This window comes from Paraburkholderia oxyphila NBRC 105797 (genome assembly GCF_000685075.1).
Taxonomy (GTDB): Bacteria; Pseudomonadota; Gammaproteobacteria; order Burkholderiales; family Burkholderiaceae; genus Paraburkholderia; species Paraburkholderia oxyphila.
This window is the reverse complement of record NZ_BAYD01000064.1, coordinates 1-56,706: the sequence shown is the minus strand read 5'-3', so window position 1 is coordinate 56,706 and position 56,706 is coordinate 1. Positions and strand designations below refer to the sequence as shown.

At 66.4% G+C, this 56,706-nt stretch carries 47 protein-coding genes and 2 pseudogenes; 23 read left to right on the top strand and 26 right to left on the bottom strand.

Annotation, left to right across the window (positions count from 1 at the left end; translation table 11 throughout):
• Nucleotides 1–196 precede the first annotated feature (196 nt).
• Complete coding sequence (locus BO1_RS31695) at nt 197–826, bottom strand: flavin reductase family protein (protein WP_245643956.1); 630 nt, start codon at nt 824–826, stop codon at nt 197–199.
• A gap of 68 nt (nt 827–894) precedes the next feature.
• Nucleotides 895–1,710 carry a class I SAM-dependent methyltransferase gene (locus BO1_RS31690; protein WP_028220983.1) on the bottom strand — a complete coding sequence of 272 codons (816 nt, stop codon included), beginning with the start codon at nt 1,708–1,710 and terminating at the stop codon, nt 895–897.
• A gap of 399 nt (nt 1,711–2,109) precedes the next feature.
• On the opposite strand from BO1_RS31690, the gene BO1_RS31685 reads away from it, so the two are divergent.
• Genes BO1_RS31685 through BO1_RS53615 form a run of 5 tightly spaced genes read left to right on the top strand, consistent with a single transcriptional unit; the run spans nt 2,110 to nt 8,316 of the window.
• Nucleotides 2,110–2,361 (top strand): acyl carrier protein, encoded by a 252-nt coding sequence (locus tag BO1_RS31685; RefSeq protein ID WP_028220982.1) that lies wholly within the window; start codon nt 2,110–2,112, stop codon nt 2,359–2,361.
• Nucleotides 2,358–3,617: an acyl-CoA dehydrogenase family protein gene (locus BO1_RS31680; RefSeq protein ID WP_028220981.1), complete on the top strand. Its 1,260-nt coding sequence runs from the start codon at nt 2,358–2,360 to the stop codon at nt 3,615–3,617. The genes BO1_RS31685 and BO1_RS31680 overlap by 4 nt, the downstream gene beginning before the upstream one ends.
• Nucleotide 3,618: 1 nt before the next feature.
• On the top strand, nt 3,619–4,644 hold the full coding sequence (locus tag BO1_RS31675) for an amino acid--[acyl-carrier-protein] ligase (RefSeq protein ID WP_028220980.1): 1,026 nt from the start codon (nt 3,619–3,621) through the stop codon (nt 4,642–4,644).
• A complete protein-coding gene (locus BO1_RS31670; RefSeq protein WP_028220979.1) occupies nt 4,641–5,681 on the top strand; it encodes a DUF1839 family protein in 1,041 nt (346 codons plus the stop codon). The genes BO1_RS31675 and BO1_RS31670 overlap by 4 nt, the downstream gene beginning before the upstream one ends.
• A 46-nt stretch (nt 5,682–5,727) precedes the next feature.
• On the top strand, nt 5,728–8,316 hold the full coding sequence (locus BO1_RS53615; RefSeq protein WP_043287402.1) for a glycosyl hydrolase 2 galactose-binding domain-containing protein: 2,589 nt from the start codon (nt 5,728–5,730) through the stop codon (nt 8,314–8,316).
• Nucleotides 8,317–8,408: 92 nt separating this feature from the next.
• Here BO1_RS53615 and BO1_RS53610 read toward each other — a convergent pair whose 3' ends face one another.
• Nucleotides 8,409–10,307, bottom strand: a complete 1,899-nt coding sequence (locus tag BO1_RS53610) for an alpha/beta hydrolase (protein WP_043287400.1) — start codon at nt 10,305–10,307, stop codon at nt 8,409–8,411.
• A gap of 216 nt (nt 10,308–10,523) precedes the next feature.
• Here BO1_RS53610 and BO1_RS53605 point away from each other — a divergent pair, with 216 nt between their 5' ends.
• Complete coding sequence (locus tag BO1_RS53605) at nt 10,524–12,278, top strand: glycoside hydrolase family protein (protein ID WP_245643955.1); 1,755 nt, start codon at nt 10,524–10,526, stop codon at nt 12,276–12,278.
• A 48-nt stretch (nt 12,279–12,326) separates the two neighbouring features.
• On the opposite strand, the gene BO1_RS53600 is transcribed toward BO1_RS53605, so the two are convergent.
• Nucleotides 12,327–13,400, bottom strand: a complete 1,074-nt coding sequence (locus BO1_RS53600) for a glycosyltransferase family 2 protein (protein WP_043287399.1) — start codon at nt 13,398–13,400, stop codon at nt 12,327–12,329.
• 272 nt (nt 13,401–13,672) lie between these two features.
• The gene (locus BO1_RS31645) at nt 13,673–14,791 is read right to left on the bottom strand and encodes a PLP-dependent cysteine synthase family protein (protein ID WP_028220978.1); all 1,119 of its coding nucleotides are present in this window, start codon (nt 14,789–14,791) and stop codon (nt 13,673–13,675) included.
• A gap of 173 nt (nt 14,792–14,964) precedes the next feature.
• Between BO1_RS31645 and BO1_RS31640 the strand changes: the two genes are divergently transcribed.
• On the top strand, nt 14,965–16,071 hold the full coding sequence (locus BO1_RS31640; RefSeq protein WP_028220977.1) for an MraY family glycosyltransferase: 1,107 nt from the start codon (nt 14,965–14,967) through the stop codon (nt 16,069–16,071).
• Between the two features lie 211 nt (nt 16,072–16,282).
• Here the strand turns inward: BO1_RS31640 and BO1_RS53595 are convergent, their stop codons facing one another.
• Nucleotides 16,283–16,948 (bottom strand): pyridoxamine 5'-phosphate oxidase family protein, encoded by a 666-nt coding sequence (locus tag BO1_RS53595; RefSeq protein ID WP_043287396.1) that lies wholly within the window; start codon nt 16,946–16,948, stop codon nt 16,283–16,285.
• 293 nt (nt 16,949–17,241) lie between these two features.
• Between BO1_RS53595 and BO1_RS31630 the strand changes: the two genes are divergently transcribed.
• Nucleotides 17,242–17,694 (top strand): host attachment protein, encoded by a 453-nt coding sequence (locus tag BO1_RS31630; protein ID WP_028220976.1) that lies wholly within the window; start codon nt 17,242–17,244, stop codon nt 17,692–17,694.
• 120 nt (nt 17,695–17,814) lie between these two features.
• Here BO1_RS31630 and BO1_RS53590 read toward each other — a convergent pair whose 3' ends face one another.
• The 5 genes and pseudogenes from BO1_RS53590 to BO1_RS31605 all read right to left on the bottom strand — a co-directional run bounded on the left by BO1_RS53590 (nt 17,815) and on the right by BO1_RS31605 (nt 21,765).
• Nucleotides 17,815–17,991 (bottom strand): DUF1427 family protein, encoded by a 177-nt coding sequence (locus BO1_RS53590; RefSeq protein WP_043287393.1) that lies wholly within the window; start codon nt 17,989–17,991, stop codon nt 17,815–17,817.
• Between the two features lie 73 nt (nt 17,992–18,064).
• The gene (locus BO1_RS31620; protein ID WP_028220975.1) at nt 18,065–19,033 is read right to left on the bottom strand and encodes a quinone oxidoreductase family protein; all 969 of its coding nucleotides are present in this window, start codon (nt 19,031–19,033) and stop codon (nt 18,065–18,067) included.
• Nucleotides 19,034–19,205: 172 nt separating this feature from the next.
• Nucleotides 19,206–19,503, bottom strand: a pseudogene (locus BO1_RS58175) (MBL fold metallo-hydrolase); the annotation flags it as partial.
• Nucleotides 19,504–19,540: 37 nt separating this feature from the next.
• Nucleotides 19,541–20,674 (bottom strand): RNA-guided endonuclease InsQ/TnpB family protein, encoded by a 1,134-nt coding sequence (locus BO1_RS31610; RefSeq protein ID WP_028220973.1) that lies wholly within the window; start codon nt 20,672–20,674, stop codon nt 19,541–19,543.
• Nucleotides 20,675–20,838: 164 nt separating this feature from the next.
• Nucleotides 20,839–21,765, bottom strand: a complete 927-nt coding sequence (locus tag BO1_RS31605; protein WP_084688317.1) for an MBL fold metallo-hydrolase — start codon at nt 21,763–21,765, stop codon at nt 20,839–20,841.
• Nucleotides 21,766–21,979: 214 nt separating this feature from the next.
• On the opposite strand from BO1_RS31605, the gene BO1_RS31600 reads away from it, so the two are divergent.
• From BO1_RS31600 to BO1_RS31575, 6 genes are all read left to right on the top strand, one after another.
• Nucleotides 21,980–22,324, top strand: a complete 345-nt coding sequence (locus tag BO1_RS31600) for an ArsR/SmtB family transcription factor (RefSeq protein WP_028220971.1) — start codon at nt 21,980–21,982, stop codon at nt 22,322–22,324.
• Entirely contained in the window at nt 22,321–22,809 is a 489-nt protein-coding gene (locus tag BO1_RS31595) for a YeeE/YedE family protein (protein WP_028220970.1), read from the top strand. The genes BO1_RS31600 and BO1_RS31595 overlap by 4 nt, the downstream gene beginning before the upstream one ends.
• A gap of 1 nt (nt 22,810) precedes the next feature.
• The gene (locus tag BO1_RS31590) at nt 22,811–23,293 is read left to right on the top strand and encodes a DUF6691 family protein (protein ID WP_043287391.1); all 483 of its coding nucleotides are present in this window, start codon (nt 22,811–22,813) and stop codon (nt 23,291–23,293) included.
• An 82-nt stretch (nt 23,294–23,375) separates the two neighbouring features.
• Nucleotides 23,376–24,767: a transposase gene (locus BO1_RS31585; RefSeq protein ID WP_028220968.1), complete on the top strand. Its 1,392-nt coding sequence runs from the start codon at nt 23,376–23,378 to the stop codon at nt 24,765–24,767.
• 21 nt (nt 24,768–24,788) lie between these two features.
• Nucleotides 24,789–26,492: a bifunctional protein tyrosine phosphatase family protein/NAD(P)/FAD-dependent oxidoreductase gene (locus BO1_RS53585; protein ID WP_028220967.1), complete on the top strand. Its 1,704-nt coding sequence runs from the start codon at nt 24,789–24,791 to the stop codon at nt 26,490–26,492.
• A gap of 44 nt (nt 26,493–26,536) precedes the next feature.
• Nucleotides 26,537–27,382 carry a sulfite exporter TauE/SafE family protein gene (locus tag BO1_RS31575; RefSeq protein ID WP_028220966.1) on the top strand — a complete coding sequence of 282 codons (846 nt, stop codon included), beginning with the start codon at nt 26,537–26,539 and terminating at the stop codon, nt 27,380–27,382.
• Nucleotides 27,383–27,452: 70 nt separating this feature from the next.
• Here the strand turns inward: BO1_RS31575 and BO1_RS31570 are convergent, their stop codons facing one another.
• Both BO1_RS31570 and rarD read right to left on the bottom strand, forming a co-directional pair.
• Nucleotides 27,453–27,833 (bottom strand): DUF5594 family protein, encoded by a 381-nt coding sequence (locus BO1_RS31570; RefSeq protein ID WP_028220965.1) that lies wholly within the window; start codon nt 27,831–27,833, stop codon nt 27,453–27,455.
• 220 nt (nt 27,834–28,053) lie between these two features.
• Nucleotides 28,054–28,947 carry an EamA family transporter RarD gene (gene rarD / locus BO1_RS31565; protein WP_028220964.1) on the bottom strand — a complete coding sequence of 298 codons (894 nt, stop codon included), beginning with the start codon at nt 28,945–28,947 and terminating at the stop codon, nt 28,054–28,056.
• 307 nt (nt 28,948–29,254) lie between these two features.
• On the opposite strand from rarD, the gene BO1_RS31560 reads away from it, so the two are divergent.
• Nucleotides 29,255–30,043, top strand: coding sequence for a sulfite exporter TauE/SafE family protein (locus BO1_RS31560; RefSeq protein WP_028220963.1), 789 nt, complete (start codon nt 29,255–29,257; stop codon nt 30,041–30,043).
• Between the two features lie 135 nt (nt 30,044–30,178).
• Here BO1_RS31560 and BO1_RS31555 read toward each other — a convergent pair whose 3' ends face one another.
• The gene (locus BO1_RS31555; protein WP_028220962.1) at nt 30,179–30,439 is read right to left on the bottom strand and encodes a hypothetical protein; all 261 of its coding nucleotides are present in this window, start codon (nt 30,437–30,439) and stop codon (nt 30,179–30,181) included.
• Between the two features lie 230 nt (nt 30,440–30,669).
• A complete protein-coding gene (locus tag BO1_RS31550) occupies nt 30,670–31,023 on the bottom strand; it encodes a BON domain-containing protein (protein ID WP_028220961.1) in 354 nt (117 codons plus the stop codon).
• Nucleotides 31,024–31,658: 635 nt separating this feature from the next.
• Between BO1_RS31550 and BO1_RS53580 the strand changes: the two genes are divergently transcribed.
• The 3 genes from BO1_RS53580 (at nt 31,659) to BO1_RS53575 (ending at nt 35,208) form a co-directional block, all read left to right on the top strand.
• Nucleotides 31,659–33,188, top strand: coding sequence for a TAXI family TRAP transporter solute-binding subunit (locus BO1_RS53580; protein WP_043287386.1), 1,530 nt, complete (start codon nt 31,659–31,661; stop codon nt 33,186–33,188).
• Nucleotides 33,189–33,318: 130 nt separating this feature from the next.
• Nucleotides 33,319–33,972 (top strand): 2-hydroxychromene-2-carboxylate isomerase, encoded by a 654-nt coding sequence (locus tag BO1_RS31540; RefSeq protein WP_028220960.1) that lies wholly within the window; start codon nt 33,319–33,321, stop codon nt 33,970–33,972.
• A 216-nt stretch (nt 33,973–34,188) separates the two neighbouring features.
• Nucleotides 34,189–35,208, top strand: a complete 1,020-nt coding sequence (locus BO1_RS53575) for a LysR family transcriptional regulator (RefSeq protein WP_043287383.1) — start codon at nt 34,189–34,191, stop codon at nt 35,206–35,208.
• 188 nt (nt 35,209–35,396) lie between these two features.
• Here the strand turns inward: BO1_RS53575 and xdhC are convergent, their stop codons facing one another.
• From xdhC to xdhA, 3 genes are read right to left on the bottom strand one after another with little or no spacing between them, the layout of a single operon-like run.
• Entirely contained in the window at nt 35,397–35,993 is a 597-nt protein-coding gene (xdhC, locus tag BO1_RS53570) for a xanthine dehydrogenase accessory protein XdhC (protein WP_043287381.1), read from the bottom strand.
• A 58-nt stretch (nt 35,994–36,051) separates the two neighbouring features.
• Complete coding sequence (xdhB, locus tag BO1_RS31525; protein WP_028220959.1) at nt 36,052–38,406, bottom strand: xanthine dehydrogenase molybdopterin binding subunit; 2,355 nt, start codon at nt 38,404–38,406, stop codon at nt 36,052–36,054.
• A gap of 37 nt (nt 38,407–38,443) precedes the next feature.
• Nucleotides 38,444–40,015, bottom strand: a complete 1,572-nt coding sequence (gene xdhA, locus BO1_RS31520; protein WP_043287379.1) for a xanthine dehydrogenase small subunit — start codon at nt 40,013–40,015, stop codon at nt 38,444–38,446.
• Between the two features lie 491 nt (nt 40,016–40,506).
• On the opposite strand from xdhA, the gene BO1_RS31515 reads away from it, so the two are divergent.
• Nucleotides 40,507–41,733, top strand: a complete 1,227-nt coding sequence (locus BO1_RS31515; RefSeq protein ID WP_028220957.1) for an MFS transporter — start codon at nt 40,507–40,509, stop codon at nt 41,731–41,733.
• A 123-nt stretch (nt 41,734–41,856) separates the two neighbouring features.
• On the opposite strand, the gene BO1_RS31510 is transcribed toward BO1_RS31515, so the two are convergent.
• The 3 genes from BO1_RS31510 to aspT (BO1_RS31495) all read right to left on the bottom strand — a co-directional run bounded on the left by BO1_RS31510 (nt 41,857) and on the right by aspT (BO1_RS31495) (nt 47,224).
• A complete protein-coding gene (locus BO1_RS31510; protein ID WP_028220956.1) occupies nt 41,857–43,515 on the bottom strand; it encodes a bifunctional aspartate transaminase/aspartate 4-decarboxylase in 1,659 nt (552 codons plus the stop codon).
• A 143-nt stretch (nt 43,516–43,658) separates the two neighbouring features.
• A complete protein-coding gene (gene aspT / locus BO1_RS31505) occupies nt 43,659–45,344 on the bottom strand; it encodes an aspartate-alanine antiporter (RefSeq protein ID WP_028220955.1) in 1,686 nt (561 codons plus the stop codon).
• 197 nt (nt 45,345–45,541) lie between these two features.
• A complete protein-coding gene (aspT, locus tag BO1_RS31495) occupies nt 45,542–47,224 on the bottom strand; it encodes an aspartate-alanine antiporter (protein WP_028220954.1) in 1,683 nt (560 codons plus the stop codon).
• 592 nt (nt 47,225–47,816) lie between these two features.
• Here aspT (BO1_RS31495) and BO1_RS53565 point away from each other — a divergent pair.
• Nucleotides 47,817–48,857, top strand: coding sequence for a LysR family transcriptional regulator (locus BO1_RS53565; RefSeq protein WP_063744732.1), 1,041 nt, complete (start codon nt 47,817–47,819; stop codon nt 48,855–48,857).
• 104 nt (nt 48,858–48,961) lie between these two features.
• On the opposite strand, the gene BO1_RS53560 is transcribed toward BO1_RS53565, so the two are convergent.
• Nucleotides 48,962–49,504, bottom strand: coding sequence for a plasmid fertility inhibition factor family protein (locus BO1_RS53560; protein WP_407670023.1), 543 nt, complete (start codon nt 49,502–49,504; stop codon nt 48,962–48,964).
• 121 nt (nt 49,505–49,625) lie between these two features.
• On the opposite strand from BO1_RS53560, the gene BO1_RS31480 reads away from it, so the two are divergent.
• The 3 genes from BO1_RS31480 (at nt 49,626) to BO1_RS31470 (ending at nt 53,327) form a co-directional block, all read left to right on the top strand.
• Nucleotides 49,626–50,453 carry a crotonase/enoyl-CoA hydratase family protein gene (locus BO1_RS31480; RefSeq protein ID WP_043287376.1) on the top strand — a complete coding sequence of 276 codons (828 nt, stop codon included), beginning with the start codon at nt 49,626–49,628 and terminating at the stop codon, nt 50,451–50,453.
• Between the two features lie 319 nt (nt 50,454–50,772).
• A complete protein-coding gene (locus BO1_RS31475; protein WP_028220952.1) occupies nt 50,773–51,957 on the top strand; it encodes an MFS transporter in 1,185 nt (394 codons plus the stop codon).
• A 152-nt stretch (nt 51,958–52,109) separates the two neighbouring features.
• A complete protein-coding gene (locus BO1_RS31470) occupies nt 52,110–53,327 on the top strand; it encodes an MFS transporter (protein WP_407670025.1) in 1,218 nt (405 codons plus the stop codon).
• 188 nt (nt 53,328–53,515) lie between these two features.
• On the opposite strand, the gene BO1_RS53555 is transcribed toward BO1_RS31470, so the two are convergent.
• The 4 genes and pseudogenes from BO1_RS53555 to BO1_RS62130 all read right to left on the bottom strand — a co-directional run.
• Nucleotides 53,516–54,148: a group II intron maturase-specific domain-containing protein gene (locus BO1_RS53555; protein WP_043287374.1), complete on the bottom strand. Its 633-nt coding sequence runs from the start codon at nt 54,146–54,148 to the stop codon at nt 53,516–53,518.
• Nucleotides 54,132–55,841: a recombinase family protein gene (locus BO1_RS53550; protein ID WP_043287373.1), complete on the bottom strand. Its 1,710-nt coding sequence runs from the start codon at nt 55,839–55,841 to the stop codon at nt 54,132–54,134. The genes BO1_RS53555 and BO1_RS53550 overlap by 17 nt, the downstream gene beginning before the upstream one ends.
• A gap of 143 nt (nt 55,842–55,984) precedes the next feature.
• Entirely contained in the window at nt 55,985–56,314 is a 330-nt protein-coding gene (locus BO1_RS62135) for a hypothetical protein (RefSeq protein WP_043287372.1), read from the bottom strand.
• Nucleotides 56,315–56,390: 76 nt separating this feature from the next.
• Nucleotides 56,391–56,706 (bottom strand): annotated as a pseudogene (locus tag BO1_RS62130) (reverse transcriptase domain-containing protein); the annotation flags it as partial.

Below are 56,706 nucleotides of genomic sequence, written 5' to 3'. Positions count from 1 at the left end.
TGGACAGGGCAGTGGGGGACCGCGTCACACTGGCGGTGTGAGCGGCTTTCTTTTGCCCTGCTTTTCTTTGCCGCGGCAAAGAAAAGCAGGGGCCGCCCCGCACAGGGGCAACGCCTGCATACCTTATGCAAAACAAGGAAAGGCCAACGCGCTAAAGGGCTAAAGCGCTAAAACAGCGGCACCGCGCATGCAGCACTCAACGCGCCAGCGCCACCCCCGCATAGCGCCCACCAAAAAACACAAGCGGCGCCCGCTCATCAAGCGAAAACGCCATCACTTCCCCCACAAAAAGCGTGTGGTCGCCACAAGCATGCCGATCAGTCATCCGCAACCCAAACCGCGCAACCGCGCGCTCAAGCAGCACGACACCATCGAGCCCTTCCACCTCCGTGAAGCACGGCGCAAGCCAACTTTGCGGCTCCCCCGCGAAATGACGGCTATGCGGCTCCTGCTCATCAGACAGGACACTCACCCCAAACCGCTCGGCACTCATGAGCCGCTCGTGCATACGCGCACGCTGCCCGACCGACACCACGATCAGCGGCGGCCGCAACGACCCCGACATGAACGCGTTAGCCGTCATCGCATGCAGCGAGTCGCCGCTACCCGTCGAGATCACCACCACACCAGTCGCGAAGCGCCCTAGCGCGGTGCGCAGGCGCCGCTCATCAAAACGCGGCGGCACGCTATCCACCCCAGCCGCGCAGGCTGGCGCCCCCGCCGGCGTCGCGGCAAGCGTTGCCGCATCCGTGCTGCATTGCCCAACGTGTGCCGCGGCGGCTACGCCCGCGGCCGCTTCGCTCATGGCAAGCCCGTGTGCATTCATGCCGGTCTCCCTGTTTGATGCAGCCCCCACGACTCAACAGCGCGGCAATCCGCGCCGCCGGTGCAACTTCAAGCCATCTTGCGCGCGATGAAATGCAGCCACCGTGCGTCGCTGGTCTCTTGCGCGGGCGCGATCGGATCGCCTTCGTTGCTGCCGTATACCGCCTCCAACTCGAAGCCCAGCGCGTCGAGCTGCCGGCGTTGCTCGGCCAGCGTGGTGTAGACAATCACCATGCCGAAGTCGTGCACCGCCGCCGTGCGGATCGAATAGCCTTCGTAGTCGCGATGCTGGCGCACATTGCGCCGGTAGTTCCACAGCGCGAGCGGCAACCGGCGCGCGGCGCGCAGCAAGCGCGGGCCATAGCGCAGCAGATTCGCCGACAAGCGCGGCAGCAGCTGCCACGGGCGCTCGTCGAAGCCGGGGCCGCCCCGGTTGTGCGTCGAAAAGAACACGAGGCCGCCTGAGCGCGTCACGCGATGCATTTCGCGCAGGACCCGCACGCGCTCCTCGTATTCCACGCCATCGATGCCGTTCGAGCCGAACGCCGCCAATGCGTAATGCTCGTCCGGCAGCGCCGTCATGTCGCCCGCATCCATCTGACGAAGATTCACGCCCGGAAAGCGCTTGTGCGTGAGCTCGAGCAGGCTCGTTACAGAGTCGATGCCCGTATAGTCAGACGACATCTGCATCATGAGCGGCACCGTGCGGCCCGCGCCAATGCCGATATCGAGCAGCGGCTGCCCACGGCATTCGCGTGCGATGCGCGCGAATGCGGCTTGTTCGCCCGCATCCATCCACGCCTGCTCACGCGTAAACTCGCGCCACGCGTCGCGCTCTGCCCACGCTCGCCGATTGACCCGATCCAGCGGAAGCTGCATGTCCATGACACCCCTCCAACGAGGATCGATTCCCGCAGCCGCTTCGCGGCCAGGCATCGCGCCCGGCCCGCGATAACGGGCATGGCGCCCATTTAAGCAAAGCGCATTGTGTGCATCTGTACGCGCGCACACACACCTTCCGATGGGTTTGAGCGCAATCTGCCGCTCGACGGCAACGCGCTTTGCAACCCACTGCGCTGTCCACTGCGCGGCACGACGCACCACAACGTGCCACCGCTTGCGCAAACGCAGTGCAAACCGCGCTTGAGTGCGCTGCCGCACCGACGCTACCGCCCGGCCTTCCGTTTAATACGAGCTATTGCCGCGCATCCCGTCGCGCGGGCACGGACCGTCAATACCCGCGCCAGTATCGAAGCGCTATTCACCCGAGGGGGCACCTCCGCCATGAAAACTGCACTGCGACGCATCCTTTCCGAATCGGCCCGTCTCGACGTGCCAGCCGACACGCTGGCCGACGACGCCGATCTCTACGCCGCGGGTCTTTCTTCTCTCGCGACCGTCCATCTGATGCTCGCCATCGAGGACGAGTTCGGCATCGAGATTCCCGACCGCATGCTCACGCGGCGCCTGTTCTCGAGCATCGATTCGCTCGCCGCGGCGGTCACCGAGCTGCAGCAGGCAAAGGCGGCAGCATGAACGCCCCGCATATCGATGCCGCCGTGGAGCCCGACCGCCAGGCGCTCGCAAGCGATCAAGCGGATGAGCGTGCAACCGGCTCGTGGCGCGAAGCCGCGCAGCGCGCGGCGCGCGTGGCCGCGCAATACGCCGACCACGTGGACCGCGAAGCGCGCTTTCCCGTAGAAGCGTTCGATGCGCTCAAGGCCGAGCGCCTGCTCTCCGCGATGGTGCCCGAGCGCTTTGGCGGCGCGGGCCTCTCGCTCGCCGAGGTCGCGGCGATCTGCGAGACGCTCGCGCACGGCTGCGCCTCGACCGCGATGGTCTACGCGATGCACCAGATTCAGGTGGCCTGCATCATGGAGCACGGCGCGCAAGAGCCCTGGCATCAGCAGGTTCTCGCGCAGCTCGTCGAGCAGCAATGGCTGCTTGCGTCCGCCACCTCCGAGGAAAACATCGGCGGCAGCATGCGCACGAGCGCCTGCGCGGTCGAAGTGATCGACGGGCGCTTCAGCATCGAGAAGATGGCGCCCACGATCTCGTACGGCGCGCACGCGGACGGCATTCTCGTCACCGCGCGACGCACCGCCGAATCGCCCGCCTCCGACCAGGTGCTGATCGTCACGCTGCTGGGTGACCTCGAACTGGAAAAGCGCGGCACGTGGGACTCGATGGGCATGCGCGGCACCTGCAGCGAGGGCTTTCGCCTGCTCGCGGAGGGCCACGCCGAGCAGATCCTGCCCACGCCCTTCGCGGAGATTGCCGACCGCACCATGCTGCCCGTCTCGCACACGCTCTGGGCCGCGGTGTGGACCGGCGTCGCCGCCGACGCCGTCAATCGCGCACAAGCGTTCTTCCGTGCCCAGGCACGCGCCAAACCGGGCTCGGTGCCGCCGGCGGGCATGCGCCTCGCCGAGGCGGTGGGCCTCCTGCAGATGATGCAGGCGCGCCTGTCGGTTGCGCTCGATGCCGCCCAGGCAGCACACGACGCACGCGAAGCGAACCACGATGCGGATGCTCCGCTTTCGGCGCAGCTGCACTACGCCTCGGACATGAACACGCTGAAGACGAGCATCTCCTCGACGGCGCTGCTCGTCGTGCAGGAAGTGCTGATGATCTGCGGCATGGCCGGCTACAAGAACGGCACCGAATACAGCGTGGGCCGCCATCTGCGCGACCTGCACTCGGCGCCGCTCATGATCAACAACGACCGCATCGCCCAGAACACCGCGAGCCTCCTGCTCGCCCAGCGTCCGGCGAGCCCGGGGAGAGCCTGACATGAACACGATGACCGAAACCGCGGCACTGCAAGCCGCTGAGGGCGTGAAGGCGGAGCCGACCTTCCGCGACGAACTGATCGCGAGCGGCATCCTCATCGACACCGGCGAGAACGGCCTCTATGGTCGCAGCCACGTGTTCGAGGACGTGGTCGAGCGCCTGAACGTGGCGATCACGCATCTGGGTGCCGATCAGGATCCCGAAGTGTTGCGCTTTCCGCCCGCGATGCGCCGCACCGACTTCGAGGACAGCGAGTACCTGAAGAACTTCCCGCAGCTCGCCGGCACGATCCATTCGTTCTGCGGCAACGAAGCGGGCCAGATGCGCCTGTTGCGCTGCCTCGATGACGCGATGAAACAGAGCGACGACAACCGCGACACCGAATGGATGGAGCAGCAAAAGCCCACGCGCCTCGTGCTCACGCCGGCGGCCTGCTATCCGATCTATCCGGTGATGGCGCGGCGCGGCCCGATGCCCGTGGGCGGCCGCACGATCGACGTGCTCTCGTACTGCTTTCGCCACGAGCCCTCGCTCGACCCCGCGCGCATGCAGATGTTCCGCCAGCGCGAGTACGTGCGCCTCGGCAACGCGGATGAGGTCATGGCGTTCCGCCAGATGTGGATCGACCGCGGCTCGCTGCTGGTCTCGCTGCTCGGGCTGCCGGTGGACGTGGATCTCGCCAACGACCCGTTCTTCGGGCGCGGCGGCAAGATCGTCGCCGATAGCCAGCGCGCCCAGGCGCTCAAGTTCGAACTGCTGATTCCGGTAGCGCTTGCGGACAGCAAGACCGCCTGCCTCTCGTTCAACTATCACATGGACCACTTCGGCGCCATCTGGAAGATCGAGTGCGAAGACGGCTCGACCGCGCATACGGGCTGCGTCGGCTTTGGCATGGAGCGCATCACGCTCGCGCTCTTCAAGCATCACGGTCTCGACGTGAACGCCTGGCCCGACGCCGTGCGCGCATTGCTGTGGGACGACACGAAGGCCCGCATCGAGCGTGGCCTCGCGGAGGCGGGCGTATGAACGCGCCGACCGTGTCCGCTGCCGCACTCGCACCTGCTGACCCAACCGGCGCCGCCGCAGATCCGGCGCCGGCGCAGGCCGGCCTGCGCGAGCACGAATCGCACGCGCTGCATCAGGGCGAGCGCGTGTGGGTGGAGACCAACTGCTATGTCGACCTGTGGATCGAAATGCTGCACGGCATGGGGTTCGATCCGCGCGCGGCGCTCGCTTTCACGGTGACGCAGGACTTCGAGGGCGATCAGTTCACGTTCTTCAAGTTCCCGCTCGAAGACATCGAGCACCTGTACGGCACCCAGGTCACCGAGCTCGCGATCTACGACTCGCTCGAAGACCGCGTGCTCGCGCAGACGCAGCGCGGCCACACGGTGCTCGTCGAAGTGGACGGCTTTTATCTGCCGAATACGCGCGCGACCTCGTACCGGCGCGAGCATCCGAAGACCACCGTGGGCATCGACTTCATCGACCCGCCGGCGCGGCGCCTCGGCTACTTCCACAACACGGGCTATCACCGGCTCGACGGCGAGGACTACGACGGCGTGTTCCGCAAGCTGCCGCAGTTCGTGGGACAGCCCGACTTGCTGTTCCCGTATGCGGAATTCGCCAAGCGCGTGCGCGCGCCGCTCGAAGGCGCGGCGCTCGCACAGGCCTCGGCCGAATTGCTGCGCGGGCATCTCGCGCGGCGCCCGCGGCGCAATCCGGTGAGCGAGTGGCGCACGGCGTTTCCGGCGCAACTCGATACGCTGCTCGAGCGCGGCGAAAGCTTCTTTCATCCGTACTCGTTCAACCTGATGCGTCAGCTCGGCGCGAACTTCGAGTTCCTCTCGAAGTATCTGCTGTGGCTGAACGCCCAGGGCGTGGCGATTCCGGAGACGATTGCGGCAGCGGCGCAAAAGGTGGCTTCGGAAGCCATGGTGATGCAGTTCCGGCTCGTGCGCGCCATGGCGCGCAATCGCCGCGATACGTGCGACGACTGCTTCGACGTGCTCGAAGCGGGATACGACAATACGCTCGAGCCGCTCGCCGCGCTGATGGCGTGACGACGCGTAGCGGTGACGAGGCGCTGCGGCCACCCGGGGGGAACGCGTGCGTAATCTGCTGAACGATACTGACGAGCACGGCGCGAGCGTGCCGCAAGGCGCGCTCGCGCCTGTTTGCGCCACCACCGGCGCCGATGAAAACCTCTGGCCGGTCGCGCTGAGCGCGGGCTGGCGATGCGTTTCGACACCGCCCGGCGCGTGCGCGACGCCCGCCGCGCTCGATGCACCCGAAGCGGCCATCCGCGCCGAAGACTGGCTCGACGCCGAAGTGCCGGGCACGGTCGCCTCGGCGCTGCGCGCGGCGGGCAAGCTCGACCTCGAGCGCCCTGGTCCATTCGCTACGCTCGATCACTGGTATCGGCTCACGCTCACGGGTCACGGCGTGCGCCGTTTGCGCCTGTCCGGGCTTGCCTCGATCGCCGAAGTCTGGCTCGACGAACGGCTGCTGCTCACCTCCGACTCGATGTTCGTCGCGCACGACGTCGAGTTCGAATTGCACGGCACGGCCACGCTCGCGCTCTGCTTCCGCACGCTCGACGCGGCGCTCGCCGCGCGACGCACGCGGGCGCGCTGGCGCCCGCGCCTCGTCACGCCGGCCACGCTGCGCAACGTGCGCACGACGCTGCTCGGGCACATGCCGGGCTGGTGTCCCTCGCTGCAGGCTGTGGGCCCCTGGCGGCCCGTCGAACTGCTCTCCGACGCGCCCGACGCAATCCATAGCGTCGATCTTTCGACGTCGATGCAAGGCGACGACGGCATCGTCAACGTCACCGTGCGCTTCGTGCACGCCCACGACGAAACGGCCGCCGCGACACTCCATTGTGCGCATGCACAGGCGGCGCTCGCGTGGCGCGATGCGCACACGCTGAGCGGCACGCTGCGCGTAGAGCAGGCCGAGCGCTGGTGGCCGCATACGCACGGCGCGCCCACGCGCCACGCGCTCACGCTGCAACTGGCGCAGCGCGCAACACTGCACGATATCGCGCTGGGCGACGTGGGCTTTCGCACGATCGAAGTGGACCGCGATCTGAACTGCGCGGACGGCGCGGGCTTCGCCCTGCGCATCAACGGCGTACCGGTGTTCTGCCGCGGCGCGTGCTGGACCAGCGCCGACCTCGCGACGCTCACCGGCACGCGCGAGCAACTCGAGCACACCTTCGCGCTCGTGCGCGAAGCGGGCATGAACATGATCCGCGTGGGCGGCACGATGGTCTACGAATCGGACGCGTTCTACCGGCTCGCAGACGCCAACGGCATCCTCGTCTGGCAGGACTTCGCGTTCGCCAATTTCGACTACCCGACCGACGCGGCCTTCACCGCCGCCGTCGAGACCGAAGCCACGCAGTTTCTCGCCCGCACGCGCCGCTACGCCGCGCTTGCCGTACTCTGCGGCGGCAGCGAGGCCGACCAGCAAGGCGCGATGTTCGGCCTGCCGCCCGAGATGCGCGAGCAGGCGCTCTTCGCGCAGCAGTTGCCCGGCATCGTCGCGCGCGAGCGGCCCGACGTGCCCTATGTGAGCAATTCGCCTTCGGGCGGCACCTGGCCGTTCTCCACGCGCACGGGCGTCACGCACTACTACGGCGTGAGCGCGTATCAGCGCCCGCTCGACGACGTGCGCCGCTCGCAGGTGCGCTTTGCTTCCGAGTGCCTCGCATTCGCCAACGTACCCGACGACGCCACGCTGCACGACGCGCTCGGCACGATCCACGAGCACGCCCCGCGCTGGAAGGCCGCGGTGCCGCGCGACCCTGGCGCCGGCTGGGATTTCGACGACGTGCGCGATCACTACGTGCGCGCGCTGTTCGGCATCGAGCCCACGCAGGTGCGCTATGAGGACCCGCAGCGCTATCTGGACCTCTCGCGCGCCGTGGTGGCCGAACTCATGATCGACGTGTTCGCCGAATGGCGCCGCGCCGGCTCATCGTGCGGCGGCGGGCTGGTCTGGCAGTTGCAGGACCTGCGCGCGGGCGCGGGCTGGGGGACGATCGACGCGTGCGGCCGACCCAAGAGCGCGTGGCACGGGCTCGCGCAGGTGCTCCAGCCGGTGCAGGCGGTCATCACCGACGAAGGCCTGAACGGCCTCGACATCCATCTCGTGAACGACGGCGCGCTTGCGCTCGCGCTGCAGCTCGAGCTCGTCTGCCTGCGCGACGGCGCGGTGACGGTCGCGCAGGCCTCGCGCGCGGTCGAGCTCGCGCCGCGCAGCGTGCAGCGCGTGAGCGCCGCCGACCTGCTAGGGCGCTTCTTCGACTTTACGCACGCGTACCGTTTCGGGCCGCGCGCACACGACGTGACGATCGCGACGCTGCGCGACCCGGCGAGCGGCGCGATCGTGTCCGAAGCGTTTCATCTGCCCGAGCGGCGCGCGCATGAGCGGCATGATCTCGGCATCGCCGCCACGCCGCAGCGCACGGAGCATGGCTGGCAGCTCGTGATCGAGTCGCGCCGCTTCGCGCGCTGCGTCCACATCGCCGATGCGCACTATCGCGCGCGGCGCGACTGGTTCCATCTGCCGCCGAACCGGCCCGTTACGATCGATCTGGTGCCGCTCGACACGAGCGCCAACGCGCACGACGTCGCGCCCGACGGCGAGGTCCGCGCGATCAATGCGGCGGCGCCGGTGTTCTATCGCTGAGCAGAGGGGTCGCCGTAACGATCCGCGCGTGCTTCACGGCGCGCGGATGCAAGACGCCGCCCGGGCTCAGGCGGCTCGAACACGCTGAAGCATCACGCTGCTGAACCAGCGGGCGCCGCGCCCGATATCGGGCCGACAACGGCCCCAACATCGTCCGCCCGCTGCGCAGCCACCGCGCTCTCGCCGACCAGCTCGGCGCACACCCACCCTGCGAAATCGTCCATCACGGCGTTGCGCGCCTCGCGCGTGAAGAGCGCGTGATCGAGACGCGGCAGCGTCATCGCGCGCACGTTCGGCACGGCGCGCAAGGCGGCAAGCGACGCGCCCAGTTGCAGGCGCGCCTCCTCGAGCCCGGAGTCGAATTCGCCATACACGAGCCGCAACTGGACTTGCTTCGCGTCGACCTCGTGCAACAGCGCGAGCGCCTCGTTGGCCACCACGGGCCGCCCGGTCTTACGCTCGACCGCGTGCGCGAGCGCCAAGGTTGCGCGGCGCATGCCACGCTTCGCGAGTACGGCGGCGATACGCAGCGGATGGGTGCCGGTCTGCCCGCGCAGCGCGCGCTTCCATTTGTCGGCATCGAAGAGCGCGCGCAGGTAGGTCCGCGACGACACCATGCGCTGCTCGCCCGGCGAGCGCGCGGCGCCATCCCACGTGAACTTTTGCAGATTGACGCCGTACGCGGCCACCACGTTTGGATGAAGCGCACACACGTGCAGGCTCACGAACGCACCGCCGCACACCCCGAAGGCGACCACGCGCGCATGGCCGCGCGCGACGAGCCAGTCGGCGCCGGCAGCGGCGTCGTCGCGCAGTGCCGTCGAATAGAGCATGTCGAGCGTCACCTCGGGCGCCGGCGGCTGCGCGTCGCCGAGGCCGCCGACGTCCATGCGCAGCGTCGCCACGCCCTGCTCCGCGAAGCGCCGCGCGAGCAGCACGGAAATCCGGCCGTCGCCGATGTGATGCGCGGCGCCCGTGTTGATGAGCAGCACGGCGGGCGCGCCCGGCTGCGGGACGTCGGGCTCGCAGTGAATGCCGAAGCAATGGCCGAAGCGCACGGGCCGCTCGGTCGCGCGATGGCGCGCGAGCCGCAGATACGGCTGGGGGTTGACCGACGCGAATCCCGCGCCCGGCTCGAAGGCGGGCCGCGCGGTTGCGCTGGCAGTGGCGGTGGCTGCGGTAGCCGCACGCCCTGCATCCTCGGCAAGCCAGGCGCTCACGCGCGAGAACGCCTCGACGGGCTCCTCGCTATAGAGCGCTTCCAGAAAGAAACGATCGGATTCCTCAAAACCGCCCTGCTCGACCTCCACACCGTGCTGCGTGTAATGCGCGGCGAGCGAAGCCGTGAGGTTCGTGCCGCTCGAATCGAGCAGCAGCACGCGCGCCGCGGGAAAGCGCGTGTCGCGCATCAGATCGACGGCCGAGAGCGCGGCAATGTCGTCGCCGTGCATGCCGAAGCCGAAGGCCTCCACGTAGGCGGCGTCGTCGGGGATGGGCACGGCGCCCATGCCCGCCGACGTGCTCAGCCAGCCCTGCCGGTGCGCGCGCAACTCTCGGATATAGCGGCGGCCAGTGACCGGCGGCGCGAGCAGGACAAGCGCATCAATGCCGGGAGCGTCCACGCCGGAAGCATCCGCACCGCGCAGCCGCTCGGCCGCCAGCGCGGCGAGCGTGGCGCCCAGGCGCAAGCCCACGAGCGCCACGCGCGTCACGCCGGTCGTCGCACGCAGATGCCGCACGGCGGCGCCCACGCTCGCGAGCCACGCCTCTACGCGGCCCGGGTCGTCTTCCATGCCTTCGGCGTCGCCGGTGCCCGGGTAGTCGAACCGCAGCACCGGCATGCCGGCCGCGGCGAGCCGCTCGGCCAGCTTGCGCCAGCCACGGTGCGTGCACAGGGCGTCATAACCAAACGGATTGCATAGCACCACCCCCATGTGGCCCCCGGCAGGATGCAGCCAGCCGAAAGCGCCGTCGAACACGACAGGGATCATGGAATGACTCCTCCTTCAAGGGTCTGGCCAGACGCTCGCGGCCGCACCGCGCGGTGTAAGGCAAATCTAATTTTTAGTGCCTCGCCGCTCCGTGCGCCGACGCACAAACGCACACGCATGTCTCATCCAGAATGGGCGGGACGCGCGTTTCTTGATCGAGGGGCGAGGGGGCAGAACCCCCTGCGCATCCGCGCGCGCCTGCATGATGACCACGCCATGAGCACCCTGCCCCGTCACAAGCCGAGCATCAAGCGCAGCGCCACGCGCAACTTCGCCGGTAGCATCCTGCCGATGTTCGGCGCGCTCGCGACGACACCTGTCGAACTCCAGCGCATCGGCGCGACACGCAGCGGCGGGCTCGCCATCGTCCGGATGGTGTGTGACGATGCAGCGCGTGCTGATGCTCTGCGTGCTGATGCTCTGCGTGCTGATGCTCTGCTTGCTGATGCGGCGCTTGCCGATATGGCGCTTGCGGATGTGGTGCTTGTCGGTGCGGCGCGTGCCAATAGAGCGCGTACCGATACGGTGCTTGCCAATGCAGTGCGTGTCGATGTAGCGCGTGCCGATACTGCACTTGCCCCAAAAGCACGCGCTATGGCGGCGCTTGCCAGGTTCAGCACCGCGCGCGCTTGCGCGCTTGCGCTAATTGCTGCATCGCTCGCACCGCCATTCGTGCCCCAAGCGCATGCGGCAGATACGTCCCAGAACACGCCCGCCGCATGCTCCGCGCGCACGATGAGCGCTGAGGCGTTTCTCGACAGCATCGCCGTCAACACCCACATCGACTACACGGACGGGGCCTACGCCGACGTGCGCAACGTGGCGAAGGATCTTGCGTGGATGGGCGTGCGCCACGTGCGTGACGGCACGCCTGGCGCCTCGGCGCCGCTCTCGAGCTACGTCTGGCTCGCGCAACAAGGTGTGAAGTTCAACTTCATCGTGCGCGGCAACGTCGCCGATTCGCTACAGCAACTCGATCGCTTTGCCGCCGCCGCGCCGGGCAGCATCGCCGCCGTGGAAGGCTTCAACGAGATCAATAACTTCCACGTGAGCTATAACGGGCTCACCGGCGACGCGGCCGGTTTCGCCGCGCAGCAGGCGATCCATGCGCACGTGCACGGCAGCGCAAGTCTCCCCGGCGTGCCGGTGTACGACCTCACCGGCTACGAATTCACGCGCGTCGCCACGCGCGCGGGCGCCGCCGACTTCGCCAATCAGCACGTCTATCCGCAAAACGGCGAGCAGCCCGCATACAACCCCAACGGCGACAAGTGGATGGCCTGGGCCATCGACGGTCTGCGCAAATACGACCTACCGTTCGTGGTGACCGAGTTCGGCTACTTCACGCTCCCGCAGTCGGGGTGGTACAGCATCGGTGTGGACGAGGCGTCCCAGGCCAAGGGCGTGCTCAACGGGTTGTTCGACGCTGCGAGCCTCGGCACCACGCGCACCTACATCTACGAGTTGCTCGACGAAAAACCCGATCCGCGGAACGTGAACAATGAGATGCACTTCGGTCTCTTCAGAAACGACCAGTCGCCCAAGCCCTCGGCCAGCACGATACGCAATCTCACGACGATCCTGCGCGCGAATGCGGCTGCCGCAGGACCCGCCAATACACAGGCCGGCGCGCAAACCGGCACGCCGCCAGATACTTCGTTATCCTGTTCATTGCACGCAATGCCGGTGTCGGCACGCAGCCTGCTCCTGACCAGGGGCGACGGCCGCTATCTGCTTGCGCTCTGGAATGAAGTGCCCTTCTGGGACCGGGCGACGGGCAAGCCGCTGAACGCGCCCGGCGCAAAGGTCCAGGTGGAATTTGGCACAGCCGTGAGCCGCATCGCGCTCTACGATCCCACCGTATCGGCCGATCCGCTCGTGCGCCACGCCGATGTGCGGCAGCTGGCCGTGGACGTGCCCGATCACGTCGTCCTGCTCGAATTCACGCGCGCAGGCACGCCGGGAAGCTGAACGCCCGACGCGCCGCTCGCGCATCGAGCGCGCGTCACCCGCCCCTTATCACTTCCCTTTTAGCCACGCGCGCAGCGCGAAGAACGGCCGATAAACGCAGGGGCACGCAGCGTAGAGAAACATGCGGATTTTGAAGCCCATTTTCACGCCCGGCGTGCGCAGCAGCAGCGCGAGCTTCGCACCGAAACCTCGCGCCGCGAACACATCGCGCGCGTAGTGCTCGCGCGCAAGCTTGGGCACGAGCAGCGCGCGCATCGGCTCGCCCACACCCGCGAGTTGCGCATCGCGCTGAAACTGCTCCGATTCGACGAGCCCGAAGGCCGTCGTGAGCTTCACGCGCGCGACGAACTGCTCGACGGTGCGATAGCGCTTCTTGCCCGAGAGCCCGCCGCGCCGGTAGCGCACGAGCGGCTCGCGCAGGCTGTGCGCGCCGCCCGACATGACCGCGCGAAACGTCATGATCTGGTCTTCGGCCATCGCGCCCGGCAGCATCGGCCCGAAGCGCTCGAACAGACGCCGCGACCACGCGTGCGAGGCGCCCACGACCCACGGGCGCTCGCGCGCCCAGTCGTCGAAATTCTTGTACTGGCCGAGATCTGTCGGGGCAATCCGGCCCGCTTCATGGTCCGTTGCATGGCTCACTGCCGCGGACACGGACGCCGCCGCGGGCTCCAACTCCACGAGATCGGAGGCGATGAGGTCCACACGCTGCCCGAGCGCGTTCCAGCAGTCGACGAGCCGCGTGCAACGCTCGGGCACCGAGACGTCGTCGCCGGCGGTCACCACGAGCAAGGCGCCCTGGCTCATGGCGGCCAGCTTCGAGAGATGCGCGCTGATGCCCGCGTTCTGTTCGTTGCGGTTGAGCACGATCCGATGCGGGCCGCGATAGTCGCGCACGGCCGCTTCGATGGCCGCCCAGGTGCCGTCAGTCGAGCAATCGTCGGAGATCAGGATTTCGAGCGGCGAGTAGCGCTGCGCCAGCGCGCCCGCGACGGCGTCGGCAATAACGCCCGCCTGGTTGTAGGCGATTAGCAGCATCGACACGAGCGGGCGCGAAGCGTCGTTCGCTGGGGGCTCGGTGCGTTCGGCGTGTCGGTGAACCTGAGCGTTGTCCTGAGTCATCGGCAATGACGGGCCCGCGAGCGCGGGCGAATGAGTTGGCGCAGGGGACGGCCCTCGAATGGCCCCCTGACCCGGCACGGGCGCGTCATACTATCATGCGCGCGTGCCACCGCGGAGGCCCGGCAACCCGGCAGGGCGCGCGACCTGCGCCGCTTGTCGCTTCGCTTGTTACCCAACTTGCTACCCCGCTGGCACCGTCGCTAGCAGGTCCGCTTGTTACCCCGCTTGTCGCCCTGCTAGCAGCCCCGCTGGCAGCCCCACTATTGCCCCGCTTACAGCCCGGCTGACTGCACCGCCGCAGCGCTGCCCATGGCGAACACGGGCTCGCCTTGCACGGCGCGCGCGATCCACCCCTCGGCGCCCGCGAGATCGATGCCTTGCGCCGCGAACCACGCGTCGTCGTAATAGGTCGAGCGATAGCGCTCGCCGCTGTCGCACAAGAGGCTCACGATCGAGCCCGACTCGCCACGCGCCTTCATGCGTTCGGCGAGCCAGAGCACGCCGACGAAGTTCGTGCCCGTCGAGCCGCCCACCCGCTTGCCGAGGCGCCCGGCGAGGTAGCGCATGGCTGCGAAGGCCAGCGCGTCGGGCACCTTGACCATGGCGTCGACGCAAGTGGGAATGAACGAGCGCTCCACGCGCGGGCGGCCGATGCCTTCCACGCGCGAGCCGGTCTCGAGCGCGAGCCCGGCCTCGGGCGCGCCCGCCAGCACACTGCGGAAATAGTCGAAGAACACCGAGTTCTCGGGGTCGGCGCACAACACGCGCGTGAGGTGCCGCCGGTAGCGCACGTAGCGCCCAAGCGTGGCGATCGTGCCGCCGGTGCCGCCGCTCGAGACGAGCCAGGCGGGCACGGGATGCTCCTCGGCCGCCATCTGCCTGAAAATCGACTCGGCGATACTGTTGTTGGCGCGCCAGTCGGTCGCGCGCTCGGCGTAGGTAAACTGGTCCATGAAGTGACCACCCAGCGACTGCGCGATGCGGTGCGACTCCTCATAGATCTCCGAGGCCTTGTTCACGAGGTGGCAGCGCCCGCCGTAAAACTCGATCTCCTCGATCTTCATGCGCGACGTGCTGGCCGGAATCACCGCCACGAACGGCAGCCCGAGCAGACGCGCGAAATAGGCTTCGGAGATCGCGGTCGAGCCGCTCGACGCTTCGACCACGGTGCTCTTCGCGTTGAGCCAGCCGTTGCACAGGGCATAGAGAAACAGCGAGCGCGCAAGCCGGTGCTTGAGGCTGCCGGTGGGATGGCTCGATTCGTCCTTCAGATAGAAGCGCAGTTCGGGATAGCCGGGCAGGTCGAGCGGGACGAGATGCGTGTCGGCGGAGCGGTTGAAGTCCGCGTCGATCTTGCGGATCGCTTCGCGAACCCAGGCGGAATGGGGCATGGGCGAAATCCGTCGGATGAGGGTGCGGCCATCATGGCACAAGGGCACGCGCGGGGCGCCCAGGATGCGCGGCCTGGCACCAGCCGCACCGGCGGCGCTGGCCGCGCGCCGAAAGCGCCACGCCGCCTTTGTATAATCCCGGATTCCGTCTTCTCGCCCTGCGTTCACCTTTCATGCTTAGTTTCGCACTCGGCTTTCTTGTCTCGCTGCTGGTCACGCTGCTGATCGTGCGTTATGCCCATCTGCACGAAAGGTTCTCCGTCGACTCCGACCTCGCGGGCGTGCAGAAATTTCATGTGCGCCCCGTGCCGCGCATCGGCGGCACCGGCATCCTCATCGGGCTCGTGGTCGCGGCGGCGCAGCTGCATTTCGCCTATCCGGCCGTGGCGGGCGGCATCCTCGGCATCGTCGCGTGCGGCCTGCCCGCGTTCGCCTCGGGGCTCGTCGAGGACCTCACCAAGCGCGTTTCGCCGCTTGCGCGCCTCGTCTGCACGATGGCCGCCGCCGCGCTCGCGTATTTCGTGCTCGGCATCGCGGTCACGCGCATCAGCGTGCCGCCGCTCGACTTCCTGCTCTCGTACGCGGCCATCTCGTGCGTCATCACCGTGCTGGCCGTGGCGGCGCTCGCCAACGCGATCAACATCATCGACGGCTTCAACGGCCTCGCCTCGATGGTCGCGTTCATGATGTTCGCCTCGCTCGCCTACGTGGCGTTCCAGGTGCACGACGCGGTCGTGCTCTCGGCCTCGTTCATCATGATGGGCGCGGTGCTGGGCTTCTTCATCTGGAACTTCCCGGCGGGCCTGATCTTTCTCGGCGACGGCGGCGCCTACTTCATCGGCTTCATGCTGGGGGAGCTCGCGATCCTGCTCGTGATGCGCAACCGCGACGTCTCGGCGTGGTATCCCGTGCTGCTCTTCATGTACCCGATCTTCGAGACCTGCTTCTCGATCTACCGGAAGAAGTTCGTGCGCGGCATGTCGCCGGGCATTCCCGACGGCGTGCATCTGCATATGCTCGTCTACAAGCGCCTCATGCGCTGGGCCGTTGGCGCGCGCACCGCGCGCGAGCTCACGCGCCGCAACTCGCTCACCTCGCCCTACCTGTGGCTGCTGTGCCTCGTCGCCGTGATTCCGGCCACGCTGTTCTGGCGCCACACGCTGCACCTGTTCTGCTTTGTAGTGGTGTTCGCGCTCACTTATGTCTGGCTCTATGTGAGCATCGTGCGGTTCCGCTCGCCCAAATGGCTTGTGGTCCGCAAACGCCATCGCCGCACCTGAGCAAACGGACATCTCGCGGGAAAACGCGCGCAACCGCGCTTAAAACACGGGCCGGCGCCGGCGAAGACATTCCGAAGGGTGCCAACGCCGTCACGAACGGAGCCGAGAAGGTCGAGTAAGGTCGCCGGGATCGCTGAGGCCGGCCACGCTTCGCCGCGGTGCTGCGTGACCGGCCCGGTTCATTTGGCTCGTTTGGCTCGCTCTGGCCTGTCTAATCGCGCGTGAGCCCCCGCAGGCGCGCCACCTCCGACTCCAGCTCCCGCACACGCGCCTCCTGCCGCACCGCTGCTTCCTCCATCTCGCGGATGCGCTCGTCGCGCGCATCGAGCGCCGCCTTCACGTCGTCGGCCTCGAAGCGCTGCGGAATATGCTGCGGGCAGTTGCTGTCCCACGCCGTCACCGTGAACTCGATCGCCCGGCCGGAGCGCGCCTTGTAGCCCGCCGGCATGAGCCGCTCGACCCGCGCCGCGTCCTCCACGACGCGCGCCTCGCCCCAAATCTTGATGCGCCTGCGCCGCGCATAATCGATCAGGAACAGATACGCCTTTGGGTTGTCCGTCAAATTACCGAGCGTGATGTATTGCTGATTGCCGATGAAGTCCGCAAACGCGATGGTGCGCGCGTCCAGCACGTGCAAAAAACCGGCCGGGCCGCCACGATGCTGGATGTAGGGCTGGCCGTCCACGTTCGCGGTGGCGAGAAACACACTGCGCTGCGCCTCGATGAACGCGCTCACGTCCGGCGTGAGGTCGGTGCCGAAGCCGCGCTGCGCTTCCATACGCGCATAGATTTCGCGCGAGCCGAGCCGTGCCTGCATGGCCTTTACAGTTGGCGTGAACGCGACATCGCTCGTATAACGGATAGCAGATGGTTCCATTTCCGACTCCCTCACTGCGTGCCCTGGAGTCTGCAAGATAGATCCTTGCATCGGGAAAGAGAATCCCGCAGCCACGGGAATCATCCTCCCGAAATCCGGAAAGACACAGCGCGTGCCGCGGGTCGCCATGAAGCCCACGATGACGCACGCCCGGGCGCGTCCGACGCACCGGCCGCGCATGCCGCGCCGCCGCAAATCGCGAACGCGCTACCCTTGATGTTCGCGCCGCGCCGCGCGAATCCACTCACCGCTTCGGCCCGGCGTTGCGCCGAAGCACCGGCAGGGAGGCTAGCATGTCGAACATGATCTGGGTCGTCGTCGCCAACCGTGTGACCGCACGCATCTTCGCGACGGAAAGTCCGCTAGGCGCCATCGAGGAAATCGAGACGCTGCTGCACCCGGAAAGCCGCGTGCCCGAACAGAGCCTCGTGAGCGACCGCTCGGGGCGCACCGAGCGCTCCGCCGCTGGCCGCCAGCAGAGCGATCCCGACACCCAGCACCATGAACGCGAAACCAGCCTGTTCGCGTCGCAGGTTGCGACAACGCTCGCCAAGGCCCGCAACGACGGCCGCTACGGCACGCTCGTGCTGGCCGCGCCGCCCGCGTTCCTCGGCGCGCTGCGCAAGGCGCTCGACGCGCAGACGCGTAGCCTCGTCACGCTCGAGCTCGACAAGGACCTCGCGCTGCTCGACCCGCGCACGCTGCGCACGCATTTTCCCGAGCGGCTGGTGCGGGCCCAGGCCTGAGACGCCTTCGCGGGCTGCGCGCGTGTTGTACATGCTGCGCGCGTTGGGTCTGGCGGCGCGCCGGCGGCATCGGCCCGTGGCCTATGGTCCACCGCCGCCGCCGGCATGCCTCGCCCGCGATCAGCCCGCGAGATGGGCAATGCAGGTGCGCGCGAAGCCAAGCACGTGCTCGCCCGCCAGCATGCCGAGCAAACCGATGAGCGCGATCGTGGGCGGCGCGGGCGACTTTACGTTGAGCAAGCTGTAGATAAGACCTACGAGCGTGCCCACGGCGAACGAAACCAGATAAGCCTTCATCGTCGGGCTCCCGTGTTGGGCTGTTTTACCGTCATGGGTTGTCGCTGGACCTGGCCAGCGACGGCGAGGCGAGTCAGGCAAGGTCGATCACGACGCGCCCCGGCGTGCCCGCCGCAACGGCCGCATAGGCTTCGCGCGCGCGCTCGAGCGGATAGCGCCCGGCCACCACCGGTGCGGCGAAGCGCCCGGCGTCGAAGGACTCGGCGAGCGCGCGCATGATCGGCGCGGCCTCGACGACGCCCAGCTTGGCGCTATCGGCGCCAAAAAGCTGCGTCTCGTTGTGATAGAAGTCGATCAGATCGAACTCCACGCGGCGCTTGCCTATGGCGCTGATCTCGACCACCCGGCCACGCCGCTTCGCGAGCGCGAGCGCCAGCTCGAACGCGACGCCGCCCACGGCGTCGTAGACCACGTCTGCGCCCGCGCCACCGGTCAGCTCGCGCACGCGCCGGGCCGTGTCGGCGTCCATCGGCACGAAGGCGTCGATCAAACGCGCCGCCGGCGAGTCGGCATGCGGCGCCTCGGGTCCTACGCCGATCACGCGCGCACCGCGCGCCTTCGCAATCTGCGTGACCGCGCCGCCCACGCCGCCCGACACGCCAATCACGGCGATCGTCTCGCCCGCGGTGAGCTGCGCGTAGTCGACGGTGCCAAGCCAGCCCACCACGAAATTCACGCCGATCGCAGCGGCCTGCTCATGCGTGAGCGACACGGGCTTGCGCACGAGCGCCGCCACCGGAATCTCGATGAACTCGGCGTGCGTGCCGTCGCGCGTGAAGCCGATATCGCCGCCCGTGCCCCAGACTTCGGCGCCGACCCACTCACTGGGGCCAGCCGTCACCACGCCGCTGAAATCGCGCCCCGGCACGCGCGGCCGCACGGTGTGATCGAAGTGGCCCGAGACGTTCTTCACGTCGCTCGGATTGACCGAGGCGCTTTTCACCTGCACGAGCGCGCTGCCGGCCGCGGGCACGGGCGTGGGCAGATTGACGAGCTCGAGCACGTCGGGCGTGCCGAAGGTCTTGAACTGGATGGCTTTCATGGCGTGACTCCGCTTGGATCATGGTGGCCGGCTTCGCCCTAGGTGGGCGAAGCCGCGAGAACATGAAGCGGAGTCTAAATTGCCGGCATGCAGTCGAGTGGACAGATGCTTTCGATGTTCGGACAAACGGCAATCGGAGCGCCCGATCGGAGCGGGACGTCGGCGCGGGGAATCAAAGCGCGTTCAGCGGAATCTTGAGATATCGCACACCGTTGTCCTCAGGCTCGGGCAGGCGCCCTGCGCGAATGTTCAACTGGATCGACGGCAGGATCAGATTGGGCATGGCGAGCGTGCGGTCGCGCGTGGTGCGCATCTGCACGAAGGCGTCCTCGGTCACCCCATCGTTCAAGTGAATGTTGCCACGACGCTGGGCGTTCACGGTGGTTTCGAAGCACGGGCCGCGCGACTCGGGTCGGGAGTCAGTCGGGCGGATAGTCGTGGCACTTGACTGCTCGCCTCCCTGAAGGGAGGGGATTCCCACTTCACAGAATGCAACCCGAAATCATCTCAACGAGACATGGGATTTACGCTTTCTCCATGGGCTGACACCGCGAGCCCCGCGGCCAAAACATTACGAGCTGCATTCACGTCGCGGTCGTGGATCGACCCGCATTCCGGGCACGTCCACGAGCGCACGCCAAGGGGCATTTTCTGCACGGTATGGCCGCAGTCACTGCATCGCTTGCTGGACGGATACCAACGGTCGATGCCGATCAGCGTGCGCCCGTACCACTCGGCTTTGTACGTCAGTTGCCGGATGAACTCTGACCAGCTTGCATCGCTGATCGACTTCGCCAAGCGGCTGTTCTTCTGCATGTTGCTGACGGCAAGGCTTTCGATGGCGATCACTTGGTTCTCGTTTATCAACCGGGTCGAAAGTTTGTGCAGGAAGTCCCTGCGGGCGTCTGCCACCCTGGCATGCAGTTTTGCAACCTTCAGCTTCGCCTTCATGCGGCGAGCCGATCCCTTCTGTTTCTTCGCGAGCCTGCGTTGCTGCTTCGCGAGCTTGTTTTCGTACTTGCGAAACGTGTTCGGAGCGCCGACCTTCTCTCCAGTCGAAAGGATTGCGAAGTGCGTCAGACCGAGATCGATTCCGACTTGCCCCTTCACCTTCGTCTTCTCCAACACAACGTCGTCGCAAAGGATCGAGACGTGGTATCGGCCCGCCGTATCTTTGGACACGGTCACAGTCGTCGGCTTTGCACCCTTCGGCAACGTGCGTGACCAGCGGATTGCCAGCGGCTCGTCCATTTTCGCCAGCTTGAGTGCCGTGCCGTCCCACTTGAAAGCGCTCGTTGTGTACTCGGCTGACTGGACGCCACCCTTGCGACGGAAGTTCGGATACTTCGCCCGCTTTGCGAAGAAGTTGGCGAACGCCGTCTGCAAATGCCGAAGCGCCTGCTGTACCGGGACCGAACTCACCTCATTCAACCACGCATGTTCTTGTGTCTTTTTTAGCGCCGTTAGCGCAGCGGAGGTCTCGTGGTAGCCGACACGTTCCTGGCGCTGATACCAGGCATCGGTACGCAACCGAAGCATGTGGTTGTAGGCGAAACGTGCGCAGCCAAACGTCCGGGTAAGCACTTCGGCTTGCTCGGGCGTCGGATAGAACCGGAATCGGAATGCGCGCTTGACGTCCATTTCTCACACAATATCATACGATCGTGTGAAATAAGCGCAGCTCTGTAGCCTTTGGCTGCGCTCCTTTCATTCCCGCCCTCAGGACGGGATTTCCCTGAGCAAGATCTGATGAAGCGGAGTCTAAATTGCCGACGCACGCTTTTCGTATTTCAGACATAGCGCAATCAGAGCACGTTCATCGGAATCTTGAGATAGCGCACGTCGTTGTCCTCGGGCTCGGGCATGCGCCCTGCGCGAATGTTGACCTGGATCGACGGCAGAATCAGGTTTGGCATGGCGAGCGTGCGGTCGCGCGCCGAGCGCATCTGCACGAAGGCCTCCTCGGTCACGCCGTCGTTCAGGTGAATGTTGCCGCGGCGCTGGGCGCTCACGGTGGTTTCGAAGCTCGGCCCACGTGAGTCGGCGGTCGGATAGTCGTGGCACACGAAGAGGCGCGTCTCGCCAGGCATTTCCAGCAGCTTGCGCACCGAACGGTAGAGCGTGTGCGCATCGCCGCCCGGAAAGTCGCAGCGCGCCGACCCCACGTCGGGCATGAAGAGTGTGTCGCCCACGAACACCGCGTCGCCGATTTGATAGGCAAGGTCGGCCGGCGTGTGGCCCGGCACGTGCATCGCGCGCGCCGCGAGCGGGCCGACTTCGAAGCGCTCCTCGTCCTTGAAGAGATGGTCGAACTCGCTGCCGTCGGCGACGAGCGTCGCGCCCAGGTTGAAGACCGCGCGGAACACGCCTTGCACGTGGCGGATGTGCTCGCCGATCGCGATCTTGCCCCCCAGTTGCTGCTTCAGATACGGCGCCGCCGAGAGATGGTCGGCGTGCGCATGCGTCTCCAGCAGCCAGTGCACCGCGAGCGCGTATTCGCGCACGAACGCGATCACGCGGTCGGCCGATTCCGTGGATGTACGCCCCGATTTCGGGTCGTAGTCGAGCACCGGATCGACAATCGCGCACACCGAACCGCGCCCCGAGTGCACGACGTAAGTGACGGTGGCCGTGACCGGATCGAAGAACGGCTCGACGATGGTGGCGGCGGTGGCGGCGGTGGCTGGCGCGGCGGGCGCAGTGCTCGCGGGAACGGGGGCTGACTCGGACATCGGGGACTCCATGCGGCCTTGACGTGATAGTTGGCTGCTGAATGCGTGGGAAATGCGCGTTGACGCGTTGAATACGAGGCTCGACCGGCCTATGATTTATTGAAACACATATTATGAATCGATATAATGTTTGTCAACCAACTGTCAGGCGACGAACGTCAATGTTTCTGTACCCCGCGTTCATTGCCCCATTCAGCGCTCGGCGCCACGACACATGAATTCACCGCTCACCCCTGAAGCGCGCGAGGCGCTGCGCGAATCCGCAGAGAAGTGCTGCGCCCTGCTCAAGGCGCTCGCGCACGAAGACCGCCTGCTCCTCTTGTGCCAGCTCACCGAAGGCGAGCGCAATGTGGGCGAACTCGAAGCGCTCGTCGGCGTGCATCAGCCGAGTCTCTCGCAGCATCTCGGCGTGCTGCGCGAGGAAGGCCTCGTCGAGACGCGTCGCGAAGGCAAGTACATCTACTATCGGCTCGCGAGTCACGAGGTCATCCAGGTGATGCAGACGCTCTCCAGCCTCTACTGCGGCCGGCTCAAGGCCCGCCCGGCGAGTTCATCGTGAGCCTCGACCTCGCCCACTTCACGCCGCTCGCCTCCTTTGCGGGCGGCCTCATGATCGGCGCCGCCGCTGCGCTCTTCGTACTCGGCAACGGGCGCGTCGCGGGCATCAGCGGCATCGTCGGCGGCCTGCTGCAGAGCGTGCGCGGGGTGTACGGGGAGCGTGCCTGGCGCCTCGCGTTCATCGCGGGACTCGCCGCCGCGCCGTGGCTCTGGCGGCTCGTTGCCGCAGGCGCCAGCGCAGTGGGCACCGGGTTGGCCACCCTGGGCGCCGGCGCCCTGTCGCCCAGCATCGATGCCTCGCCCGTCACGCTCGTTGTCGCCGGACTCCTCGTCGGCCTGGGCACGCGCTACGCCTCGGGCTGCACGAGCGGCCACGGCGTATGCGGCATCGCGCGCGGCTCGCTGCGCTCGTTCGCCGCCACGGGACTCTTCATGGCCGCCGGCTTCGTCACCGTGTTCGCGGTGCGTCACCTCGCGGGAGCCTGACATGGACACGCTCGGCGGCAACGGCTCACACAACGCCCTGCGCAACGTCAGCGCCTTCGCCTGCGGCCTGCTATTCGGCCTCGGCTTGATCGTCTCGGGTATGGCGAACCCGGCCAAGGTGCTAGCCTTCCTCGATCTGGCCGGGCGCTGGGACCCGTCGCTTGCCTTCGTGATGGCGGGTGCTGTCGCCATCGCGAGCATCGGCTTTCGTCTTGCGCGCACGCGCACCGCAAGCGTGCTCGGCGCGCCCATGCAGTTGCCCACGGCACGCCGCGTCGATGCGCGTCTGATCGTGGGCGCCCTCGTCTTCGGCGCGGGCTGGGGCCTTGCGGGCTTCTGCCCCGGCCCCGCGCTCGTGAGCGCCGCGAGCGGCCAGCCGCGCGCGTGGCTCTTCGTGGCCGCCATGCTCGCGGGCATGGCGCTCTTCGCCGCGCTTGAGCGCCTTTCCGACGCAGTCGCCCGCCACCGTCATTCATCTAGCTAGTCAGGAGCGGCCGTATGCGGAAGTACAAGAAACAGATCAAGGAAGACTACCCAGGAAGCAAGGAGCCGAAGGAAATTTTGGAATGACAACCGTCACCCGTACTCTCTACGCAACGCCGTCCTCGCTGCCCGCTATTCGCGCGGTCTGCAAAGCGATGGCGTTCGTGCGTGCCGACCTCTGGCGACGCTACGGCGCGCTGGGGAACGTCGGCAAAAGTGCGGCTGACATCCGCAAGGAAGTGACTGCCGCGGGCCAGTATGCAGGGCTCGCGGTGGACGGCACGATCCGGGCCGAGACCACGAAGGATGCCGTCAACGACATTCTGACGTACAAGGCTGCTGCCTGCGCGAAGGTGCGGCAGGCCGTCGCGAAGCGGACCTCGGACGAAGCCGAGCGCAAGCGGCTCTATGCGCTGGTGAAAAGCGACAAGTGGCTCGAAGATCGGTATCTGCACCGGATGATGCGCAAGCACTTCCGGCACGGCGTGTCGAGTTGCGATAACCAGTTCATCGTGCGTTCCGATAGGCACGATGTCGCCATCGTAGGTGGCCTGCTCGTCATCACGATCTCGATCGCCAAGCGGTACGGCGAGCCGATCATGCTCACAACGAACAGCAGCGGAAAGGGCGTGAACCTGAAAGGCTGCAACCTGCGCATCATACTGAAGAGCGACGTTGTCGAAGTCCATTATGCGACTGAGAAAACCGCTGGGCGCCCCTGCGGGAGTGCGGAAGTCGGCGTAGACAAGGGCTACACCGAAGCATTTGCGGATTCGGATGGAGGGTTTCACGGCGAGGAGTTCGGCGCTGTGATGACCGTCTACAGCGACACGGTTGCGAAGACGGGGAAGACTCGCAACAAGTTGCATGTGCTTGAAAAGAAGCATCGCGCAGCCGGCCGTATCGCGAAGGCGGATCGCATCAAGGCGAACAATCTTGGTCGCGTGAAGCTTGAAGCGCGTCGCGATCGCACGCAGAAGCACTTGCGCACGATTGCGTATCAGGCCGCCCACGCCATAGTGGGCAAGGCCGCTGTCGTTGGGTCTGAAGACCTGACATCGCCCATCAAGGGCAAGGGTCAGTGGCGGAAATACAACCGCCGCATGAGTGCATGGGCCAAAGGTGTTCTGGCTCGAGCGCTTTACGAGGTTTGTGAGCAGCGTGGCGCGACGCACGTCGTCGTCAATGCCGCCTATACGTCGCAAATGGACTCGTTCTCGGGCCTCCTGGAAGGGAAGCGCGAGGGCGACAAGTTTTACCGTGTCAACGGGGACGTTCTTCAGGCGGACACCAATGCTGCTCGGAACGTGCGAGCGAGAATTCACGACGGGGAAATCACCCGGTACATGCCTCACCTTCAGGTGAAGCAGATTCTTCTCGCACGCTCCTCCGGCGCAACTGAGCGTCAAGAGGCTTCAGTTGGGCGGCGAAGGTCGCGTCAACGAAGTGCAGATAAATCCATTGCTCGGCTCTGAGCAGTTTTTCTGGAACAGTCCATGCAAATCGTGCAACACGACGCGCGCTTCGCGAGCGCCGACCAGATCACGCCCGCCGACCTCGCCGATATCGCCGCCGCCGGCTATCGCTCGGTCATCTGCAACCGGCCCGACGGCGAAGGCGGCCCGTCGCAGCCGGCTGCGGCGCAAATCCGCGAAGCCGCGAAGCAGCTCGGCCTGCAATTCGCTTATCTGCCTGTCACGCCGGGCAAGATCGGCCCCGATGAAATCGCGCGCTTCGCCCAGTTGCTCGCCGACATGCCCGCTCCCGTGCTCGCGTATTGCCGCACCGGGAACCGCGCGACCAACTTGTGGCAGTTCGCACAGGCGAGCGCGCAGGCGCATCCCGTCACGGCGCCGGTCGAGACTGGCAGCACGGCGTCGGCGGCATGTAATTGGGACAGCGGCAGCGAAAACAGCAGCGAGAACGGCAGCAAAAGCCTCGCGCACAAAAACGCCGCGCCGGGCGGCACGGGCAAGCGCTGGGACGTCGTCGTGATCGGCGGCGGCCTCGCGGGCATCAGCGTGAGCGCGAGCCTGCTGCGCCGCCAGCCGGGCTTGAGCATCGCGATCATCGAACCGAACGACCACCACGACTACCAGCCCGCATGGACACTCGTGGGCGGCGGTGCGTACGACGTGAAGAAGACGCGCCGCCCCATGGCGAGCGTGATGCCGCGCGGCGCGACGTGGATCCGCGCGGCGGCCACTCGCGTCGAGCCGCATGCGGATCTCGTGCGCCTCACGAACGGCGAGACCATCGCGTACCGCCAGCTCATCGTCGCGCCCGGGCTGCGGCTCGCGTGGGAACGCATCGAGGGGCTCGAAGCGACGCTCGGCAAGAACGGCGTCACCTCGAACTATCGCTACGATCTCGCGCCCTACACGTGGGCGCTCGTCCAGCAGATGCAGGGCGGCACGGCGCTCTTCACGCAGCCGGCCATGCCGATCAAGTGCGCGGGCGCCCCGCAAAAAGCCATGTATCTCGCCTGCGACCACTGGCTCAAAGCGGGCGTGCTCTCCAAACTCAACGTGGAATTCGATCTCGCCGGCGCGGTGCTGTTCGGCGTGCCGACCTTCGTGCCACCGCTCATGGAGTACGTGAAGCGCTACGACGCGAAGCTCGCGTTCTCATCGAATCTCGTCGCCATCGACGGCCCCGCGCGGCGCGCCACCTTCGAAGCGAAGGACGCCGAGGGCAATGTCACGCGCATCGAGAAGCGCTTCGACATGATCCACGTGGTGCCGCCGCAGGTGCCGCCCGATTTCATCCGCGACAGCGAGCTCGCCGATGCGGCCGGCTGGTGCGAAGTCGATCATGCCACGCTCCAGCATCCGCGCTGGCCCAACGTGTTCTCGCTCGGCGACGTGTGCTCGGCGCCCAACGCCAAGACGGGCGCGGCGGCGCGCAAGCAGGCCGTGATCGTCGCGGAGAACCTGCTCGCCGCGCGCGCCGGCGAGGCGCTGCGCTATCGCTACGACGGCTATGGCTCGTGCCCGCTCACGGTCGAAAAAGGCAAGGTCGTGCTGGCCGAGTTCGGCTACGGCGGCAAGCTGCTGCCCACTTTCCCGCTCAACCCCACACGGCCGCGCCGCCTGATGTGGTTCCTCAAGGCCAGCGTGCTGCCGCGCTTTTACTGGAGCGGCATGCTCAAGGGCCGCGAGTGGTTCACGGGTGCGGCGCCGGGCGAAGCGTCGCGCTGAGCGCTGCCGCAGACACTGCCACCTTTGACAGGAGATCACGGTTCATGGACGCCGCTACGCTCGTGAGCGCCGCACTCGGCTCGGTCGTCGGGCTCATCCTCGCGCTGACGGGCGCGGGCGGCGCCATCGTCGCCGTGCCGCTGCTCGTGTTCGGCCTCGGCCTGGGCGTCGCGCAGGCCGCGCCCATTGGCCTGTTCGCCGTCGCGCTCGCGGCCGGCATCGGCGCCCTGCTCGCGCTGCGCGAAGGCAAGGTGCGCTACAAGGCCGCCGCGCTGATGGCTGCAACCGGTGCCGTCATCTCGCCCGCCGGGCTATGGGTTGCCCACCGCGTGCCCGACGCGCCGCTCACGCTCGTCTTCGCGCTCGTGCTGGCACGCGTGGCGTGGCGCATGTTTCAGCAAAAACGTGGCGCGGAGCACGATCTGCACAGCGGCGCCGAACCCTGCCCCTCCGATCTGCCGTGCCGGCTGAATCTCGAGCGCGGCAAGCTCGACTGGACCGCACCCTGCGCGCGGGCGCTCGCCCTCTCGGGTGCGGCGGCGGGCTTTCTCTCGGGCCTGCTCGGCGTGGGCGGCGGCTTCGTGATCGTGCCCGCTCTCAAGCGCGCGTCGGACATTCCGATGCAGGGCATCGTGGCCACCTCGCTCGCGGTCATCGCGCTCGTCTCGACGGCGGGCGTTGCCGCGTCGGCGGCCAGCGGCCACATGCTCTGGCTCAACGCGCTGCCGTTCGCGGCGGGCGCGCTCGCCGGCATGCTGGGCGGCCGCGGCTTCTCACGCCATGTGAGCGGCGCGCGGCTGCAACAGTCGTTTGCGGTGTTCGCGGGATGCGTGGCCGTTGGCATGGCCGTAAAGGCCGTTCATGCAATAGCGCTTGCGAGCGGCATCTGACGCGTGCAGCGCACAGCGCCGGGCCGCGGCGCACCCGGGCGGCGCTCACGCGGCTGGCCTACGGCGCGGCTCAGCCCTCGAAATCGAGCCCGCCAATCAGCACTTCCGGCTCGCCTTGCGTGCGGGTGGTGAAATCCACCGGACGCGCCGTCTCCCATGAGGCCATCTTGCGCACCGTCGCCTCCAGATAGTGCTCGAAGCGCGCCTCGCCATCGGGCTCCATGAGGCGCTCGATCTCGTCGACGTCCCACGTGAGCGACACATTCAACGGATGCGAGTAGGGATGGCGCACTTCGCTCGGCAGACCGGACAGGCGCACGCGAGTGGGATGCCCGCGCCCCTCGTGGGGCACGACCTCGACGCTCACCTCCGGACCGAACTGGCTCGCGAGCCGCGCGGCGATGCGCGGCGCGAATTCTTCTTCGAAGCGATAAACGGCAGCGCTGCTCATGCGCGGGTGTCTCCTGCTGTTTGTGCCGATCGTTTATGCCGATCGTCTTGATCGTGGCGGCTGGCCGGATAGATGACCGCGAAACACCGGCCATGCGGCAACGGGAGCGGATCATGCGTCGAGACATGCTAGCGCGAGGCAGCCGCGGGAGCCAACCCCTGTCAGACGGTCCCTGCCGCGCGCCCCCTGTGTGTTGCGCGCCGCCGGCGCTCAGGCCACCTCACGCCACCTCATGCGCGCGCCGCGCCGCGAGCATCGTGGCGCGCAGCCCCTCGAACGAGTAGAGCGCAAGTGCGATCCAGATCGCGCCATAGCCGATCGCGCGCACCGAGCCAAACGGCTCGCCATAGACGAGCACACCCGTGAGCAGCTGAAGCGTGGGCGTGACGTACTGGATGAGGCCGAGCATCGAAAGCGGGATGCGCCGCGCCGCGGCCGCGAAGAGCAGCAGCGGCACGGCCGTGATCGGCCCGGCGGCAGCCAGCAGCAGTTGCAGCCCGAGCGGCGCATGCGCGAAATGGCCTGCGCCGGCCATACCGATGATCGTCAGATAGACGATGGCGACAGGAAACAGCAGCACCGTCTCGAGTGCGAGGCCCTCCAGCGCGCCCAGCTTTGCGGTCTTGCGCAACAGGCCGTAGCCGCCGAAGGTCAGCGCGAGCGCGAGGCTGATCCACGGCGGCGCGCCGTTCTGCCAGGTGAGCCAGGCCACGCCGAGCGCCGCGACCACCACCGCGCACCATTGCAGCGGGCGCAGCCGCTCGCGCAGGAAGGCATAGCCGAACAGCACGTTGATGAGCGGATTGATGAAATAGCCAAGACTCGCCTCGACGATATGCCCCGCGTTCACGGCCCAGATGTAGATGCCCCAGTTGGCCGAGAGCAGCACGGCGCTCGCCGCAAAGCGCGCGATGAGGCGCCGGTCGCGCAGCGCGGGCCGCAGCCAGGCCCAGTGATGCCGCACGAGCAGCACGGCGAGGATGAACACGAGCGACCACGCCATGCGGTGCGCGAGCATCTCGAGGGCGGGAATCTGGTGCAGCGTCTTGAAGTAGACCGGAAAGAGCCCCCAGATCGTGAAGGCGGAAAAGGCGTAGACGATGCCGGGATTCATGAGTCGTTCTATTGAAGCGGGGTAGGCAACCGTGCGCGGCGCACGTTGTCCCGCAAATTTTGGGGGAGATTTGAAGCGGCCCTGCGCCGATCCGCCGGTTTTGCGACAATAGCGGATTTTCGCCGCCAGCCTTTGCCGCTGTCCAGCCTGACGCTACGCTTACGATTTTCCGGTGGGCGGCACGGTGATCGCCGAGACCCGATCTGCGCCGCCCAACTTGAGCGGCCCGACTTGGGCGGCCCGACCTGGGCGGCCCCATCTTTTCAACAAAAAAGCAGCGCACGAACCCCGATTAGCGACGCCCGCGATGGTCCTACCTCATATCGATCCGCTTTATTCGCTCTCCGGCCTGCTGGTCGGATTCCTGGTCGGCCTGACTGGCGTGGGCGGCGGCTCGCTGATGACACCCATCCTCGTGCTGCTGTTCCACGTGCATCCCGCCACGGCGGTGGGCACCGACCTGCTCTACGCGGCAGCGACCAAGTCGGCGGGCACGCTCGTGCACGGCCTCAAGGGCTCGGTGGACTGGCGCGTGACCCTGCGCCTCGCGGCGGGCAGCGTGCCTGCCGCCACGATCACGCTGATCCTGCTGCACCGCTACGGCATGGACACGCCGCGCGCCGGGCATCTGATCCAGTCGGTGCTGGGGGTGGCGCTGCTCATCACGGCCATCGCGCTGATCTTCCGGCCGCAGCTCGCCGAGTTCGCGGCGCGCCATCGCCACGGGCCCAGCGAGGCGCGCACGCTGTTCTTCACGATCTTCACGGGCGCCGTGCTCGGCGTATTGGTCTCGCTCACCTCGGTGGGCGCGGGCGCCATCGGCGTGACCGTGCTGCTGCTGCTCTATCCCGCGTTGCCGACGGTGCGCATCGTCGGCTCCGACGTGGCGCACGCCGTGCCGCTCACGCTGCTCGCGGGCGCGGGGCATTGGCTGCTCGGCTCGATCGACTGGTCGATGCTGCTTTCGCTGCTCTGCGGCTCGCTGCCCGGCATCGCGATCGGCAGCATGCTCTCCTCGCGCGCGCCCGAGAAGCTGCTGCGCGGCCTGCTCGCCGCGACGCTCACGCTCGTGGGCGTGCGCCTCGTGCTCGCCTGAGCGCCTCGCAAGACCACGCGGCGCGTGCGAACGCGCCTCTCCCCGCCCTGCGTGACGCCGTTCGGCGCGCGCGCATACGGTCGCCCGCGCGGCTCGCAGGCCGCGCGGAGAGCTTTTCAGCAGGGGCGCCGCCGTTCAGGCGTGCGGCGCGCTGCTGAAGAAGCGGCCATTCAGATCGGTCTCGAACTGGCGCAGCCACTGTCCGCGCGCGTCGATGCGGTACGCCTGGGCCCAGGCGCCGCGCCGCACGATCACGAATTCGCCATGCTCGGGGTCATCGGGATCCGTCTCTCCATGCACGTCGAAGTGAATCGGAGCGAAGCCGTGCCGCGCGCACGCCAGCTCAAACGCCGCCCGGTCAACGAGCGGCAAGTCGGTGTAGGTATGGATAGTCATGGCGTTTCCCCGCAGTGTAGCCATGCGTGAACTCGCAGAGCCCGCGCAATTAGAAGGTATACCCCCAATCGCAGGACTGGAGTGTGTCAGTCCGCACATGCGCCGCCCGCCAGCCATCCGCGCCGCCGTCGCGCCGAAAAAAAGCCCCGGCAACGTGCCGGGGCCTGTTCGCGCGGTTCGTGCCCGCGGTTCGCACCCGTCTGGCGCGCAACCGCGGGCAGTATGACGTTTTACTGCTGCTTGACCGTCAGCTTGTTCGTCACCGACTTCACGCCAGCCACGCCCTGTGCGACCTGGCCGGCCTGGTCGATCTGGCCCTGATCGGGCACGGTGCCGGTCAGCGTGACTGCGCCGCTGCGCGAGCGCACCGTGATGTCCTTGACGTCGAGGCCCTGCGCCTTCGAGAGCGCCTTGCGCACCGTATAGCCGAGCTTGCGGTCGACCTTCTTGGCCGAGGCCGGGGGCGCGGCCATCGTCGTGGCGGCCGCGCCGCTGGCCGCCGAGTTGTCCTGGGCATACACGCTGCAGGCGACCGTCACGCAGGCCACTGCAGTCAGCGTCTTCAGAAAAGCGACCGATTTCATGTTTTCTCCTTGTTGCTTTCGCGTTGTTGCTTCACTCGTTGCGAGGATGGACCGCCACGCGGCTGCCGGACGGACGGACTCGCCGTCCGCCAGACCGGGTCTGACGGCTTCGTTACGACACCCACGGGCAGCGTGCGAGCGCGCACCGCGCGCCCACGGACACTGTCATGGCCTGGACACGCTGCGGCGAGAGGCAAGGATTGATATGGCACGCGAACGCAGACGAGCGCGTCGCGACGGCAGGGGCGGCGCACAGCGCCTGCATCGATTGCCTGATTATGCCAGGTAGCTTGTTATCGGCTGGACGGCCTTGCGGCGCGTACCGCATGGCGCAAGCGCCATGGCGATCCACAATTTAGCCTGGGTGCGGCGCGAGTGCAAAGGGTTTAGCGGAGCGCCCCCGGCGGTGCGCCCTCGGCGCGGCGCCTTCGCAGGAGCGGCATCGGCGGCGCGGGTCGTGCGATGGCAGCGCGCATGCCGTTGCAACGGCCAATCTCATGTAACATCGGCGGGCATATCGGCGTGGGCGTACCGGCAGGGGTGTACCCACCAGCGCCGGCAAGATCCCCGGCGCGATCCCGGACGCACCGCGCCGCGCAACGTTTCCCCAAACTCCCGAGGCCCGCCATTCCGCAATGAAGTTCCGTACCGGCCGCAAACCTCCTCCCCGTCTCGTCGCGCGCTTCGTGGCGATTTCGTGGCGCGACCTGGCCGTCACGTTCGGCCCCATCCTGCTGATAAGCGCTGGCGCGATCTGGCTGGCCGTGCGCCTGATCCAGCCCGCGCCGCCCAGCACGCTCACGATGAGCGCGGGCCCCAAGGGCAGCACGTTCTGGAATGCCGCGCAGAAGTACAAGACGATCCTGGCGCAAAACAACATCACCCTGAACGTGCTCGAATCGGAAGGGTCGGCGCAGAACCTCCAGCGTCTTGCCGATCCGGCCTCGCATGTGGACGTCGCGTTCGTCCAGGACGGGCTCTCGACCAAGCCGCCCGCGGGCCTCGTCTCGCTCGGCAGCGTGGCGTACGTGCCCCTCGTGGTGTTCTATCACGGGCCACCTGTGAGGCTGCTCTCGGAGTTCGAGGGCGAGCGCATCGCCATCGGCGCCGAGGGCAGCGGCACGCGTGAGCTCGCACTCACGCTGCTCAAGGCCAACGGCATCGAGCCGGGCGGCAAAACCAGGCTGCTGCCGCTCTCCGGCGACGACGCCGCACGCGCGCTCGTCGAGGGCAAGATCGACGTGGCCTTCCTCGCGGGTGACTCCGCGCAGCCGCCGGTCATGGGGCGCCTGATGCGCATGCCGGGCGTGCGCTTCTTCGACTTCGCCCAGGCCGACGCCTACGCACGGCGCTTCCCGTACCTCACGGCGATCACGATCCCGATGGGCGCGTTCGATTTCGGCCGCAACCTGCCCGCGGCGCCGCTGCACTTCATCGCGCCCACGGCGGAGCTGGTCGCGCGTGACTCGCTCCATCCGGCGCTCTCCGATCTGCTGATCGACGCGGCCAAGCAGGTGCACGGCCGCTCGACGCTCTTGCAGCGCGCGGGCGAATTCCCGGCGCCGCTCGCGCAGGACTTTCCGATCAGCGACGACGCCGCGCGCTACTACAAATCGGGCAAGAGCTTCCTGTACCGCGTGCTGCCGTTCTGGCTCGCGAGCCTCGCCGACCGCCTCATCGTCGTGCTCGTGCCGATCATCGTGGTGCTGATTCCGGGCCTGCGGCTCGTGCCGGGGCTCTATGCATGGCGGGTAAAATCACGGATCTACCGCTGGTACGGCTCGCTCATCGCGCTCGAACGCGCTGCGAACGCCGACAATTCACCCGCCGAGCGGCGCACGCTGACGCGCCAGCTCGACAAGATCGAAGAGTCGGTGAACGGCATGAAGATGCCGCTCGCCTACGCGGGCCAGTTCTACGTGTTGCGCGAGCATATCGGCTTCGTGCGCGAGCGGCTGCTGGCCGTGCGCGAACGGCTTTCGGCCATGAGCGACGATGCCGATAGCAACGCCGACCACGAAGGCAGCGAGCAGGACGAAAGCGGCGCCGCAGGCAACGCAAGCGATGACGGCCGCGAAGGCAGCGGCGTGGCGAGCAAGGACAGCGCAAGCGCCGATGCGCCACGCGAAACGCCGGCCGCAGACACGCGCACGCGAAGCACGTAAGCGAAGTCAATGACGTCGGGCACACGAGAAACATTAGCGAAAAAAAGCAGCACGCATCAGCGAATACGATCAATACTCGAATAACGGGCCGCCGATGCGGCCCACAAGAAGCCCATCTCGGAGGAACAGCATGATCAGCGGCATCGACGCCAACCGGCCGGCCTGGTTCTACGACTTCGTGTCGCCGTTCTCGTACCTGCTGCTGGAGCAATACGACAAATGGCCGGGCTTCGACTTCGCGCCCACGCCGGTGGTGTTGAGCGATCTGTACCGCCACTGGGGCACGCCATACGGCGGCTCGATCCCGGCCAAGCGCATGTTCACGTACCGGCACGCGCTGTTTCGCGCGGAGCAGCTCGGCATTCCGTTCAAGATGCCGCCCGCGCATCCGTTCGACTCGGTCAAGCCGATGCTGCTCGCCATCGCGGCCGGCGGCGAGTTTGCCTGTGTGCGCGAGATCTTCCGCTTCATCTGGCGCGAGGGACGCGATCCGTCGAGCGACGAGGGTTTCGAGCAGCTGTGCGAGCGCGTGGGCATCGCGCACGGCGAAACGATGATCGAGCAAGAGGCGGTGCGCGCGCAACTGCGCCGCAACACCAACGACGCCATCTCGATGGGCGTGTTCGGCGTGCCCACCTTCTGGATGAACAAGCAGCTCTTCTGGGGCGAGGACGCGCTGCCCATGGTGCTTTACTGCGCGCGCACGCCGAACTGGCTCGACTCGCGCGAAGTGAAGCGCATCAGCGCGCTGCCTTCGGGGCTCGTGAAGCAGGAAACGGCCTAGCAGCGGCATAGAGGCGGCCTGAAAGCGGCCTGGAAACGCTGCGCGCAGCGGGTCGGGCCGCGCAGGTCGCACCACACGGCGCTCGCGCCGGCCGGCCCTGCTGATGCCGGTCATACCCAGCGCCCTATGGCGGCCGCGCGCGCAGCAGAATAAGGTTACAAATCCCGCCGTGTGTGAGCAACGCGCGGCACCGCTCCCCACGCTTCACGCATTGCCATGGACGACACTGCCCTTTCCCTCGATATCTGGCTCGTGCGCGTGCTGCGCACGCTGCTGATCGAGCGCAGCGTCACGCAGGCCGCGCTGCGGCTGAACCAGACGCAGCCGGCGATCAGCACGGCGCTGCGGCGGCTGCGCGAGATTCTCGGCGACCCCATCCTCGTGCGCGGCAAGGCCGGCATGGTGCCGACCGAGTACGGCGAGTCGCTGCTCCAGCACGCGCAGCGCGTGCTGCGCGACGTCGACTTCGTCGCCACGCCGCACGGCGACTTCGAACCGGCGCGCTCCAAGCGCACCTTCCGCGTGGCCGCGCCCGACTATCTCAACGACTTCTTCATGCCGACGCTGATCGCCTGCTTTCGCGAAGCGGCGCCCTCGGCGCGCCTGGAGATTCTCTCGCTCTCGCCCACGCTCGATCATCACGCCGGGCTGGAATCGGGCGAAATCGACATCGTGATCGGCAACTGGCCGAAGCCCGACCCTCACTTCGCGCGCAGCGACCTGTTCACCGACAAAATCGTCTGCATGATGCGCGCCGACCACCCGCTCGCGCGCGCGCCGCTCACACGCGACGCGTATCTCGCGGCGGCGCATCTGGCGCCCACGCCCTATACCGGCGCGAACGCGAGCCCCGTCGACCTGGGCTTCGCGAAAGCGCGCGCCCAAAGGCGCATCGTCGCGACGCTGCCCTACTTCGGGCTCGCGCCCCAGGTGCTGCTGCAGTCGGACCTGATCTTCACGACCACGCGCCGCTTCGCGACGCATTACGCGCGGCTCATGCCAATCGCCGTGGCCGAGCCGCCGTTCTCGTTTCCGCGCATTCGCTGTTATCAGATGTGGCACCCGCAGCCCGATCGTCCGAGCGACATCGACTGGCTGCGCGAGCTGATCGACAAGGTGTCGGCCACGCTCACCGAACCGGTGCGCAAGGCGAAGACGCGCAAGGCGAGCGCCAGGCCCGCAACGGGCGCCGCCGGCAAGGACGCGGCGCAATCCGTGTCGGTTACTGGCAAGTAATTTCACCAGGACGAGCGCACCCGCCTGCCGATAAACGCGTCAAAGGCGCTACGTCATCGCACGGCGTAGAAGGCAAAAAAAAAGCACCCCAAGCGCAGGACCGAAGTCCAACGGTTGGGGTGTAGCTCACGGCAGACCCTGGATTTTCCGCGCCCACCGTCACATCGACGTCAGGTGGGCGCTCGATATCAAACTCTCGCAAGCATCGGCGTACTCGCCCGATGTTGTGCATCGCCGAGCGGCGCGCGCATCTGCATGAGTTGCGCGGCCACCGCCACCGCAATCGACGAAGGCGCCTTGTCGACGATGCCCGGCACACCGATCGGGCAGGTCATCTCGCTCATGTGCTCGCGCACGACGCCGCGCTCGATCAGACGGCGCTCGAACTTCACGCGTTTGGTCTTCGAGCCGATCAACCCGAACCACGCGAAATCGCGCCGCTGCATGATGCGCAGCGAAAGCTCGAAATCGAGCGCGTGATTGTGTGTCATCACGATGAAGTACGCGCCGGGGGGCGCCTCGTCGACGATTGCGGCGGGCGTGTCGGTCGCCTCGATCTGCACGTTGGGCGGCACTTCATCGGGGAACAGCTCGTCGCGCTCGTCCACCCACTGCACGACACACGGCAGCATGCCGAGCAGCGTCACGAGCGCGTGGCCCACATGGCCCGCGCCGAACAGCACGACGTGCATCGGCCCGTAGTGCGGCACCGGCGTGCCGCGCCGTCCGATCACGACGCGCCCCGTGGCGTCGATTCGTTCGCAATGATTCGTACCGCTCATCATCTTGTGAGACTCCTTCAAAACTGCGCGCTCAATCACGCTCGAGCACGCTCAATCACCTTCAAGCGCGCGCCATCGCCCGCACCGCGCGCACGCCCTTGAGGATCTCCTCGGCGGTCGCGGGCGCATTCATCGGCGGATTGAAGCGATAGTCGGCCACGCTCGCCACGGCGTCGCGCAGTGCGAAGAACACCGAGAACGGCAGCAACAGCGGCGGCTCGCCCACGGCCTTCGAGCGATGGATGCTATCTTCCGCGTTGCGGTTGTTGAAGAGCTTCACGTTGAACTCGATCGGCGTGTCGTTCACGGTCGGGATCTTGTAGGTGGACGGCGCGTGCGTCATGAGCTTGCCGTCCGGCTTCCACCAGAGCTCTTCGGTCGTGAGCCAACCCATGCCCTGAATGAAGCCGCCTTCCACCTGCCCGACGTCGAGCGCGGGGTTCAGCGACGAGCCCGCGTCGTACAGCGCGTCGGCGCGCAGCACGCGCATCTCGCCCGTGAGCGTGTCGATCACGACCTCGGAAACCGCCGCGCCATACGCGTAATAGTAGAACGGCCGGCCGCGCAGCGTTTTCTGGTCCCAGTACAGCTTGGGCGTGGCGTAGAAGCCGTCCGACCACAGTTGCACGCGTGCGAGATAGGCCTTTGCGATGAGCGCCTCAAACGGCACGATCTCGTCGCCGACGATCACGCAGTCGTTGGCAAAGCGCACATCGGCGGCGTTGACGCGGCCCTCGCCCCACGTGTTGACCGCGAGCGCGGCCAGACGCTCGCGCAACTGGCGCGCCGCATCCTGCGCGGCCTTGCCGTTGAGGTCGGTGCCCGTCGATGCGGCGGTGGCCGAAGTGTTGGCCACCTTGCTGGTGTCGGTGGCGGTCACGCGCACGCGGCCGAAGTCGATGCCGAGCTCGTGCGCCACCACCTGCGCGACCTTGGTGTTCAGGCCCTGGCCCATTTCCGTGCCGCCGTGGTTCACGAGCACGGAACCGTCGGTATAGATATGGACGAGCGCGCCCGCCTGGTTGAAGTGCGTGACGTTGAACGCAATGCCGAACTTCACCGGCGTGAGCGCGATGCCCTTCTTGAGCACGTCGTTGTTCGCATTGAATTCGCGGATCGCGGCACGGCGCGCACGATAGCCGCTCGTCTGCGCCAGTTCGTCGATGATCTCGTGAATGACGTTGTCTTCGAGCGTCTGGCCGTACGGCGTCTCGTTGTTCTCCGTCTTGCCGTAGAGGTTGCGGCGGCGCACGTCGAGCGAATCGAGGCCGAGCGAGCGTGCGACGTCGTCCATGATGTACTCGATCGCGAACGCGCCCTGCGGACCGCCGAAGCCGCGGAACGCGGTGTTCGACTGCGTGTTGGTCTTGCCGCAGTAGCCGGCGATGGAGACGTCGGGCAGCCAGTAGGCGTTGTCGAAGTGGCAGACGGCGCGCGTCATCACCGGGCCGGAGAGGTCGGCGGAGAAGCCGCAGCGCGAGGTCATGTCGACCGAAACGCCTTCGATCGTGCCCTGGTCGTCGTAGCCCACCTCATACGTATAGTGGAAATCGTGACGCTTGCCCGTGATCATCATGTCGTCGTCGCGATCCGGACGCAGCTTCACGGGGCACAGGAGCTTCCACGCGGCGAGCGCCGCGCAGCACGCGAACAGGCCCGACTGCGATTCCTTGCCGCCGAAGCCGCCGCCCATGCGCCGGCATTCCACGAGCACGTTGTGCGAGTGCACGCCCAGCACGTGCGCCACCAGATGCTGCATTTCGCTCGGGTGCTGCGTCGAGCACCAGACGTGCATGCCGTCGTCGTCCTTCGGCACCGCGTAGGCGATCTGCCCTTCCAGATAGAACTGCTCCTGGCCGCCCAGCAGCATTTCGCCTTCGTGGCGGTGCGCGGCGCGTGCGGCACGCGTGGACGCGTCGCCGCGCGCGAGTTTCATCGGCGGCAGCACGTATTGCTCGGCGGCGCGCGCCTGCTGCGCGGTGAGCACCGCAGGCAGCTCTTCGTATTGCACTTCGGCGCGGCGCGCGGCGAGGCGTGCCGTGTCGTGCGTGGTGGCCACCACGATGAACATCGGCTGGCCGACGTACTGCACGACGCCATCGGCGAGAACCGGATCGTCGTGGATGATGGGGCCACAGTCGTTCACACCGGGAATGTCGCCGGCGGTCAGCACGGCCACCACGCCCGGCGTCGCGCGGACCTTGGACAGATCCATCGAGACGATGCGCGCGTGCGACTTCTGCGAGAGGCCGAGCGCCGCGTGCAGCGTGCCCGCCACGTTCGGAATGTCGTCGGTGTAGGTGGCGCGTCCGCTCACGTGCAGATGCGCCGATTCGTGCGCACGCGAGACGTGCACCTGCGCGAATGGTTCACGCGCTTTCGCTTCTTCCAGGAACGGTTCGGCTTGCTGGTTCATTGTTTCGATCTCCGTATGTTGTCCGTTTCCTGGTGTATCAAGCTGCGCTGTGTGCAGACTCGGCCGCGACGGCGCGCACGTTGAGCGCTTGCGGCGCGAGCGGATTGTTCGGCCGCGTTTCCAGCCAGAAGCGATAAAGCGTGTTCTTCGCGGCTTCGAGGCGATAGTCGCTCGTCGCGCGCATGTCGGAGAGCGGCGCGTAGTCGTTGGCCATCGCGATCATGGCCGCCTGCGCGGTGGCTTCGTGCCATTGCGCGTCGGCGAGCACGCCTTCCGTGTGGGTCGCGCGCTTGGGCGTGGCCGCCATGCCGCCAAACGCGATGCGCGGCTCGCGGATCGTGTCGCCATCGGCGATGAACGAGAACGCTGCGCACACCGCCGAAATATCGGAGTCGAAGCGCTTCGAAATCTTGTAGGTGCGGAATTTCAGGTTCGCGCGCGCGCCGGTGCGGGTCGGCACCTTCAGCGCAAGCACGAACTCGTGCTCGGCCATGTCCTTCTTCTGGTACGCCAGGTAGAGGTCTTCGAGCGCCATCTCGCGCACCGTGTCGCCGCCGCGCAGCACCACGCGCGCGCCCAGTGCGATCAGGCCCGGCATCGAGTCGCCGATCGGCGAGCCGTTCGCGACGTTGCCGCCGATCGTGCCCGCGTTGCGGATCGGCAGCGAAGCGAAGCGCTGCCACATTTCTTCCAGCTCGGGATAGTGCTTCGCGAGTTCCGCGTAGCCACGCTCGACCGTCACGCCCGCGCCGATCTCGATCCATTCATCGCTCACGTCGATCTGGCGCATCGACTCGACCTGGCCCACGTAGACGATGTCGCCCAGTTGGCGCATCTGCTTGGTGACCCACAGGCCAATGTCGGTGCTGCCCGCGAGAATGCGCGTGTTGGGGCGCGCGGCCTTGATCTCGGCGAACGCGTCGACGGTGCGCGGCGCGTCGTATTGCTGGCCCTTGTGCTCGTAGTGGAACGTCTCGCCGCGCTCGAGCGTGGCGAGCGTCTGCGCGAGCGCCTTCACGTCGATGGGCTGTTTCGGCGTGTCGGCCTTGAACATCTGCTCGGCGGCGTCGAGGATCGGGCGATAGCCCGTGCAGCGGCACAGGTTGCCGGTCAGCGCGTTGGCGATCTCGTCGCGCGAGGGCACGCTGCAGGCCGCCTTGCCCGGGCAGCCCTGGCCAGCGTGCCCGGCATGCCCCGCCTGACCGGCGTGCTCATGGCCGTGCTTTTCGTAGAGCGCCCACATCGACATGACGAAACCGGGCGTGCAGAAGCCGCATTGCGAGCCGTGGCAGTCCACCATCGCCTGCTGCACGGGGTGCAGCGAGCCGTCGGGCTGGCGCAGGTCTTCGACGGTGAAGAGCGCCTTGCCGTCGAGCGTGGGCAGGAACTGGATGCAGGCGTTGACGGCCTTGAAGCTCACGCCGCCTTCGGCCGTGCGCTCGCCGACAACGACCGTGCACGCGCCGCAGTCGCCTTCGGCACAGCCCTCCTTGGTGCCGGTACAGCGCGCGTCTTCGCGCAGGTACTGGAGAACGGTGCGGGTGACATCGGCGTCGCTGACTTCGCGAACGGCGTTGCGGTGATAAAAGCGGATCGGCTGCTGACTCATGATTTCTGTCTCGTCGTGTTCTGCGGCTCGCTGGACTGCCCGAGGGGGTCTGCGTGTACCGCGCTTCTGTGGACGGTTCGAAAACTATCACTGCCAATATTGAGAACCCATAGGCAGAGGTACATGGGGGATATATCGTTGATGCGATAAATCGTCGGATTGCGGTTTCGCTGCACTTATGTGTAGTTGGCCGAATCGCGCTATTGGAAACCCGTTTCGTGCAAATCAGCCAATTCCGGGCCTGAGCCCGTGCACCAAGGAGAGGCAAGCAAGTCGCAGCACGCCCGCCCGGATGCCACAAGCGGCTGAAATGCGGCCATCGTCGCTCAATTCCGCTCATCTCCCCCTGAGCACGATATGCCGCGTCGGACGCGAAAACGCACGGAAAATCGCCTGTTCAACCCGTTGGAACACCTTTTCAACATCTGCGGAAGAACCGGTTCCATGGGAGAATCACGGCTTTCCCGCCGTTATCCATCCTCGTTTTCCCCATGTCCGCCGATTCAGCGCCCGAGCGCAACGCCGCGTCGACGACCTTGCAGATCATCCCGGTCGTCTTTTTCACCTTCCTCTGCTACCTGACCATCGGCATTCCGCTCGCCGTTCTGCCGGGCTACGTGCACAACGACCTCGGCTTCAGCACGATCGTGGCCGGCGGGGCGATCAGCGTGCAATACATCGCGACGCTCTGCTCGCGGGCGCTGGCCGGGCGCTCGGCCGATACGCTCGGGCCCAAGAAGACCGTGACGATCGGGATGATCGGCTGTGGCGCGAGCGGCGTGCTGTTGCTGCTCGCGACGCTCGTCGCGCACTGGCCGGCGCTCTCGCTCGCGCTGCTCGTGACGAGCCGCCTCATGCTCGGCTGCGGCGAAAGCCTGTGCGGCACAGGCGCGATTCTCTGGGGCATCGGCCGCGTGGGCACCGCGCACAACGCGCGCGTGATCTCGTGGAACGGCATCGCCACCTATGGCGCGCTCGCCATCGGCGCCCCGCTCGGCGTGGAAATGACGCATTACCTCGGTTTCTGGACGCTCGGCGTTTCGGTGATCGCGCTGGCCGCGCTGGGCTTCTGGCTCGCGCGCCCGATCGCGCCGGTGCCGATCGTGCACGGCGAGCGCATGTCGTATCGCAGCGTGCTCACGCGCGTGCTGCCGCATGGCCTCGGCCTCGCGCTCGGGTCGGCGGGCTTCGGCTCGATCGCCACCTTCATCACGCTGTTCTATGCGGCGCGCCACTGGTCCAACGCGGCCTTCTCGCTCACGCTGTTCGGGCTCATGTTCATCGGCGCGCGCCTCTTGTTCGCGAACACGATCAAGACGTTCGGCGGCTTTCGCGTGGCGATTGCATCGTTTTCGTGCGAATGCGTCGGTCTCTTGCTGCTGTGGCTCGCGCCCACGCCGCATGTCGCGCTGGTGGGCGCGGCGCTCACGGGCTTCGGCTTCGCGCTGGTGTTCCCGGCGCTGGGCGTGGAGGCTGTCGGTCTCGTGCCGGCGGCGAGCCGCGGCGCGGCACTCTCGGCCTACTCGGTGTTTCTCGACCTCTCGCTCGGCATCACCGGGCCGCTCGCGGGTTATGTCGCGAATCTGTTCGGCTATGGGTCGGTGTATCTGTTCGCGGCGATCGCAGCTGCGGCGGCCGTGGCGCTTTCGGTCTCGCTCCATCGCAAGAGCGTGCGCAACGCCGCGCAAGGCGGCACCATCGCATCGAAGGCGGAATAAGCGCGCGGCAAAAAGCAAAACCGCACCCAGCGCGTTGCGCCGGGTGCGGTTTTTTTACGCGTTGCGGCGTCCCGAATGGCCAGCCACAGCTCAATGGCCAAACGAGCGCCACCCCCGCCTTTTTTACTTCTTCACGGCATTCGGATCGAGGTTTTTGCCCGTGGCCTCGTTATAGCGCTGCACGTACTCCTCGCTGAGCTTGCGCATCGCGCGCCCGATCTTGCGATAATCCGCTTCGTTCAGGTTCGCGAGCGACACGCGGCCCGAGGGATGCGGCGTGCCGAAGCCCTTGCCCGGCAGGAGCACGACGCGCGCCTCGCTCGCGAGACGGAACAGCAGTTCGTTGGGCTGAACCTGCTTGAGCAGCCAGTCGACGAATTCACGGCCGAAGCGCTTCTCGCCCAGATACTCCATGTCGATAATCGTGTAGTAGTCGACCTGATTGGGGTCGCCCTCGTCGACGGCAATGCCCATCTCCTCGTAGAGCGCGCGCTTGCGGCTGCGGATCAGGCGCTTGAGCGCATTCTTGTAGGCGTCGGGCGTGTCCATCAACGAGAACAGCGAGAACAGCACCATCTGCACCTGCTGCGGCGTCGAGAGGCCGGCCGTGTGATTGAGCGCAACGGTGCGGCTGTCCGCCACCAGCCGGTCGATGAACTTGAGCTTGTCCGGCTCCGTCGTGATCGACTCGTAGCGATGGTGCAGTTCCTTCTTCTGCTCCTTCGAGAGCTTCGCGAGCGCGGCGTCCAGCACGTTCTCGCGATGCGTGGCGATCGCGCCCAGACGCCAGCCCGTCGCGCCGAAGTACTTCGAATAGGAGTACACGAGAATCGTGTTCTTCGGTGCCAGCGCGAAGAGCGAGACGAAGTTATCGGCGAAGGTGCCATAGACGTCATCGGTGAGCAGGATGAGGTCCGGGCGCTCCTTCACGATCTCGGCGATGTATTCGAGGCTGGCGTCGTCGATCTTGACCGAAGGCGGGTTGCTCGGATTGACGAGGAAGAATGCCTTGATCTTCGGGTCGCGCAGCTTGTCTAGCTCCTTCTTCGAGTACTGCCAGTTGTTCTCGACGGTCGCGTTCACATGCACGACGTTGAGCTGGTAGTCGTTGAGCTCGGGAATCTCGATGTACGGCGTGAAAATCGGCATGCCGAGCGCGATGGTGTCGCCCTTCTTGATCAGGAAGTTCTCGCGCATGGTGTTGAAGATGTACGTCATGGCCGCGGTGCCGCCCTCCACCGCGAACACGTCCATCTCGCCCACGAACGGATGCTTGCCGATCATCTCGCGGCGCAGGTACTGGCCGACAATGATCTCGGAGAGCTTGAGCATGCGGTCCGGCACCGGATAGTTGCAGGCCAGGATGCCTTCGCACATTTCGTAGAGGAAATCGCCCGCCGAAAGGCCCATCTGGTCGCGCACGTACGACACGGCGCCCGCCAGGAATTCGATGCCCGGCTGGCCCTTGTTCTCGCGCACGAACAAATCGAAACGCTCGACAATGCCCGCGCGCTGCGGGAAGCCGCCCACGCCCTCGGGCATATAGGCGAACGAGCGCTCCGACTCGCGCATGGCGAACAGGCCGAGTTGCCAGAAGCCGTGACGCGGAATCGTGGCGAGGAAGTTGGGATTGCCGCGGCCGGCGTTGAGCATCGAAAAGTTGGCCGGGCGCTCGGTCGCGCCGCCACCGGCCGCCTTGATCAGTTCGTCCTTGAGCTCGAACGGGCTCAGTGCCTCAAGGCCTGCCTTTTCCTTCGTGTCGTTGCCTTTACCTTTTGCCATGATGCTCTCCGTTGGAAGACGTTGGGCGTGCCGCCCTTGCTTGCGTTTGACGCCTTGCGCGCAAGCGGCACGCGGTTTCGACAGATCGATGCGCTCGGGCCTGCGCGTGTACGGCGCTGCGCGCGGCCCGTATTGACTTCATCTCATGCGAGACCGACCACAAGCGGCCCGAGCAGCGTGAGCAGCACGTTGGCGATCGCATAGGTGATGGCGAACGGCACCGTCGGCACGGCGCTCTCGGCCTTGTCGAGAATGCCGCCGAAGGCCGGGTTCGCACTGCGTGCGCCGGACAGCGCGCCCGCGAGAATCGCCGCGTTGTTGTACTTGAGCACGTAGCGGCCAAACAGCATCGTGAGGAACAGCGGCACGAGGGTCACGACCACACCGAGCAGGAAGATCGTGATGCCGCTCTGCTTGATCGTCACCACGGCCTGCAGCCCGGAATTCAGCCCCACCACCGCGACGAACGCCGCGAGACCGAAATCCTTGAGCAGTTGCGAGGCCGCCGTCGGCATCACGCCGTACATCGGATGCTTGCCGCGCATCCAGCCGAACACCAGACCCGCGAGCAGGCAGCCGCCGCCCGAGCCGAGCGTGAGCGGAATGCCTGCCACGTTGATGACGATGAGACCGATCAGCAGACCGAGCACGAGACCCACGCCCATGTAGATGAAGTCGGTCTTGTTGCTGTATGGGAGCTCATAGCCGGCCGCCTGCACGGCCCGCTTGGTGTCGGTCGACGTACCGTAGACGGTCACCACGTCGCCGTGCTCCAGCTTCGTGCCCGGCAGGACCGGCACGGGCTGCCCCGCGCGCTCGATCTTCTCGATGTACACGCCGTGGCGCTGATCGCGGTCGACGTTCTTGCGCACTTCGGCGATCGTCGTGTGATTCATGCCCTTCGCCGTGAACACCACCTGGCGCGTCTGCATCACGAGGCTCATGCCGCCCGAGTCCGGCATTTCCGGCCCGATCAGCGCGCCCACCTCGACCATCTGCTCGCGGCGGCCGACCACGAGCACGAGGTCGTCGCGGCTCAGCACGAAGTCGGGCGTGGGATCGACGAGCTTGCCCGCGCGGCGGACCTTCTCGATGGCGACGAGATCCTTCTCGGCCACTTCAATCTGCTTGACGGTCTTGCCTGCCGCCGCTTGAACCTGGAACACGCGGCCGAACAGGTCCGGCAGCGCCGAAATCTGGCCCGGACCCGCCGCGGCGTCGCCGCCGGACATCTCGCGCTCGGCGTCCATGGAGGCGTCCTTGAGGCTGCGGCCCATGAACTTCGGCAGGATGTTCACGCAGACGATGATCGCGCCAAGCGAGCCGAACACATAGGTCACCGCGTAGCCAACCGCGACATTGGCCTGCATGGCCTTCACCTGGTCGGCCGGCAAGCCCAGGCGCGCAATGGCGTCGCCCGCGGTGCCGATGATCGCCGATTGCGTCATGCCGCCTGCGGCGAGGCCGGCGGCAAGGCCCTTGTCGAGGTGAAAGAGCTTGGCGCAGACGAGCACGGTGATGAGACCCGAGACGGCCATGAACACGGCCATCGCGATCTCGCGCAGCGTCTTGCGGTTCAGCGAGTTGAAAAAGCCCGGCCCGGAGTCGTAGCCCACGGCATAAATGAAGACCGCGAACATCACCGCCTTCACGCCATTGTCGACCGTCACGCCTACCTGACTGATCACGACGGCGGCGATCAGCGACCCGCCCACGCCGCCTAGCTGGAACTTGCCGAAGTTGATCTGGCCGATCCAGTAGCCGACCGCCAGTGAGAGAAACAAGGCGATTTCCGGGGATTTATGAAAGATGTCATGTAGCCATTCCATCGTGCCCTCGCATGGGTAGAAGTAACTGCTTGCTGCCGTTGAAGTTGAACGGCCAGTTGGACGGCCAGTTGGACGACCTGTTGGGCGGCATGATGAAAGCGCGCCAGTTTTGAGATATCGCGGCCGTATTCGACCGCGGACGGGTTCGGCGCGCGCGATGTCCACTAACACCGCGCGCACCACTGCTGAAGCAAAACTCAGCCGAATTTCGTCGCGAGGCCGACCACCACAGGCCCCATGAGCGGCAACAGAATGTTCGACAGCGCATAGGTGATCGTGTAGCCGATCACCGGCGTCGAATTGCCGGTCACGCCCACGAGCGCACTGATCGCCGGCGTGCTGCACTGCTGGCCAGCAATCGCGCCGAGCAGCATCGGCGCTTCGAGCTTGAGGAACATGCGCCCGATCCACAGCGAGAGCAGGCCCGGAATGAGCACCATCAGGATGCCGGCAAGTGGCAGCGCGAGACCGTATTCGCGCACGAGCTTGATGGCGTCTGGTCCCGCCGACAGGCCCACGGCCGCGATGAAGGTCGCGAGGCCGAAGTCCTTGAGCACCTGCGCCGCAGCCGAGGGCAGCGAGCCGACCACGGGAAAATGCGAGCGCAGCCAGCCGAAGAAGAGGCCCGAGAGCAGACACCCGCCGCCCGTGCCGAGTTCGAGCGCCACGCCGCCTACCCTCACGCCGAAACGGCCGATCATCATGCCCACGAGCACGCCCAGGCCGAGGTAGACGAAGTCGGTCTTCTGGGTCTGCTGGATTACGTAGCCGAGGCGCTTCGCGCCGCGCGCGACGTCGGCGGGCGAGCCGATCAGCGTGAGCACGTCGCCGCGGTGCACCACGGTGCCGGGCAGCGCGGGCACGGTGGTGTCGAGGCGCGTGATCGCGCCCACGTAGATACCGCGCCCCGCTTCCGGATCGGCACGCTCGCGCATCTGCGCAAGCGTGAGGCCGTTGGCTTCGCGGCGCGTGAGCATCACGTCCGTGCGCTGCGCGAAGAGCTTCACGAAGCCCTCGCCGGAGACTTCGGCGCCCAGACTGCCCGCTGCCTCCACCACGGCTTCTCGCCTCCCGCCGATGAACACGATGTCGCCCATCTGCAGCACAAACTGCGCGTCAGTATTGATCTGGCGCTGCTCGCGCAGGACCTGTTCGACCGTGATGTTGTTGCCAAAGCGCGCCTCGAACGCCGAGACCTGAGTGCCCGCGGCCGGTCCGACCTCGAACGCGCGGCCCTCGAGCGGCGGCAGCGCGAGCCGCTGGCCGTCGTCGAGCACGCCGTCGCCGCCGAGCTTGCGAAAGAGACGCGCGGCCTCCTCGCGCACGTTCACGCGCATGAGAATGGGCCCAATCTGGCTCGTGAACAGCACGATGGTGATCAGGCCAAAAAGGTAGCTCACGCTATAGGCGGTCACCACGTGCGCCTGCAGCGTGCTCACCTGGGCGTCGCTCAAGCCGAGCTTCGTGATGGCCTCCGAGGCCGTGCCGATCACGGCCGACTCGGTGGCGGCGCCCGCCAGCAGCCCGGCGGCCGTGCCCGCATCGAGCTTCATCGTGACGACCGCGATCATGATGAGCGTCATGACCGAGACGATTTCGATGATCGACAGGAGTCCATAGCGCCAGCCACGCCCGACGTTTGCGAAGAACTGCGGGCCGCCCGTGAAGCCGAGCGCGAAGATGAACAGCGCAAAGGCGACGTTCTTGAGATCGGGCGAGATGCGCGCGCCCGTCTGGCCCAGCACGAGCGCGACGATCAGCGTGCCGCACACGCCGCCGAGCGAAATCGGCCCAAAGCGGATTGAACCGATCAAATAACCGAGCGCGAGGCTGACAAACAGGGCAATCTCGGGCTGCGACTTCAGCAATTCGACGATCATGTCTGGTCTGCCGATTTACGTTTTAGTTTTCAGAGAAAAGCATAAAAAAACATGCGCGCGGCATGCACATCTTTATCCCGATGCTTCGTGACATTTTGGCGCGATGCGCAAAAAAACCAGCGAACCCAAATCAAAATCGCGCGGAAAATGTTAAGCGATTCTGCAACAAAGCCTTCAATTCATTGAAAACAAACGTTCCGGAACAACCAATGCCACAGCCCCGCCAGACAGGCATTCCTCACGAAGCACACCATACAGGAAAAGCGTACTGCGCATCACTTGCGCGCCGTTGAATCAGGCAATTGGCTTCGATTGCAGGCCGCATTGCCCAATACCCTTACTCATTGCCCAATACCCTTACGCATTGCCCAATACCCTTACTACCCGGCAATTCACCCTTTACTGCACTGAAACACCGGCATCGATTGAGATAGATATTGCAATTCCTGACGACTGTCAATATTATTTTCTGACTAATAACGCGGCCACGACGCCGCAGCAAGCGTGCTCCATCGCCAAACGATACAGCCGCAATGTCGAACAGAACGCCCCTTAACCCTGTAAATGCATCAAGCATACGAGGCGAAATTCGATGAATCAAATACACGCCATGCGCGTCTTCGTCAGGGTTGCGGAATCGCAAAGCTTTCGCCGGGCCGCGCAACAACTCGACGTCTCGAATGCACTGGTCACCCGCTCGGTTGCGATGCTCGAAGCGCACCTCAATACGCGGCTCATCAACCGCACCACGCGTAATCTTTCGCTCACCGAAGCGGGGCTGCGCTATCTCGAGGGCTGCCGCAGCGTGCTCGAAGAACTCGACCACCTCGAAAACGCGCTTGCGCACACCGAGCGCGAACCGGCCGGCACGCTGCGCGTGGCGGCGGCCAGCACGCTCTCGCTCGTCACGCTCACGCCGCTCATCGACGGCTATCGGCGGCGCTATCCGCGCGTGAACGTGCACCTCACGCTGGCCGAGCGGCAAATCGATCTCGTCGAGGACCGGTTCGACGTGGGTATCGTCGCGGCCCAGCCCGCGCGCAACGGGCGCAACAACGACATGGAGGTCGTCGAGCAAGCACTCGGCGTGGCAACGTTCGTGCCATGCGCCTCACCCGGCTGGATCGCCGAGCATGGCGAACCCGCCACGCCCGCGCAGCTCGCGCGTCACGCCGCGGTGACCTTGCCCCCCGAAGAGCGCAGTGTCAGCTGGCAGTTCGCGAAACCAGGCGAGCAAGCGCAACAAATCACGCTGAGCCCGGCCTATGCGGTGAACAACATGCTGATGGTGCGGCACGCCGCGCTCGCGGGCATGGGCGTGGCGGTCGTGCCGGCGTCGCTCGTCGCCGACGACTTCGCCGCCGGCACGCTGATCCGCCTGTTGCCCGAATACGAGATCGACGACCCCGAGGCCCACATGTCGATCGTCTATCCGAACCGCCAGTATCTGCCCGCAAAAACGCTGCGCTTCGTCGATTACGCCGTCGAGCATTTCCAGTGTGCAAACGATGCCGACGGCAAAACGACGGCCTCGCCTGCTGCGGTCCTTGCCACCAGTCCAGCGGCGCGGCTGCCGATCGGTAGCACGCTCCTCGGCAGCAGTCCCGCGCTGCACGCGATGAACGGCAATTGAAGGCCGGCTGAGCACAAATCAGGCGTCGATCAGGCACCAGCCGGCACAAGCCGGACCCAGACGCAGCAGGCTCAAGGCAGTGCTTGAACGGTCGTCGAGCGCCACTATTCCTGCCGCTGCACCCCGCCTTCCCCGTCTTCATCGAGGTTTGCCGCGCCGCACAGTTCGCGCAGCAGCGGCGCTTCGCGCTCATGCACCTCCACCGGCAGCCACGTCGCGCCCGCCCATGCGAGGTAGCGCGCTCGATGCTGGCCGTTGCGAAAGGCCACCACGCCCACGTGCGCGAGGCCGAGCCAACCCGCGAGCCCGGCCGCGCGCCGCCTCGCGATCGTCACGTAGGGCATCTGCGGCACCCGCTCGTTGCGCGGGTCGAGAAACTCGCGGATGCCGCGCACCTTGCCCGCATGCCAGTCGTCGACGGGCTTGAGCACGTAGTCCGTGTCGTCGCGCTCGGCGCAGACCAGCAGCTTGTGCAGGTCGACGATCACCACTTCGTGACGCGTGCCGTCCGTCGTGAAGACGCGCTTGAAGCGCACGTGGTCGTAGGGCTGATGGGCCGGCACCGGCACGACCCAGTAGGGTCCGGACGGCTGCGGTGACGGGGTCGAAGGCATCTCGGTAGGCGTGGGCAGGGACGTCGGCGGCATGCGAAGGGCGCGTCTCTCGTAGTAGTAGTGAAAAGCGGCCTAAGCTACGAGGGATTCGTGAAATTTTCGTGACCTATGCACCATGAATGCGCAAGCTGTCTGTGCGTCAGGAAACAAGCCAATGGACAATGCGAATCCCACCCCTCCCGCTCGCACCGAAACCTTTGGCAACCACGTGCGTATCGAAGCGCGCGCTCAGGTCGCGACCATCGTGCTCGAGCGGCCCGAACGGCGCAATGCCATCGACCGCCCGGTAGCCGAGGCGCTGGCCGCCGCCTTCGCGCGCTTCGAAGCGAATCCGCAATGGCGCGCGGCGGTCCTGTTCGGCGCAGGCGGCACATTTTGCGCAGGCGCCGACCTGGGCGCGCTCAACGACGACGCAAGGCGCAACGAAGTCCACCCCGACGGCAGCGGCCCCGGCCCCCTCGGCCCCACGCGCATGATGCTCGCCAAGCCGGCCATCGCCGCCATCGCGGGATACGCCGTCGCCGGGGGCCTCGAGCTCGCGCTCCTCTGCGATCTGCGCGTCGTCGAAGAGGACGCCGTACTCGGCGTGTTCTGCCGGCGTGTGGGCGTGCCGCTCATCGATGGCGGTAGCGTACGCCTGCCGCGTCTCATTGGACTATCGCATGCACTCGATCTGATTCTCACCGGGCGCGCCGTGAACGCGCAAGAAGCGCTCGCCTTCGGCCTTGCAAACCGCGTCGTGAAGCCGGGGACGGCGCGCGAACAAGCCGAGGCGCTCGCGGCGCAACTCGCGGCATTCCCGCAGGCGGCCTTGCTGGCCGACCGCCGCTCGGCGTGGGAAAACAGCACGCTGGCCGATCTCGGCGAAGCGTTGCGCCGCGAAGGCGCAGGCGGCTATCGCGCAGTCATGGACGAAGGGCTCGCGCTGGCCGCGCGCTTCGCCGCGGGCGCGGGCCGCCATGGCGATCCGCTCGATGGCTGATTCTTCAAGGTCTGTGTGCGAGCCGCTAATGCTGCGGCGCGCCTGCGGGGCGCACCGTGGACGCAAGCTGAAGAAATCGTCAAGGCCGTCCGCGCCTCGCGACTGTTGCGTAAGAAGAACGCAAGAAAAGCGTGCCGCATGCGGCGCGGCGCATTTCAGTACAATCCCGGCTTGACTTCGGTTGCTCCGCTTTAGCCCGAAACGCCTGCAAAGTCGGGCGCGTGCAGCCCCGCTACGCACGACACGCGCGCACAGCCCGCCGCGACTCGACATCGAGCGGCGCGAACTGGACACGCGCACCTCACCACGCCACACGCCCATGCCATTGCCCCTTCTTGCCCTTGCCGTCGCCGCGTTTGGTATCGGTACCACCGAGTTCGTCATCATGGGCCTCTTGCCCGACGTCGCGCGCGACTTGAGCGTGTCGATTCCGGCGGCGGGCATGCTCGTCTCGGCCTATGCGCTCGGCGTGACGATCGGCGCGCCCATTGTTGCCATCGCCGTCGCGAACGTGCCGCGCAAAGCGGCGCTCATGCGCCTGATCGGCATCTTCATCGTCGGCAACCTGCTGTGCGCGCTCGCCCCCAACTACTCGATCCTGATGGCCGCGCGCATCGTCACCGCGTTCTGCCACGGCGCGTTCTTCGGCATCGGCTCGGTGGTCGCCGCGGGGCTCGTGGCACCCAACCGCCGCGCCCAGGCCATCGCGCTCATGTTCACCGGCCTCACGCTTGCAAACGTCCTGGGCGTGCCGCTCGGCACGGCGCTCGGCCAGCTCGCGGGCTGGCGCACCACGTTCTGGGCCGTGACCGGCATCGGCGTGCTCGCGGCGGCGGCGCTCCAGGTCTGCCTGCCCAGGCACATCGAGATGCACAAGGCGAGCCTCGTGCACGAATTCAGCGTGCTCAGGAACCCGCAGGTGCTGATGGTGCTCGGCATGAGCGTGCTGGCCTCGGCCAGCCTGTTCTCGGTGTTCACCTACATCACGCCGATCCTCGAAGATGTCACGGGCTTCTCGCCGCATGACGTCACCTTCGTGCTGCTGGTGTTCGGCCTCGGCCTCACGGTGGGCAGCACGCTCGGCGGCAAGCTCGCCGACTGGAAGCTCATGCGCTCGCTGCTCTCGCTGATTGCCGCAATTGGCGCGGTGCTCGCGGTATTTGCGTTCACGATGCACGATCAATTCGCCGCGGTCGCGACCATCTTCATGTGGGGCGTGCTCGCCTTCGCTATCGTGCCGCCGCTGCAGATGCTCATCGTGAACCGGGCGAGCGATGCGCCGAACCTCGCCTCCACGCTCAACCAGGGTGCCTTCAATCTCGGCAACGCGAGCGGCGCCTGGCTCGGCGGCGCGGCCATCAGCGCGGGCGCGCCGCTCACCGCGCTGCCGTGGGTGGGCATCCTCATGGCGTTCGCGGCGCTTGGGCTCACCTTCGTCTCGGCGCAGCTCGACCGGCGCGCGCGCCGACGCACGGCGGTGGCAGGGCCCACTTCCTGCGCCTGAGCGGCTGGCGCGCTTCGGCGTTCGCTTCGACGTCGATTTCGGCGTTCGCTTCGAGGCACACCGCAACGCACACTGCACCGCACGCTGTGCGGCGCATCACGCTTCAACCCCACTGCATCTGCGAGCGCGCGCGACGCCAGTGCACGACGCGCGTGCAGACGGCGGGCAGCGCGCCGACGCGTATCCGCTCGCCCGTAGTACGATCTGGCCCGATGAAAACCGTCCTCACGCGTGATTTCCTCGCGCTGATCCTGAGCGTGGCCGTGGTCGGCCTCGGCTCCGGCGCAACCCTGCCGCTCACCGCCCTCGCCCTCACCGACGCCGGCTACGGCACCGCCATCGTCGGCCTGCTCACCGCCGCGCAAGCGTTCGGCGGGCTCCTCGTCGTGCCGGCCACCGCGTGGATCACCACGCGCTTCGGCTCGCGCCAGGTGATCGTGGGCGCCGTGCTCGCCGTCGCCGTCGCCACCGCGCTGATGCAGTTCAGCGCGAACCTGTGGCTCTGGGCGCTCTTGCGTATGGCCTGCGGCGCGGCGCTGATGCTGCTCTTCACCATCGGCGAGGCCTGGGTCAACGAGCTCGCCGACGACACCAACCGCGGCCGCGTGGTCGGCATCTACGCGACCACCTTCACGCTGTTCCAGATGGCAGGCCCCGTGCTCGTGAGCCAGATCGCGGAATTCACGGCGTGGCGCTTCGCGATCTGCGGCGCGGTCTTCCTGATCGCGCTGCCGACGCTCGCGGCAATCCGCACGCGCGCGCAGAGTGCGGAGTCGCACGAAAAGCACGGCAGCTGGCGCCATGTCCTGCCGAAGATGCCCGCGATCATCGTCGCCACGGGGTTCTTCGCGATCTTCGACACGCTCGCGCTCTCGCTCTTGCCGCTCTTCGCGATGGGCCACGGGATCGACAGCGAGACGGCCGTGCTGTTCGCATCGGCTGTGCTCCTGGGCGACACCACCATGCAGTTCCCCATCGGCTGGCTTGCCGACCGGCTCGGCCGCGAACGCGTGCACGCGCTGATGGGCGTGCTCGTGGCGGCGCTCTTGCCGCTGCTGCCGTTGGCCGTCGCGACGCCCTGGCTGCGCTGGCCGCTGTTGTTCGTGCTGGGTGCGGCGGCGGGCTCGATCTACACGCTCTCCATCGTCGCGTGCGGCGAGCGCTTCGAGGGCGTGGCGCTCGTTTCGGCAAGCGCGCTCGTGAGCGCGGCGTGGAGCGCGGCGAGCTTCGGCGGCCCGATCGTCACCGGCGCGCTGATGGAGCACGCGGGCCGCGACGCCATGCTCTGGGTGCTGTTCGCGTGCGCGCTGCTGTTTCTCGGCACGCTGCGCTGGGAACGCACACGCGGGATTGTGCGCATGCGGGTCTAGGAGGCAAGCTCCGGCCAGTCAACTCTGCGCTGTTTGACGAGCGACAATGCGCGCCGAATTCTTCGCGCGCTGATCGAGACTCGCGTCCGGCGACCCATAATCGGGATAGAGGCAGGCCTCGCGGCCCGACCCCTCCCACACCACCGTGCGTACGGGTCCGTACACGGCGGTTCGGATCAGTTGATCGACTATGAACCGACCGATGGAAGCCCAAGCGAGCGGAAGTAGCGATTGGACAGGGCGATGCTCAGCGCAGGGCTGCAACTGAGCCGCCATACCCCGTGAGGTGAGCCCACCGTCCGGGCAGCAAGATTACGGTTAACCCCGCGCGTCGTCAGTTCCCGGAATCGGGCAGCACGGTGTTTCCACTGCTTCCAGAAGAAGCAGCGTATGCGCCGTCGGATCCACTCATCCAGTTTCCGAAGCACGCCAGGTGTCTCGCAATATCCAAAGTAACCACGCCAACCCGTCAGATAACGTTTCAGCGTACCAATCATCTGGTCGACGCCGATTCCGCGCGTGCGTTGAGTCAACTCCCGGATTCGATCCTTGAAGCGGGCCAGCGCCTTGGGCGCGATGCGCCGAGCGACCTGTTCTCGGTTCGAGAAGGTGAATCCAAGGAATTTACGCGTGTGTGGCCGCGCGACCGCGCTCTTCGCCTCGTTGACCTTCAACTTCAGCTTGCTGGTGAGGAAGGCTTTCAGCCCAGCCATCACCCGTTGACCCGCACGTTCGCTGCGTACGTAGACGTTACAGTCGTCGGCGTACCTCACGAACCGCAGTCCGCGTTGCTCAAGCAGCTTGTCAAGATCGTCGAGCATCAGATTGGACAACAGCGGTGACAGCACGCCATGGACGCAAAAGATAACTTTGGTCGGCGTGGGCGCCGTGCGCAGATCCCGGCAGGCGAGAGGGGCCTCCTCCATTTCCTCCGGGCGGTCGCATGGTGGTGGGAATCGAATGGCGAATGGTGATGCGGTCATCGGCCACCACCACTTCCTTGACGAGCAGTCTTGTGATGCGCTGACGGTCCTGAACATCGAGGGTGGCGGCACTGTTGCGCAAACGCCCGAGGAACGCTGTTAGCGTTTGCGCCAGGCGTAGGTAAGCCGCCTGGTCGACCAACTGGGCACTGAGCCCGCGCAGCTCCTCCTGAAGACTCTGCTCGCGTTGTCGAAGCGCAGGCATGCGCCGCCGTAACTCGTTCAGAGAAAGCAGGTCCTCCTGGTACGCGGTGAGCAATCGGTCCATACGTTTCTGCGCCTGCGCCAGCTCCTGAGTGACGCGGTCCTGCTGACGTCTGGCCGGACTCGAATTACGTGCCGTCTCCAAGCGTCGATCCAGTTCGGCCTGGATGAGCGAGGGGTCCTCCAGCAGGTGCACAATTTCCGACCACACGATGTGTTCCAGCAGATCGAGCCGAACAGGCTTCTGGTCACATCGGGCGTGGCCGTCGTAGCGCCAGGCGTCACTGCCCAGACAGCGGTAATAATAAATCTTGCGGGCGCTGCTACGAGTCGAGGTCCGGTACAGGGCGTAGCCGCACTGGCGGCAGTGCACAAGCCCCTGGAGAATGCTCGGTTCGCGCGTGCGACGCGAAGCGTGCTTCCTGTTGCTTTCGAGCCGTTCCTGCGCCAACGCGAAAGTATCGGGATCGACCAACGCGGGAACCGGAATCCCGATCCATTGATCGCGCGGCAGTTCGTGATTGGCGCTGTTGCGCGTGGGTAGACCGCCGCGCTGGCGCAACGTCCGGTTGTTGGTGCGCTCCCGCGCGGCAAGTTGGGTCTTGCCGAAGCAGGCCATGCCACGATAGGCAGGATTGCGAAGGATGGCCCAGACAGTGGAGTGCTCCCAGCATGCCGCGCCCTTCCTTGTGGGAACGCCCAGTTCGCTCAACCGACGCGCGATCGCATTGATGCTAAACCTACCTGTCGTGTATAGATCGTAGATCTGGCGGACTACCTGCGCCTCGGCATCGATCACCGCGTAGCGCGCCGGCTGTTCCTCGCTTTTGCGTTCATAGCGGTAACCGTAGGGCGCGCCACTGAGCACGCTGACTTCGCCTTGCTTCGCACGGTGCCGCTTACCTCGCCTCGAGCGTTCGAGGATCTGGGCCCGTTCGTACTCAGCGATCATCCCCTGGAACTGCAACAGCAATTGATCTTCCGGCGTGCCCGAGTGCGGCGCCTTGACGAATATCGTCGCCACGCCGTGGCGAGCTAATTCCTCGATGAGCAGCACCTGGTAGGCATATTTACGACTCAGGCGATCGGGGGCGAGTGCCAGCACCGCCTGAATCTCGCCCGCCGCCGCCAGGTCGCGCACCCGCTCCAGTCCAGGCCTCACCAGGCTTGCGCCGCTGTAGCCTTCGTCCTGGAAGATCCACTCATCCGGCACGCTGTAGCCTTCGCTTCGGGCAAACTCCACCAGCGCCGCCGTCTGACTGGCGATGGTCTTCTCCTCCTTCTGCTGATCGGACGATACCCGGGCGTAGATCGCGGCAACCTTCATCGGCCTCTCCATTGAGTCCAGCTTGCTCTCCGGTGCGGCGTACACGATCCGGCACCAGGATGTCATAGACTTGCCCGAGTTTCTTCGCCAGCAGGCGATCAAACGCATATTCCAGGTCAACGTGATGGCTGCGCGGGCGGCGATTAGCCACGCCCACCAGCCTTCGCTAGCAAAGCATGGACGGCACGCGTGAGCGCTTCGCCCATCGTCAAATCATTGGCCTGGGCGTATGCGCGCAACGTGAGTGCAACGTCTGCAGGGACCTTGAACGTGATCGGAATGGCAGGCTCGGCCACGGCTACCGGAGACGACAAGTGCTGTGCCTCTTGTAAATAACGGTAGGCCTGGCGCCGCGAAATCCTGTGCTGCTCGGCCATGAATCCGGCTGCCTCGTTGAGGCTGCAACCATCGGCAAGCAGATGAAAGGCGGCATTCAAACGCTGAGCCCTTACGGAAAGAGTTGAGCGCGACATATGACGTTTTTATATTACTTCTTGTGACGCAAATCAAGGACTGATTCGGACCGGCACAGCGGAATCTGCCTCTCAAACTCAAAGTTATCTTTTGCGTCCATGGCGTGAGCGGACCACCCTGAGGCGTCCCCTCCTCCGTTGCGCCAACCAGCCCGTGTTCCATCACGCCTGCCGTCAGGAACGAGCGGATCAGCTTCAGGACGCGCCTGTCGCTCACCCGCTTTGCCACCCGACTCATCAGGATATCGTGGCTCACGCGATCGAAAAATTTCTCCAGATCCAAATCTATAACCCAGCAATGCCCCGCCTGGATATAGCTTTGTGCCTTTGCCACCGCCTGATGCGCCGAACGTCCCGGACGGAAGCCATAACTGGATTCCGAGAACGTCGGG

Bases quoted from the DNA above. Each gene is read 5' to 3' on its own strand.
- BO1_RS31690 (WP_028220983.1), bottom strand. From the start codon at position 1,710: ATGGACATGCAGCTTCCGCTGGATCGGGTCAATCGGCGAGCGTGGGCA.
- xdhC (WP_043287381.1), bottom strand. From the start codon at position 35,993: ATGATGAGCGGTACGAATCATTGCGAACGAATCGACGCCACGGGGCGC.
- BO1_RS31680 (WP_028220981.1), top strand. From the start codon at position 2,358: ATGAACGCCCCGCATATCGATGCCGCCGTGGAGCCCGACCGCCAGGCG.
- BO1_RS53550 (WP_043287373.1), bottom strand. From the start codon at position 55,841: ATGAAGGTTGCCGCGATCTACGCCCGGGTATCGTCCGATCAGCAGAAG.
- BO1_RS53585 (WP_028220967.1), top strand. From the start codon at position 24,789: ATGCAAATCGTGCAACACGACGCGCGCTTCGCGAGCGCCGACCAGATC.
- BO1_RS31630 (WP_028220976.1), top strand. From the start codon at position 17,242: ATGTCGAACATGATCTGGGTCGTCGTCGCCAACCGTGTGACCGCACGC.
- BO1_RS53590 (WP_043287393.1), bottom strand. From the start codon at position 17,991: ATGAAGGCTTATCTGGTTTCGTTCGCCGTGGGCACGCTCGTAGGTCTT.
- BO1_RS62135 (WP_043287372.1), bottom strand. From the start codon at position 56,314: ATGTCGCGCTCAACTCTTTCCGTAAGGGCTCAGCGTTTGAATGCCGCC.
- BO1_RS31480 (WP_043287376.1), top strand. From the start codon at position 49,626: ATGGACAATGCGAATCCCACCCCTCCCGCTCGCACCGAAACCTTTGGC.
- BO1_RS31620 (WP_028220975.1), bottom strand. From the start codon at position 19,033: ATGAAAGCCATCCAGTTCAAGACCTTCGGCACGCCCGACGTGCTCGAG.
- BO1_RS31550 (WP_028220961.1), bottom strand. From the start codon at position 31,023: ATGAAATCGGTCGCTTTTCTGAAGACGCTGACTGCAGTGGCCTGCGTG.
- BO1_RS31685 (WP_028220982.1), top strand. From the start codon at position 2,110: ATGAAAACTGCACTGCGACGCATCCTTTCCGAATCGGCCCGTCTCGAC.
- BO1_RS31575 (WP_028220966.1), top strand. From the start codon at position 26,537: ATGGACGCCGCTACGCTCGTGAGCGCCGCACTCGGCTCGGTCGTCGGG.
- BO1_RS53555 (WP_043287374.1), bottom strand. From the start codon at position 54,148: ATGCTCGACGATCTTGACAAGCTGCTTGAGCAACGCGGACTGCGGTTC.
- BO1_RS53605 (WP_245643955.1), top strand. From the start codon at position 10,524: ATGAGCACCCTGCCCCGTCACAAGCCGAGCATCAAGCGCAGCGCCACG.
- BO1_RS31590 (WP_043287391.1), top strand. From the start codon at position 22,811: ATGGACACGCTCGGCGGCAACGGCTCACACAACGCCCTGCGCAACGTC.
- BO1_RS53595 (WP_043287396.1), bottom strand. From the start codon at position 16,948: ATGGAACCATCTGCTATCCGTTATACGAGCGATGTCGCGTTCACGCCA.
- aspT (WP_028220955.1), bottom strand. From the start codon at position 45,344: ATGGAATGGCTACATGACATCTTTCATAAATCCCCGGAAATCGCCTTG.
- BO1_RS31475 (WP_028220952.1), top strand. From the start codon at position 50,773: ATGCCATTGCCCCTTCTTGCCCTTGCCGTCGCCGCGTTTGGTATCGGT.
- BO1_RS31695 (WP_245643956.1), bottom strand. From the start codon at position 826: ATGAATGCACACGGGCTTGCCATGAGCGAAGCGGCCGCGGGCGTAGCC.
- BO1_RS31610 (WP_028220973.1), bottom strand. From the start codon at position 20,674: ATGGACGTCAAGCGCGCATTCCGATTCCGGTTCTATCCGACGCCCGAG.
- BO1_RS31645 (WP_028220978.1), bottom strand. From the start codon at position 14,791: ATGCCCCATTCCGCCTGGGTTCGCGAAGCGATCCGCAAGATCGACGCG.
- BO1_RS31600 (WP_028220971.1), top strand. From the start codon at position 21,980: ATGAATTCACCGCTCACCCCTGAAGCGCGCGAGGCGCTGCGCGAATCC.
- BO1_RS31640 (WP_028220977.1), top strand. From the start codon at position 14,965: ATGCTTAGTTTCGCACTCGGCTTTCTTGTCTCGCTGCTGGTCACGCTG.
- BO1_RS31555 (WP_028220962.1), bottom strand. From the start codon at position 30,439: ATGACTATCCATACCTACACCGACTTGCCGCTCGTTGACCGGGCGGCG.
- BO1_RS31605 (WP_084688317.1), bottom strand. From the start codon at position 21,765: ATGTCCGAGTCAGCCCCCGTTCCCGCGAGCACTGCGCCCGCCGCGCCA.
- BO1_RS31585 (WP_028220968.1), top strand. From the start codon at position 23,376: ATGACAACCGTCACCCGTACTCTCTACGCAACGCCGTCCTCGCTGCCC.
- BO1_RS31670 (WP_028220979.1), top strand. From the start codon at position 4,641: ATGAACGCGCCGACCGTGTCCGCTGCCGCACTCGCACCTGCTGACCCA.
- BO1_RS31675 (WP_028220980.1), top strand. From the start codon at position 3,619: ATGAACACGATGACCGAAACCGCGGCACTGCAAGCCGCTGAGGGCGTG.
- BO1_RS31540 (WP_028220960.1), top strand. From the start codon at position 33,319: ATGATCAGCGGCATCGACGCCAACCGGCCGGCCTGGTTCTACGACTTC.
- BO1_RS31560 (WP_028220963.1), top strand. From the start codon at position 29,255: ATGGTCCTACCTCATATCGATCCGCTTTATTCGCTCTCCGGCCTGCTG.
- BO1_RS31515 (WP_028220957.1), top strand. From the start codon at position 40,507: ATGTCCGCCGATTCAGCGCCCGAGCGCAACGCCGCGTCGACGACCTTG.
- BO1_RS53610 (WP_043287400.1), bottom strand. From the start codon at position 10,307: ATGATCCCTGTCGTGTTCGACGGCGCTTTCGGCTGGCTGCATCCTGCC.
- BO1_RS31570 (WP_028220965.1), bottom strand. From the start codon at position 27,833: ATGAGCAGCGCTGCCGTTTATCGCTTCGAAGAAGAATTCGCGCCGCGC.
- BO1_RS53580 (WP_043287386.1), top strand. From the start codon at position 31,659: ATGAAGTTCCGTACCGGCCGCAAACCTCCTCCCCGTCTCGTCGCGCGC.
- BO1_RS53565 (WP_063744732.1), top strand. From the start codon at position 47,817: ATGAATCAAATACACGCCATGCGCGTCTTCGTCAGGGTTGCGGAATCG.
- BO1_RS53600 (WP_043287399.1), bottom strand. From the start codon at position 13,400: ATGACTCAGGACAACGCTCAGGTTCACCGACACGCCGAACGCACCGAG.
- BO1_RS53575 (WP_043287383.1), top strand. From the start codon at position 34,189: ATGGACGACACTGCCCTTTCCCTCGATATCTGGCTCGTGCGCGTGCTG.
- BO1_RS31510 (WP_028220956.1), bottom strand. From the start codon at position 43,515: ATGGCAAAAGGTAAAGGCAACGACACGAAGGAAAAGGCAGGCCTTGAG.
- aspT (WP_028220954.1), bottom strand. From the start codon at position 47,224: ATGATCGTCGAATTGCTGAAGTCGCAGCCCGAGATTGCCCTGTTTGTC.
- xdhA (WP_043287379.1), bottom strand. From the start codon at position 40,015: ATGAGTCAGCAGCCGATCCGCTTTTATCACCGCAACGCCGTTCGCGAA.
- rarD (WP_028220964.1), bottom strand. From the start codon at position 28,947: ATGAATCCCGGCATCGTCTACGCCTTTTCCGCCTTCACGATCTGGGGG.
- BO1_RS53560 (WP_407670023.1), bottom strand. From the start codon at position 49,504: ATGCCGCCGACGTCCCTGCCCACGCCTACCGAGATGCCTTCGACCCCG.
- xdhB (WP_028220959.1), bottom strand. From the start codon at position 38,406: ATGAACCAGCAAGCCGAACCGTTCCTGGAAGAAGCGAAAGCGCGTGAA.